The sequence below is a fragment of the Halorubrum sp. Ea1 genome (assembly GCF_002252965.1).
Lineage (GTDB): Archaea > Halobacteriota > Halobacteria > Halobacteriales > Haloferacaceae > Halorubrum.
Genome location: NZ_NHPG01000144.1, coordinates 1 through 54909 on the forward strand (window position 1 = coordinate 1; position 54909 = coordinate 54909).

Annotated in this window: 57 protein-coding genes and 2 pseudogenes; 24 read left to right on the forward strand and 35 right to left on the reverse strand. The window is 71.0% G+C overall.

What is annotated here, in order from left to right; all coding sequences use genetic code 11:
• The 6 genes and pseudogenes from DJ73_RS18085 to tbsP form a co-directional block, all read right to left on the reverse strand.
• A pseudogene (locus DJ73_RS18085) lies at positions 1-428 on the reverse strand (hypothetical protein); the annotation flags it as partial.
• A 213-nt stretch (positions 429-641) separates the two neighbouring features.
• Positions 642-1478: an HTR-like protein gene (locus DJ73_RS18090; RefSeq protein WP_094525235.1), complete on the reverse strand. Its 837-nt coding sequence runs from the start codon at positions 1476-1478 to the stop codon at positions 642-644.
• A gap of 92 nt (positions 1479-1570) precedes the next feature.
• Positions 1571-2578: a beta-ribofuranosylaminobenzene 5'-phosphate synthase family protein gene (locus tag DJ73_RS18095; RefSeq protein WP_094558669.1), complete on the reverse strand. Its 1008-nt coding sequence runs from the start codon at positions 2576-2578 to the stop codon at positions 1571-1573.
• A 433-nt stretch (positions 2579-3011) separates the two neighbouring features.
• The gene (locus DJ73_RS18100) at positions 3012-3350 is read right to left on the reverse strand and encodes a cupin domain-containing protein (protein WP_094558670.1); all 339 of its coding nucleotides are present in this window, start codon (positions 3348-3350) and stop codon (positions 3012-3014) included.
• 146 nt (positions 3351-3496) lie between these two features.
• Positions 3497-5188: a YcaO-like family protein gene (locus DJ73_RS18105; RefSeq protein WP_094558671.1), complete on the reverse strand. Its 1692-nt coding sequence runs from the start codon at positions 5186-5188 to the stop codon at positions 3497-3499.
• Positions 5189-5258: 70 nt separating this feature from the next.
• On the reverse strand, positions 5259-6065 hold the full coding sequence (tbsP, locus tag DJ73_RS18110) for a transcriptional regulator TbsP (protein ID WP_094524070.1): 807 nt from the start codon (positions 6063-6065) through the stop codon (positions 5259-5261).
• A gap of 407 nt (positions 6066-6472) precedes the next feature.
• Between tbsP and glyA the strand changes: the two genes are divergently transcribed.
• The 4 genes from glyA (at position 6473) to DJ73_RS18130 (ending at position 9920) form a co-directional block, all read left to right on the forward strand.
• Positions 6473-7720 carry a serine hydroxymethyltransferase gene (glyA, locus tag DJ73_RS18115; RefSeq protein ID WP_094524072.1) on the forward strand — a complete coding sequence of 416 codons (1248 nt, stop codon included), beginning with the start codon at positions 6473-6475 and terminating at the stop codon, positions 7718-7720.
• 150 nt (positions 7721-7870) lie between these two features.
• Positions 7871-8281: a DUF3054 domain-containing protein gene (locus tag DJ73_RS18120; protein WP_094524073.1), complete on the forward strand. Its 411-nt coding sequence runs from the start codon at positions 7871-7873 to the stop codon at positions 8279-8281.
• Positions 8282-8518: 237 nt separating this feature from the next.
• Positions 8519-8812 carry a hypothetical protein gene (locus DJ73_RS18125; RefSeq protein ID WP_094558672.1) on the forward strand — a complete coding sequence of 98 codons (294 nt, stop codon included), beginning with the start codon at positions 8519-8521 and terminating at the stop codon, positions 8810-8812.
• A 109-nt stretch (positions 8813-8921) separates the two neighbouring features.
• Positions 8922-9920, forward strand: coding sequence for an ornithine cyclodeaminase family protein (locus DJ73_RS18130; RefSeq protein ID WP_094558673.1), 999 nt, complete (start codon positions 8922-8924; stop codon positions 9918-9920).
• A gap of 72 nt (positions 9921-9992) precedes the next feature.
• Here the strand turns inward: DJ73_RS18130 and DJ73_RS18135 are convergent, their stop codons facing one another.
• The 3 genes from DJ73_RS18135 to DJ73_RS18145 form a co-directional block, all read right to left on the reverse strand.
• Positions 9993-10391: a hypothetical protein gene (locus DJ73_RS18135; protein ID WP_094558674.1), complete on the reverse strand. Its 399-nt coding sequence runs from the start codon at positions 10389-10391 to the stop codon at positions 9993-9995.
• A gap of 64 nt (positions 10392-10455) precedes the next feature.
• A complete protein-coding gene (locus DJ73_RS18140; RefSeq protein ID WP_094558675.1) occupies positions 10456-11523 on the reverse strand; it encodes an mRNA surveillance protein pelota in 1068 nt (355 codons plus the stop codon).
• A 25-nt stretch (positions 11524-11548) separates the two neighbouring features.
• The gene (locus DJ73_RS18145) at positions 11549-12742 is read right to left on the reverse strand and encodes a DUF4013 domain-containing protein (RefSeq protein WP_094558676.1); all 1194 of its coding nucleotides are present in this window, start codon (positions 12740-12742) and stop codon (positions 11549-11551) included.
• 291 nt (positions 12743-13033) lie between these two features.
• Between DJ73_RS18145 and DJ73_RS18150 the strand changes: the two are divergent.
• The 4 genes and pseudogenes from DJ73_RS18150 to DJ73_RS18165 all read left to right on the forward strand — a co-directional run.
• Positions 13034-13432: pseudogene (locus DJ73_RS18150) on the forward strand (hypothetical protein); the annotation flags it as partial.
• 110 nt (positions 13433-13542) lie between these two features.
• Positions 13543-14478, forward strand: coding sequence for an alpha/beta hydrolase (locus DJ73_RS18155; protein WP_094523715.1), 936 nt, complete (start codon positions 13543-13545; stop codon positions 14476-14478).
• A 61-nt stretch (positions 14479-14539) separates the two neighbouring features.
• The gene (locus DJ73_RS18160; RefSeq protein WP_094523717.1) at positions 14540-14851 is read left to right on the forward strand and encodes a thiamine-binding protein; all 312 of its coding nucleotides are present in this window, start codon (positions 14540-14542) and stop codon (positions 14849-14851) included.
• A 109-nt stretch (positions 14852-14960) separates the two neighbouring features.
• The gene (locus DJ73_RS18165; RefSeq protein WP_094525977.1) at positions 14961-15689 is read left to right on the forward strand and encodes an SDR family NAD(P)-dependent oxidoreductase; all 729 of its coding nucleotides are present in this window, start codon (positions 14961-14963) and stop codon (positions 15687-15689) included.
• Between the two features lie 21 nt (positions 15690-15710).
• Here the strand turns inward: DJ73_RS18165 and DJ73_RS18170 are convergent, their stop codons facing one another.
• The 5 genes from DJ73_RS18170 to DJ73_RS18190 all read right to left on the reverse strand — a co-directional run bounded on the left by DJ73_RS18170 (position 15711) and on the right by DJ73_RS18190 (position 20034).
• Complete coding sequence (locus tag DJ73_RS18170) at positions 15711-16403, reverse strand: hypothetical protein (RefSeq protein WP_094558677.1); 693 nt, start codon at positions 16401-16403, stop codon at positions 15711-15713.
• Positions 16404-16512: 109 nt separating this feature from the next.
• Entirely contained in the window at positions 16513-18021 is a 1509-nt protein-coding gene (locus tag DJ73_RS18175; protein ID WP_094558678.1) for an RtcB family protein, read from the reverse strand.
• Between the two features lie 79 nt (positions 18022-18100).
• Entirely contained in the window at positions 18101-18628 is a 528-nt protein-coding gene (locus DJ73_RS18180; RefSeq protein ID WP_094523725.1) for a hypothetical protein, read from the reverse strand.
• A gap of 69 nt (positions 18629-18697) precedes the next feature.
• Positions 18698-19180: an archease gene (locus DJ73_RS18185; protein ID WP_094523727.1), complete on the reverse strand. Its 483-nt coding sequence runs from the start codon at positions 19178-19180 to the stop codon at positions 18698-18700.
• Positions 19177-20034, reverse strand: coding sequence for a DUF502 domain-containing protein (locus DJ73_RS18190; protein WP_094523729.1), 858 nt, complete (start codon positions 20032-20034; stop codon positions 19177-19179). Before DJ73_RS18190 ends, DJ73_RS18185 begins: the two co-directional genes overlap by 4 nt.
• A gap of 217 nt (positions 20035-20251) precedes the next feature.
• Here DJ73_RS18190 and DJ73_RS18195 point away from each other — a divergent pair, with 217 nt between their 5' ends.
• The 3 genes from DJ73_RS18195 to hmgA all read left to right on the forward strand — a co-directional run bounded on the left by DJ73_RS18195 (position 20252) and on the right by hmgA (position 22875).
• Positions 20252-20725, forward strand: coding sequence for an N-acetyltransferase (locus DJ73_RS18195; protein WP_094525981.1), 474 nt, complete (start codon positions 20252-20254; stop codon positions 20723-20725).
• Positions 20726-20789: 64 nt separating this feature from the next.
• The gene (locus tag DJ73_RS18200) at positions 20790-21584 is read left to right on the forward strand and encodes an inositol monophosphatase family protein (RefSeq protein WP_094558679.1); all 795 of its coding nucleotides are present in this window, start codon (positions 20790-20792) and stop codon (positions 21582-21584) included.
• A gap of 67 nt (positions 21585-21651) precedes the next feature.
• Positions 21652-22875 carry a hydroxymethylglutaryl-CoA reductase (NADPH) gene (gene hmgA / locus DJ73_RS18205; RefSeq protein ID WP_094524848.1) on the forward strand — a complete coding sequence of 408 codons (1224 nt, stop codon included), beginning with the start codon at positions 21652-21654 and terminating at the stop codon, positions 22873-22875.
• A 36-nt stretch (positions 22876-22911) separates the two neighbouring features.
• On the opposite strand, the gene DJ73_RS18210 is transcribed toward hmgA, so the two are convergent.
• The 5 genes from DJ73_RS18210 to DJ73_RS18230 form a co-directional block, all read right to left on the reverse strand.
• Positions 22912-23229 carry a DUF2250 domain-containing protein gene (locus DJ73_RS18210; RefSeq protein WP_094524847.1) on the reverse strand — a complete coding sequence of 106 codons (318 nt, stop codon included), beginning with the start codon at positions 23227-23229 and terminating at the stop codon, positions 22912-22914.
• 94 nt (positions 23230-23323) lie between these two features.
• Positions 23324-24754, reverse strand: coding sequence for a 7,8-didemethyl-8-hydroxy-5-deazariboflavin synthase subunit CofH (cofH, locus tag DJ73_RS18215; RefSeq protein ID WP_094558680.1), 1431 nt, complete (start codon positions 24752-24754; stop codon positions 23324-23326).
• A 767-nt stretch (positions 24755-25521) separates the two neighbouring features.
• Positions 25522-27366, reverse strand: a complete 1845-nt coding sequence (locus DJ73_RS18220) for a choice-of-anchor I family protein (protein WP_254921709.1) — start codon at positions 27364-27366, stop codon at positions 25522-25524.
• A 441-nt stretch (positions 27367-27807) separates the two neighbouring features.
• Positions 27808-27972 (reverse strand): hypothetical protein, encoded by a 165-nt coding sequence (locus tag DJ73_RS20510; RefSeq protein ID WP_176451167.1) that lies wholly within the window; start codon positions 27970-27972, stop codon positions 27808-27810.
• 168 nt (positions 27973-28140) lie between these two features.
• Positions 28141-29124, reverse strand: coding sequence for a DUF6293 family protein (locus DJ73_RS18230; protein ID WP_094524844.1), 984 nt, complete (start codon positions 29122-29124; stop codon positions 28141-28143).
• A gap of 224 nt (positions 29125-29348) precedes the next feature.
• Between DJ73_RS18230 and DJ73_RS18235 the strand changes: the two genes are divergently transcribed.
• Positions 29349-29825, forward strand: coding sequence for a 50S ribosomal protein L11 (locus DJ73_RS18235; protein WP_094524843.1), 477 nt, complete (start codon positions 29349-29351; stop codon positions 29823-29825).
• An 85-nt stretch (positions 29826-29910) separates the two neighbouring features.
• On the opposite strand, the gene DJ73_RS18240 is transcribed toward DJ73_RS18235, so the two are convergent.
• The gene (locus tag DJ73_RS18240; protein ID WP_094524842.1) at positions 29911-30636 is read right to left on the reverse strand and encodes a DUF4013 domain-containing protein; all 726 of its coding nucleotides are present in this window, start codon (positions 30634-30636) and stop codon (positions 29911-29913) included.
• Positions 30637-30781: 145 nt separating this feature from the next.
• Here DJ73_RS18240 and DJ73_RS18245 point away from each other — a divergent pair, with 145 nt between their 5' ends.
• Positions 30782-31069 (forward strand): transcriptional regulator, encoded by a 288-nt coding sequence (locus DJ73_RS18245; RefSeq protein WP_094524841.1) that lies wholly within the window; start codon positions 30782-30784, stop codon positions 31067-31069.
• Between the two features lie 58 nt (positions 31070-31127).
• Here the strand turns inward: DJ73_RS18245 and DJ73_RS18250 are convergent, their stop codons facing one another.
• Together DJ73_RS18250 and DJ73_RS18255 are read right to left on the reverse strand one after the other, a co-directional pair.
• On the reverse strand, positions 31128-31589 hold the full coding sequence (locus DJ73_RS18250) for a universal stress protein (protein WP_094524840.1): 462 nt from the start codon (positions 31587-31589) through the stop codon (positions 31128-31130).
• Positions 31590-31673: 84 nt separating this feature from the next.
• On the reverse strand, positions 31674-33566 hold the full coding sequence (locus DJ73_RS18255) for an ATP-binding protein (protein ID WP_094558682.1): 1893 nt from the start codon (positions 33564-33566) through the stop codon (positions 31674-31676).
• A gap of 143 nt (positions 33567-33709) precedes the next feature.
• Here DJ73_RS18255 and DJ73_RS18260 point away from each other — a divergent pair, with 143 nt between their 5' ends.
• The 3 genes from DJ73_RS18260 to DJ73_RS18270 all read left to right on the forward strand — a co-directional run bounded on the left by DJ73_RS18260 (position 33710) and on the right by DJ73_RS18270 (position 36312).
• The gene (locus DJ73_RS18260) at positions 33710-34045 is read left to right on the forward strand and encodes a hypothetical protein (RefSeq protein WP_094558683.1); all 336 of its coding nucleotides are present in this window, start codon (positions 33710-33712) and stop codon (positions 34043-34045) included.
• 94 nt (positions 34046-34139) lie between these two features.
• Positions 34140-34847, forward strand: a complete 708-nt coding sequence (locus tag DJ73_RS18265) for a DUF2270 domain-containing protein (RefSeq protein WP_094558684.1) — start codon at positions 34140-34142, stop codon at positions 34845-34847.
• Between the two features lie 70 nt (positions 34848-34917).
• A complete protein-coding gene (locus DJ73_RS18270; protein ID WP_094558685.1) occupies positions 34918-36312 on the forward strand; it encodes a M28 family metallopeptidase in 1395 nt (464 codons plus the stop codon).
• 38 nt (positions 36313-36350) lie between these two features.
• Here the strand turns inward: DJ73_RS18270 and DJ73_RS18275 are convergent, their stop codons facing one another.
• Together DJ73_RS18275 and DJ73_RS18280 are read right to left on the reverse strand one after the other, a co-directional pair.
• Positions 36351-36542, reverse strand: a complete 192-nt coding sequence (locus DJ73_RS18275) for a hypothetical protein (RefSeq protein WP_094524836.1) — start codon at positions 36540-36542, stop codon at positions 36351-36353.
• 52 nt (positions 36543-36594) lie between these two features.
• Complete coding sequence (locus tag DJ73_RS18280) at positions 36595-37338, reverse strand: helix-turn-helix domain-containing protein (RefSeq protein WP_094524835.1); 744 nt, start codon at positions 37336-37338, stop codon at positions 36595-36597.
• A gap of 256 nt (positions 37339-37594) precedes the next feature.
• Between DJ73_RS18280 and DJ73_RS18285 the strand changes: the two genes are divergently transcribed.
• The gene (locus DJ73_RS18285; RefSeq protein WP_094524834.1) at positions 37595-38176 is read left to right on the forward strand and encodes a hypothetical protein; all 582 of its coding nucleotides are present in this window, start codon (positions 37595-37597) and stop codon (positions 38174-38176) included.
• Between the two features lie 62 nt (positions 38177-38238).
• On the opposite strand, the gene eif1A is transcribed toward DJ73_RS18285, so the two are convergent.
• Both eif1A and DJ73_RS18295 read right to left on the reverse strand, forming a co-directional pair.
• Positions 38239-38523: a translation initiation factor eIF-1A gene (eif1A, locus tag DJ73_RS18290; protein WP_094524833.1), complete on the reverse strand. Its 285-nt coding sequence runs from the start codon at positions 38521-38523 to the stop codon at positions 38239-38241.
• Positions 38524-38648: 125 nt separating this feature from the next.
• Entirely contained in the window at positions 38649-39245 is a 597-nt protein-coding gene (locus DJ73_RS18295; protein ID WP_094558686.1) for an AAA family ATPase, read from the reverse strand.
• Between the two features lie 199 nt (positions 39246-39444).
• Here DJ73_RS18295 and DJ73_RS21145 point away from each other — a divergent pair, with 199 nt between their 5' ends.
• From DJ73_RS21145 to DJ73_RS18305, 3 genes are all read left to right on the forward strand, one after another.
• Complete coding sequence (locus DJ73_RS21145; RefSeq protein WP_254921710.1) at positions 39445-39579, forward strand: hypothetical protein; 135 nt, start codon at positions 39445-39447, stop codon at positions 39577-39579.
• 88 nt (positions 39580-39667) lie between these two features.
• Positions 39668-40375, forward strand: a complete 708-nt coding sequence (locus DJ73_RS18300) for a carbonic anhydrase (protein WP_094558687.1) — start codon at positions 39668-39670, stop codon at positions 40373-40375.
• Positions 40376-40512: 137 nt separating this feature from the next.
• Entirely contained in the window at positions 40513-41799 is a 1287-nt protein-coding gene (locus tag DJ73_RS18305) for a PQQ-binding-like beta-propeller repeat protein (protein ID WP_094558688.1), read from the forward strand.
• A 188-nt stretch (positions 41800-41987) separates the two neighbouring features.
• Here the strand turns inward: DJ73_RS18305 and ndk are convergent, their stop codons facing one another.
• From ndk to rpl7ae, 4 genes are read right to left on the reverse strand one after another with little or no spacing between them, the layout of a single operon-like run.
• Positions 41988-42467, reverse strand: coding sequence for a nucleoside-diphosphate kinase (gene ndk, locus DJ73_RS18310; RefSeq protein WP_094558689.1), 480 nt, complete (start codon positions 42465-42467; stop codon positions 41988-41990).
• Positions 42468-42656 (reverse strand): 50S ribosomal protein L24e, encoded by a 189-nt coding sequence (locus DJ73_RS18315; RefSeq protein WP_092565766.1) that lies wholly within the window; start codon positions 42654-42656, stop codon positions 42468-42470. It lies immediately after the preceding gene.
• Between the two features lie 3 nt (positions 42657-42659).
• Entirely contained in the window at positions 42660-42884 is a 225-nt protein-coding gene (locus DJ73_RS18320) for a 30S ribosomal protein S28e (protein WP_094524828.1), read from the reverse strand.
• 6 nt (positions 42885-42890) lie between these two features.
• On the reverse strand, positions 42891-43253 hold the full coding sequence (rpl7ae, locus tag DJ73_RS18325) for a 50S ribosomal protein L7Ae (protein WP_094524827.1): 363 nt from the start codon (positions 43251-43253) through the stop codon (positions 42891-42893).
• A gap of 273 nt (positions 43254-43526) precedes the next feature.
• On the opposite strand from rpl7ae, the gene DJ73_RS18330 reads away from it, so the two are divergent.
• On the forward strand, positions 43527-45008 hold the full coding sequence (locus DJ73_RS18330) for a bifunctional UDP-sugar hydrolase/5'-nucleotidase (protein WP_094558690.1): 1482 nt from the start codon (positions 43527-43529) through the stop codon (positions 45006-45008).
• Positions 45009-45097: 89 nt separating this feature from the next.
• Positions 45098-45655: a diadenylate cyclase gene (locus DJ73_RS18335; protein ID WP_094524825.1), complete on the forward strand. Its 558-nt coding sequence runs from the start codon at positions 45098-45100 to the stop codon at positions 45653-45655.
• Between the two features lie 83 nt (positions 45656-45738).
• On the opposite strand, the gene DJ73_RS18340 is transcribed toward DJ73_RS18335, so the two are convergent.
• Both DJ73_RS18340 and DJ73_RS18345 read right to left on the reverse strand, forming a co-directional pair.
• Positions 45739-46689 (reverse strand): tetrahydrofolate dehydrogenase/cyclohydrolase catalytic domain-containing protein, encoded by a 951-nt coding sequence (locus tag DJ73_RS18340; RefSeq protein WP_094524824.1) that lies wholly within the window; start codon positions 46687-46689, stop codon positions 45739-45741.
• 104 nt (positions 46690-46793) lie between these two features.
• Positions 46794-47558, reverse strand: a complete 765-nt coding sequence (locus tag DJ73_RS18345; protein ID WP_094558691.1) for an aldo/keto reductase — start codon at positions 47556-47558, stop codon at positions 46794-46796.
• A 363-nt stretch (positions 47559-47921) separates the two neighbouring features.
• Between DJ73_RS18345 and DJ73_RS18355 the strand changes: the two genes are divergently transcribed.
• Complete coding sequence (locus DJ73_RS18355; RefSeq protein ID WP_094524822.1) at positions 47922-48476, forward strand: hypothetical protein; 555 nt, start codon at positions 47922-47924, stop codon at positions 48474-48476.
• 22 nt (positions 48477-48498) lie between these two features.
• Here DJ73_RS18355 and DJ73_RS18360 read toward each other — a convergent pair whose 3' ends face one another.
• On the reverse strand, positions 48499-49248 hold the full coding sequence (locus DJ73_RS18360) for a hypothetical protein (protein WP_094527935.1): 750 nt from the start codon (positions 49246-49248) through the stop codon (positions 48499-48501).
• A gap of 91 nt (positions 49249-49339) precedes the next feature.
• Positions 49340-50029, reverse strand: a complete 690-nt coding sequence (locus tag DJ73_RS18365) for an HAD family hydrolase (protein WP_094558692.1) — start codon at positions 50027-50029, stop codon at positions 49340-49342.
• Positions 50030-50217: 188 nt separating this feature from the next.
• Here DJ73_RS18365 and DJ73_RS18370 point away from each other — a divergent pair, with 188 nt between their 5' ends.
• Positions 50218-51357, forward strand: coding sequence for a CBS domain-containing protein (locus DJ73_RS18370; RefSeq protein ID WP_094558693.1), 1140 nt, complete (start codon positions 50218-50220; stop codon positions 51355-51357).
• 93 nt (positions 51358-51450) lie between these two features.
• Here DJ73_RS18370 and DJ73_RS18375 read toward each other — a convergent pair whose 3' ends face one another.
• Positions 51451-54903: a S8 family serine peptidase gene (locus DJ73_RS18375; RefSeq protein ID WP_254921711.1), complete on the reverse strand. Its 3453-nt coding sequence runs from the start codon at positions 54901-54903 to the stop codon at positions 51451-51453.
• Between the last annotated feature and the right edge of the window lie 6 nt (positions 54904-54909).

Genomic DNA, 54909 nt, shown 5'->3' on the forward strand with positions numbered 1-54909 from the left:
GCCAGCCGGTCGTCGAGGTCGTCGACCCGTCCCTCGACCGCCTCGTCAACGGTCGACCGAGCCGCCGCGTCCGCTTCGAGTTCGTCGAGTCGCTCCGCGGTCCGTTCGAGGTCGGCCGCGATCGCGTCCAGCCGCTCCGCCGTCTCGGCGTGCGCGTGGTCGGCCGGCGCCTTCGCCTCCAGGTCGCGGTAGAGCTCGACGAAGCGCTCTCGGAGGTCCTCGACCTTCTCGTCGACCTCGGCGTCGAGGTCGTCGAGCCGCGACTCGATCGCGGCGACCTCCTCGCGGTCCGGCACGTCGATTCCCTCCTCTTCCGCGAGCGCGACGATCGCGCGCTTCAGCAGCTCCTCGCGGTCGACGCCGGTCTCGTCGGCGGCGGCCTCGGTCGCGGCGTCGACCGTCCTATCGGCCGGATCGAGGTCGCTCATCGAAGGTCCCCCGCCATTATGCTCTGTTTAACGGGGAGACTTAAGTAATCTGTCGCGTCATTCTCTGAAACGATAGTTAGCGGTGAGGCCGGAGCGCGGTTCGCGTCCCGTTCTGTCCCGTTCCGTCACGTCCTGTCCCGTTCCGTCACGTCCTGTCCCGTTCCGTCACGTCCCATTCAGTCACATTTAGGCCTCCCCTCCCGTCCAGTCCCATCACCGGATCTTCCGAACGTCGCTGATGTCGAATCCGCCCTCGTGGATCTCGGTCTCGAACCGGACGATGTTCTCCGCTTCCAGTCGAGAGAGGACGCCGCGGAACTCGCGGACGAACATGGTCCGGGCGCGCTGGGAGCCGCCGCTCTCCCACGTGAACTGGAGCGTGCCGCCGGCGGCGTCCATCAGGGCGCCGAACTCCCGGTCGGTGAGCGAGTCGGTGTTCACCAACACGAGGATGAGCCCGCCCCACTGGTAGGCGGCCTTCTTGAGCCCCTTCATCACCATCGACACGTCGCTCCACTTCGTGTCCTCGTCGACCATCGAGACGAGGTCGGTGACGGAGTCGATGCAGACTAAGCTGCCGTCGGCGTTCGCCGAGAGGTAGTCGCCGAACGCCGTGAGCACGTCCTCGTACTCCCCGCGGTCGCCCAGCTCGGTGATCGACGCCGTCTCGTCCTCGTACCAGTCGCGGGGGATCGGGCTCAGCTGGAAGTACTCCGGCGAGAGGTCCCGGAAATCGATCTCGCCGATCGCGGCGTCGACGATCTCGTCGGCCATCGTGAACCGCATCTCCCGGGTGAGCGCGTCCGTGTCCGCGGTGAAAGACAGGTAGTGGACCTCGTCGGGGAGCGCGGCGTCCGCCGGGAGGTCGCCGTAGTAGAGGTCGAACAGCTCCGCGTCGGCGCGCCCGAGGGCGTTCATCGCCGCGCTGGTGTACAGGAACTCGCGCGCGCCCGCCCCGGACTCGCCGGCGAGCAGCACGACGTTGCCCGGCGGCGCGCCGCCGCCGAGGATCGAGTCGAGGCGGGCGACGCCGAACGGAACGCTCGTCATGTCCCGTACGGGGTCGCCGCCCCGCTTAGTGTTGTTGCTCGTGTGGGGGTGTCGCCGGCGACCGGAGAGCCGCGGGGACGGCGACGGCTCGGTCAGTCGGTCAGCCGCGCCCCGCCCTCGGCCGCGCGGACGACCGCGACCGATCCTGCCACGCCCGCCTCGTCGAGCGCGCGCTCGCCCGCCGCCGCCGCGGCGTCGGCGTTGGCGGCGTCCGTGACGCCGTACACGGTCGGGCCCCAGGAGGACTGCCCCGCGCCGAACACCGACGCGGACGCCGACAGCGACGCCACCACGTCGCCGACGGGCGGCCGGTAGACGCCGCCCTGTTCGTCGGCGTACCACGCGCCGTTGAGCCGGCCGATCTCCGCGACCGCCGCGCCGAACCGCTCGGCGTTCCCGGTCGCGACCGCGGGGAGCGCTCGCCGCGTGACGATCCCGCCGATCCGGTCGGCGAGCCCGGGCTCCGCGCGCTCGATCGCGGTCCGCATCGCGTCGTCCTCCGCGTTCCCGTTCCGGCCCGGGTCGGCGTCGGGGCGCACGAGCAGGAATCGCCAGTCGTCGGGGACGTCGTGGCGGGCCGCCACCGGCGGGACGGTCCACTCGCCGTCCGCGGGGCGGTCGGTCGTGAACCGAGCGGTCGGGTGGCCGGCGTCGAGGACGACCCCGCCCGCCTCGAACGTCGCGACGCCGACCCCCGATCGCCCGCCGCGACCGAGCGCCGGGGCGCGTTCGCGGACGCGAGGCTCCTCCCCGTGGGCGACCGCGATCGCCGCGAGCGTCGCCGCGGCCAGCTGGGTCCCGCTTCCGAGGCCGGCGTGGCGCGGCAGCGACTCGCGGACGGCGACGCGCGCGCCGTCGACGCCGAGCAGGTCGACGGCGGTGCGGGCGTACCCGGAGACGTCGTCGCGGACGGCGGAGTCGGTCGCCGGAGCGTCGCCCCCGTCGGCCGCCTCGACGCTGACCCGACCGGCCGGCTCGGCGTCGACGACGACGCGAGGCTCCGCGAGACCGAGGCCGAGAGCGCCGTACAGCCGCTCGTGCGAGAGGCTGAGGTTACAGAAGCCGAAGTGGAGCCGGGCGCCGGCGCTCGCGCGTGCCATCGTTGCCCGCGTTTGGGAGTCGATTGATAAAGGGTGCGTGACAGTGGCGGGAGTTGCCCCTGACCGCGTTTGTCGGTCCGTGAACGACACGGGCGGGGAGACCGCCTCCGAAGCCCCGGTCGCTCACTTATAAACTGTTGACGACGGATCGACGGTGAACGCCGCCAAAGCCCCAGCCCCGAGGGCTCGCGCGGCTCGTTGCGCGCTTCAGTCGCTCGCGGTGCTCGCTCCTTCCAGTGCTTCCGTCGCCTGCGCCCGCCTCGCGACTGCCCCTTTGAGTCCCGCCCGACCGCACGGCACCGAACCTCACGCCTCCCCAGCCTCGTCGCTCACTCCGTTCGCGACTCCCTCGCGCGTGCGACTCGCGCCTTTCAGGCGCTCGCCGGCACGCGCCACCACACCGCCGTCGATTTATAAGTCGGTCCGTCGCCGCTCACTCCCGCCAGTCCGGGTTCGCGCGGGGCGGCGAGAAGATGTCGTACCCCACGACCGTCTCGTCACCGTCGTTGCGCGCCCCGTGCGGCTCGCCCCCGGGGATGCTGTAGGTGTCGCCCGCCTCGACGACCAACTCCTCCCCGTCGACGACGAAGGTGAGCGCCCCCTCGGTGACCGCGCCGATCTGCTCGTGCGGGTGGTCGTGCTCGGGCACTTCGGCGCCGGGATCGATGACGAACCGCTGGATGCTGGTGTCCTCGCCGACCGCGCCCTGCGTGAGGAACACGTCGTCGACCGCCTCGACCGCCTCGACGTCCGCGTCGGATACGACGTCCATGAGAGAGTCGGCGGCCGGGACCGACTTAAATAGAGCGGGTGGGGCAGGCGGGGAGGGGGCGAGCGGAGCGCCGGACGGCGGAAGCAGACGGAGCGCCGGACGGCGGAAGCAGACGGAGCGCCGGACGGCGGAAGCGACGCCGCCGGCTACGGGAACGGGTGGTACGTCCGATCCAGGTCGGGCTCGAACCCCATCGACCGGGGCACGTCGCGGGCGCGGTCGCCGAAGAAGGGCTCGCCGGTGAACAGGGGCTGCGCGCCCGGGACCAGCACCCGGACCGCCTCGAACCCCATCCCGGCGAGGTCCCGCGTCGTGATCCGGGCGACGTACGGTTCCAGTCCAGCCGTCTCGACGCGGTCGACGACGGCCTCCAGCTCCGGGGTCCCGGAGAGCTCCGGTTCGCCGAGCGCGTCGGCGGAGACGCTCGCGTCCGGGTCGAAGAACGCCCGCGTCTCCGCCGGGAAGTCGGCGTGGTGTCCGATCGCGGCGCCCTCCTCCGCGGCCGCCTCCGGGCCCATCGACCGGAGCTCCGTCCAGTTCTGGAGCGCCTCCGCGAGCGCGCTCCGGGCCGCGGCGACCGGGTCGAGGTCGGCGCCAGATCCGGCCGCGAACCGGGGCCAGTCGCCCCCGCGGTGGACGCCGACGGCGACGACGGGCACGTCGACGTCGGTCGTCACGAGCAGCGGCGTCACCGCGAGCGACTCGGCCCGCGCGCGCTTCTCCAGCTCGGCGAACGTCGCGTCCTCGACCTCCAGCCCGAGCGGCTCCGTCGTCGAGTACCAGCTCGTCATCGTCGCGTCGCGCTCGATCGCCTCGTACAGCCCAGACAGCGCGGCCCCCGGGCCGGAGTTCCCCAGGCCGAGCCCGGTCGTGATCGCGGGCCGGTACCGGCGCTCCGGCGGCGGGAACTGCACGAACTCCGCCGGGAGGCTCGCTGGCTCGCCGGTCGCGAGGGCCTCGCCGGTCACCCACGCGAGGGCGTCGTCGCGGTCGTACGGCTCGGCGTCGTCGGGACGGACGAACGCGTCCGGCGGCACCGGGTTCGGGACGTTCGCTGCCGGCGCGCGCGTGAACGCCGACTCGCGGTAGACGCCCGCCGCGTACCGCTCTAACCCCTCGCCGAGCGCCTTCATGAACGCCGCGTCCCAGCCGGCGTCGACGCCGCCGCCGAACTCGGCGGCCCGCGCGTCGGAGAACGGCGTCGTGTCGGCGACGCGCGCGACGTAGTACGGCACCGGGAACGACTCCCGCTCGCCCACCTCCGAGAGCGCGCCGATCCGAGGGTCGACCGCCCGCTCGGCGCGGTCGATCGAGTCGTCGAGGGCGCGGTCCGCGTGCTCCCGCGGGAGCACGTCGCCGGGGGCGTCGCCGCAGTCGCAGCCGGGGGCCGGGAGGAGCGTCCGCTCCGGGCCCGGCACCTCGACGACCGTGTCGGCGACCGGGTCGCCGGCGAGCAGCCGGATGACGCGGCGCCCGGCCAGCGCGCCGGCGTAGCGCACCGCCGACCGGCGGCCCTGGGTGGCGTCCGCCGGCTCCGCGCCGCCGCTCGCGACCCTGGCTCGGAGGCAGTCGTAGCAGGCCTCGCCGAAGACGGTCACCGCGGCGTCGACGTCGGCGAGCGGGACGCCGCCGACGCCGCCGACCTCGATCCCGACCCATCGGTCGAGGGCGTCGTTCGCGGCCGCGAACGCGTCCGACCCGGCGGTGTCGACCACGACCGCGAGGTCGAAGCCGTCCAGCAGCCCCGGCTCGACCGGCATCACGTTCACGTCGACGTCGCCGAGCGCGGTCGCGACGGCGTCGACCGCGGGCCCCTCGCCGACAAGTCCGATGTCCATGTCCCGGTCGACGCGAAGGAGCGAAAAAAAGCCGCGGGTAGGAGCGTCGCGGGCGGAGACGGTGTCCCGGTTACGCCATCAGGTCGCTCGCGACCGCCGCGAGCTCGTCGGCGTCGACGCCGTGGAGCCGCTCGTCGCCGAGCTTGAGCCGGAGGCGGGGTCGACCGACGTCGATCGGGACCTTCTCGGTGTCGATGATACCGAGGTCCTCCAGTCGGGTCTTCGTCCGGGAGAACGTCGCCTTCGAGGCGATCCCGACGTCCTCGCCCCACTTCGAGATGTCGTAGAGGAGGACGTCGTTCTTCGCGGCGACGAGCAGCGAGACGGTCACCTCGTCGAGCGCGGCGTCCGCCGACTCCATCGACGCGAGGACGGCGTCGAAGTCGTCGCGGGTGGCCTCGCCGATCTCGGCGGCCATCGTCTCGCGGACGCGGCTGAGCGCCGGGGTCCGGAGCCCGTACGTCTCGGCCGCCTCGAAGGCGTCGCGGTGCGTCGCGAACACCTCGTCGACGAAGTCGTCCTCCTCGGTCGAGAGCGCGGCGACGTGCTCGCCGGCGCTCACGAGGACCACGACTCGCGACGGGGAGACGAACAGCGCGTTGTCGACGTCGGCGGAGAGCACGCGGAGCCCGAGCGACCCGTCGGCGACGAGGTCGGCGGCCTTCGACGCGACGAGGAAGTCGTCCGTCACCGCCTTCAGCGTGCGTTCGTCCGCCAGCATCGACAGGGTCGGTAAGTCGTCTCGGCCGGTCGCCGCCTCGACGAGCGATACGATCGTCTCCGCGGACGGGTCGACGACGAGGAGCTCGTCGTCGTCGCCGGCGAACGCCGTGTCGAGGACGTTCTCGACGTCCGTCTCCAGTAAATTCGACACCATCTATCTTCCCGGATAAAAGCCAGATATCTATTTAATATTAACGGGATTGGAGGAGTGAACAACGGGTTTTCAGCCGCCAAAACGGCCGAAAACGGCGTATTCAGCGATCTGGCTCGGAATCGGGCGGCGGAACGGGTCGCCGCGGGCGCGGGCGAAACGGCGAGCGGGTCGCGGGTCCGGCCGAGCGAGAGCCCCGAGAGCGGCGGAGCGGGGATCGCGGGTCCGACGGAGCGGGGATCGCGGGCGCGGCGGAGCGGGGATCGCGGGCCCCGCGGAGCGAGGATCGCGGGCGCGGCGGAGCGGGAATCGCGGGTCCGACGGAGTGGGGGGCGGAGACGCCGTCCCGGGAGCCGCGAAAGCGACGCCGCGACGGAAGGATTAATGCGCGATCGCACCGGCATTCGTACATGGACAACGAGCACGTCCGAGAGGTCGATCCGGCGGTCGCCGACGCGCTGGCCGGCGAGCGCGACAGACAGGAACAGACGCTCGCGATGATCGCCAGCGAGAACCACGTCAGCGAGGCGGTGCTTGAGGCGCAGGGGAGCGTCCTCACGAACAAGTACGCCGAGGGGTACCCCGGTGAGCGCTACTACGCCGGTTGCGAGTACGCCGACGAGGTCGAGGAGCTCGCGATCGAGCGCGCGAAGGAGCTGTGGGGCGCCGAGCACGTCAACGTCCAGCCACATTCCGGGACGCAGGCGAACCAGGCGGTGTACTACGCGACGCTCGACCCGGGCGACAAGATCCTCTCGCTGGAGCTGAGCCACGGCGGTCACCTCTCGCACGGTCACCCCGCGAACTTCACCGGGCAGATGTACGAGGTCGAGCAGTACGAGGTCGACCCCGAGACCGGGTACATCGACTACGAGGACCTCCGCGAGACGGCCGAGGAGTTCGAGCCCGACATCGTGGTCTCCGGCTACTCCGCGTACCCGCGCACCGTCGACTGGGAGGAGATCCAGGCCGCGGCCGACGCGGTCGACGCCTACCACCTCGCGGACATCGCGCACATCACCGGGCTCGTCGCCGCCGGCGTCCACCCCTCGCCGGTCGGCGTCGCGGACTTCGTCACCGGCTCGACCCACAAGACGATCCGGGCCGGCCGCGGCGGGATCGTGATGTGCGACGCGGAGCACGCCGACGACATCGACAAGGCGGTGTTCCCCGGCGGGCAGGGCGGTCCGCTCATGCACAACGTCGCCGGCAAGGCGGTGGGGTTCAAGGAGGCGCTCGAACCCGAGTTCGAGGAGTACGCGCGACGGGTCGTGGACAACGCCGAGACCCTCGCCGAGACGCTTCAGGGCCACGGCCTCTCCCTGGTCTCCGGCGGCACCGACAACCACCTCGTGTTGGTCGACCTCCGCGACTCGCACCCGGACCTGCCGGGCGGCGACGCCGAGGACGCGCTGGCGGCCGCGAACATCGTGCTCAACGGGAACACCGTCCCCGGCGAGACGCGCTCGCCGTTCAACCCCTCGGGGATCCGCGCGGGGACCGCCGGGCTCACGACCCGCGGGTTCGACGAGGCGGCGATCGAGGAGGTCGGCGACCTCATCTACCGCGTCGTCGACGACGTCGACAGCGACGACGTCATCTACGAGGTCGGCGAGCGGGTCGTCGAGCTCTGCGAGGAGCACCCGCTGTACGAGTAGACGACGCGGCGGGCGGCGGGCGACACGGCGGTCGGCGGGCGATGTGGCGGTCGGCGGGCGATGTGGCGGTCGGCGGGCGACGCTCGCCGGCGCGGCGACCGCCCGACCGAATCCGTGCGTACAAAGTAGGGGCGCCGCGGAGTGGTCGGCATGGCCGACTCGTCGTTCCTCTCGAATCGCCTCGACCGCGCCGCCGCGCCGCTCCTAGTCGGCGACCTGATCGCGCTGATCGTCATGTTGACCATCGGGACGCTGAACCACACCTCGGTCGAGTTCCTCACGGCGAACCCGCTGTACCTGCCCGGCGTCTACGCGCCGTTCCTGATCGCCTGGGCCCTGATCGCGCCGGTCGTCGGCGCGTACTCCGCCGGCGCCGCGGAGACGGCGAAGTCGTCGGTGCCGCTCGCGATCCGGTCGTGGATCCCGGCCGCCGTCGTCGGACTCGGGCTCCGCGCGTTCGTCTTCCGCGGCGGCGCCGAACTGAGCTTCGCCGTCGTCATGCTCGTGGCGGGGTCGGCGTTCCTCGGCGGCTGGCGCGCCCTGTACTTCAAGCTCCGATAGAGACGCGCCCCGGCGGTTCGACCGCCGCGCCCCGATCCCCTTCTCAGTCCGATTCCGTCGCTTCTCCGACCGCCTCGAACCCGGTCCGAAAGCCGCCGGATCGGCGGTTCGCCGGCCCGCGTCTGCCGCGGTGATGATTTCCATAACTTATGCACGGCTTCAAGATTATCAGCGAAGGTGTCACGCCGAACCCTGAGAAAAATTTAATAGTGATTTTATCGTAGATCGTGGTAGAGTATGACTGGGTACTACGACTACGTCCTCGGGCTTATTCCGGCCGCGTTGATCGGTGTGACCGCCGTCCTGAACCTGATCGGACTGTCGTTGACGGCCGCGCTTCCCGGGGGCGCCCTCGTCGCGGGGGGCGTCATGTTCCACGCGATGTTCGTCCGGAACCCGGTCACCGGCGTCCCCGGGGAGGCCGATCGCCCTCGCGACGAGTCGGTCAGTGACTCGATCGACCGCGCGGTCGACCGTTCGCGGACCGGCCGGTCGCGGGCCGGTCGATCGGGAGCCGGCGGTTCCGACTGACCCGCTCGGTAGCGGGACGCCGGTCGACCCGTGCGACCGACGATCGGCGCCGCCGCGTTCCGTGCCGCTTTCCTGCACGGTTTAGTTCCCCGCTCCCGAGAGGGGCGGTATGACCGAGACGCTGTTCCTCGCGAGCGCGGACGTCGACGACCTCGCCGAGCCGGCGGAGTACGTCGCCGCCGTGCGCGACGCGTACCGTCAGATCGGTGAGGGCGCGGCCGCGGAGCCGCGGACGAAACTGCTCAGCCGCGACCCGCCCGGCATGTTGACGACGTACGCCGCGATCCTCCCCGAGACGGGCGCGATGGGCGGGTACACCTACTCCGCGGGCTTCGGCGCGGGCGACGCGTGGTTCATGACCCCGCTGTTCGACGCGGAGTCGGGGGAGCCGCTCGCGGTGCTCGACGGCGCCTCGATGAACCCGTTTAAGACGGGCGCCGCGGGAGCGACGGCGGTCGACGCGCTCGCCCGCGACGACGCGACGGAGGTCGCCGTGATCGGCAGCGGCGCGCAGGCCCGCGGTCAGCTCGCGACGACGGCGACCGTCCGGGAGTTCGAGGCGGTCCGCGTCTTCTCGCCGACCGTCGAGAACCGCGAGGCGTTCGCCGAGGAGTTCGCCGACCGGATCGAGCCAGACGTCACGGCGGTCGCGAGCGCGAGCGAGGCGGTCGCCGGCGCCGACGTGGTGATCACGGCGACGAGCGCGAGCGACCCCGTCGTCGACGACGCCGACGTCGAGCCCGGCACCCACGTCACGGCGATGGGGCAGTACACGCCGGGGAAGAACGAGCTCCCGCCCGAGCTGGTCGCCCGGGCGACGTACGTCCCCGACATCCGCGAGCGAGCGACCCAGGACGCGGGCTCGTTCCTCGCCGCGGTCGAGGCGGGGCTCGTCGACGAGGACCACGTCGCGGCCGACCTCGGCGAGGTCGTCGCCGGCGAGCATCCGGGGCGGACGAGCGACGACGAGGTCACCGTGTTCGACTCCGGCGGGACCGGGATCGAGACGGTCGCGGCCGCGTATATGCTTTATAAACGGGCGAGCGAGGCGGGTCGGGGAGAGACGATCGATTTCGCCCCGGCGAGCGAGGCGCTCACGGGGAGGTGACCCCGCGCCGCTCGTTCGACGCGCTCGCGGCCGGCGTTCGGCGGTTCGGGGGCGATCGTCGACGAGCGGGCCTCACCAGCGTCTGGTCAGCGTCCCCGAGGAGTCGATATCGAACGCCAGACCTCCGTCCTCGCCCTCGTCGTCCGGATAGTAGTGAACGTGGTCTCGGTCCGTCAGGCGGCTGTCGTCCTCGAAGACGGCGTACTCGACGAGGTACCGGGCTCGCTCGACCGCGACCTCGCGCGCGGCCTCCCCGTTCGGCCCGACCTCGATCCGTCCGGAGAAGGCTCTGGCGTCGCTTCTGTCGCCGTCGCCGCCCGCCCGCGACATCGTCAGCTCGATCGCGTACGAGCGCTCGGAGCCGTTGAACACGGTCAGGGAGAGCGACTGCGACCTCGATCGCAGTCCCGAACAGCCGGCGAGCCCGGCGCAGAGGGGGACCGCGGCCCGGATCGCGGTGCGTCGTCGCATACGTCGACTGCACCGATGATCGGTAAGTGCTTTCGGGGGAACGGCGACCGCCCTCCCGGGCTCGTCACTCCAGCCGATACCGCAGGATAGCGGCGATCCCGCCGAGGTTCGAGAGCTGCTCGCCGGGCGCGAACTCGGAGGAGAAGACGACCACGTCGCCGCCCTGTTGTTCGACCGACTCGATCACCTCGTTGACGTCGATCGACCAGTCGCCCTCCTCCTGTCGCTCCGTGCGGAGCCGGTCGTCGACCACGAGCAGGGTCTCGACCGCGCCGAAGTCGGCCGCCTCGGCCACGTCCTCGGGGCCGTACGTCGCCTTCGCGCCCTGCGCGATGTTCTCGGTCAGCTCGTCGATCAGGTTCGCCTCCTTCGAGATCCGCGTCTCCTTCTGCACCTCGTCGACCGCGCCGCGCTTGAGCACCTCGTGGACGCCGCGGTCGCCGGCGGCGGAGGTGTCGACCGTGGTGATCCGGTCGGCGAGGTCGCGGTACTCCTCGGTGACGTAGTCGAGCGCGTCGTTCTTCGTGAACCCCGGGCCCGCGAGGATCACGGCGTCGGCGTCGAGGTGCGCGAGCGCCTCGCCGAGCTCCGCGAACAGCTCCTCGCGGGGCCGCGAGTACTCTCCCTTCCCCGTCGGCTTCGTGAACGAGGCGTACTCCTCGGTGCCGTACTGCTGGACCGTGTGGACGTAGGCGGCCCCCTCCTCGACGGTCGCGATGGCGACGTCGGGGTTCTCGGCGGCCTCCGTCGCCTCCTCCAGCCGCTCGGTCTGGTCCGGCTTGAAGTGCTTCTCGACCGTTATCTCGTCGTGCTCCTCGACGTTGAGCGTGTGGTGGGCGTTGAGCTGGTCCTCGCGGGAGCAGGCGACGATCACGCCCCCGACGCGGAGCCGGTTGGCGAACCGGGCGAACTCCACGTCGTCGACCTCCAGCGTGACGAACAGGTGCTCGCGCTGGCCGCCGGTGTCCCGCATCTGGTCGTCGTTCCGCTGGATCCGGCGCGTGGTGTCCCCCTCGACGAGGTCACCCGGTTCGAGGACGTGCGCGAGGTGCCAGAGGTCGTCGACATTCTCGGGGACGAGGGTGAGCCGTTCCCGGCCCTCCTCGCCGTAGCCCCGGTCGGAGATGCGCATGGGCGACCGTTCGCCCGCGCTCGTATCAACTCTTGTCTTCCGCGTCGACGGGCGCGCTCCAGTCGAACCCGTCGGCGGCGCCCCCGCGGTCGGTGTCCCGGCGGTCGGTCCCTCCCCGCTCGGCGCGGTCACCGCCGTGTCCGTCGCCGGGTGGCGGCGCTCGCTCGTCACCGCTCTCCACGTCGCCTTCGGCGTTCCACTCGAAGCCGGCGGAGTCGACCCCGGTCCGCGCCCCTCGGTCGGCGCCGATCGGGACCGTCCGACCGGTCTGGACCGCCGCCGACGCCTCGGTCGCCGATCGCCGGGACCCGCCGTCGAACCGGTCGGGGGAGGGGTCCGCGGGCTCCGGGGGCGCTCCCGACGCCGCGGTCGGAGACGCAGACGGAGGCGCGGGCGACTCGGACGCTCCCGCCGCCGGTGAGTCGGCCGACTCGGCTGGCTCGGACGGCTCAGCGGCGTCGAACTCGATCGCGTCCGCGGCGCCGCGGCCGTAGAGCGCGTGCGCGACGACCCGGACGGCGAAGGCGAGCGGGACGCCGGCGACGAGCGGGACGAGCGGCGCGGCCAGCGCGTACCCCGCGCCGAGCGCCGCGACCGCGACGAGCCACGTCGTCGCGTACTCCGCCGAGCCGGCGACGGCGGCGACCCGCCCCGGACGGAGGGCGTCGCGGAGCCGTCCGGACGCGGCGAACGCGGCGAGCGCCGCCGGCCTGACGTACGCGAACGCGAGGAGGTACGCCGCGACGGCGACGCTCAGGAGCCCGCCGCCGGCGCCGAGGACGGCGGGAGCGCTCCTCGGGCCGAGCGCGCGCTCGGCGAGACCGGTCGCGGGGGCGAGGTCGACGGCCCCGGTCTCGACGGCGGCGAACGCGAGCGCCGCGACCGCGAACAGCAGCGCCAACGGCGCGAGCAGCAGCGCGCTCAGCAGGACCGATTTCGCGCCGTCCCGATAGAGCTCGTTCCAGGCGACGAACGGCGGCGCGCCCTCCCGGTTCCCGGTCGCGCCCCCGCCGGCGACGACGCGGACGAGGTACCCGCGGAGCACGAAGGCGGGCGCGAGCGCGAGCGGCGCGAGGACGACGAGCGGCGGGACGGCGAGGACGCCGCCGACCCAGACCGGCGTGGCCACCCACGCCAGCAGGGTCAGGAAGCCGCCGACGACGAGGACGCCGGCGGCGTCGGCGGACCGCGGAAGGACCGACGACGCGCCCCGGATCATATCCGATCCTGTCCCGCGACGGTGATAAAGCATGCCCGGTTCGGCGGACCGCGTCGAGGCGGGCACGAGTTCCGGAGCGGAGGAACCAGAAGGACCGCCTCCCGAGCGTTTATATGATTTCACGAAGTAGAACAAACCGGCCGCGCGGGACAATCGTGTGCCTCTGACAACTCCGATCACGGCCGCCGCGCGCGGCGGCCATCCCCCGTCCGCGGCTTTCGACGGACCGAGAACTTCTCTCGCACCGAGCGACGCCGGTAGCGATTTATTCCGTCCGGTCGACCGTCCCGTATGACCGGCGACGAGCAGACGACCGACGTGGAGCCGGCGCTCCGCAGCTACGGGATCAGCGTCGAGGAGATCGACGGCGGCGACCCGCTCGAGCTCACGTACATGACGGCGTTTCCCGGCCGCGAGGTGCACCACCCCGAGATCGGGCGCGCCCTCAACGCGCTCATCGACCGCGCCGAGGCCGACGAGTGGGACCCCGTCCGGGTCGAGGCGACGGTCGTCCGCGCGCCCGGCGACGTCCTCGGGACGTGGCGCGCGGAGCCGGAGTGGTTCGAGGCGCTGGCCGCGTACGAGATCTCGGAGACGGAGTTCTCGACGCGCGTGTTGGAGACGCTGTCGCACGCGGACGAAGCCGCGGCGGCGGCCGACGACGAAGATCCGGCCGCGGCGGAGGCCGACGACGAAGATCCGGCCGCGGCGGCCGACGACGAAGATCCGGCCGCGGCGGAGGCCGACGACGACGATGCCGCCCGCGGCGACGGCGACCGCGCGGATTCCGGGGACCGATCGTGACCCGCCGGAACCCGGTGAACCGCGCGCAGCGCCGCCTCGCCCGGCCGCCCCGCGAGCGGTTCGCCACCCGTGCGCTCGCGTTCGACGTCGACGGTGACACCTGCCGCGGCACCCTCTACCTCCCGGGCGGCGACGGCGACGACCCCCCGGTGATCGTGATGGCGCCCGGCCTCGGCGCGGAGCGGAGCTTCGGCTACCCGGCGGTCGCGGAGCGGTTCGCCGACGCCGGCTACGCGGCGTTCTGCTTCGACTACCGCGAGTTCGGCGCCTCGGACGGCGACTCGCAGGCGGTCCACCCCGCGGACCAGCGCGCCGACTACGCGGCCGCGATTGACCGCGTCCGCCGCGTCGACGCCGTCGGGCGCGGACTCGTGCTCTGGGGCGCGTCGCTGTCGGCGGCGCACGTCCTCGCGCTCGCCGCGGAGCGCGCCGACGTCGACGCCGTGATCGGCGCGGTCCCGATGCTCGACGGCCGCGCGATCGCCCGACGCCGAGGCGCGAAGTACCTCGCGCGCTCTGGGATCGCCGGGCTCCGCGACCTGGTCGGTCACCGGTTCGGTCGCGGCCGGAGCGTCCCGATCGTGGGCGGTACCGAGGAGCTCGCGGCGATCACTGAGCCGGGGACGAAACGGAAGTACCTGGACCTGGTCGACCGCGAGTCGACGTGGCGCAACGAGACGCCGGCGCGGTCGCTGCTGCGGGTCGCGAACTACCGACCCGTCGGGCGGCTCGACGAGATCCGGGCGCCGACCCTCCTCTTGGCCGGGACCGACGACGCAATCGTGGACAGCGAGGCTGTCGTCGACGCCGGCGAGTCGCTCTCGCGCGGGACGGTCGTCACCATGCCCGCGGACCACTTCTCCCCGCTCGGCGAGGACTTCGAGCCGGCGGTCGGGCACCAGCTGTCGTTCCTGCGGGACGCGCTCGAGTAGGGGTCGACGCGGGTTCCGCCGCGCGCGCCGATTTAAGTGTCGGCGGCGCGGATCCGCGACCATGACCACAGTCGCGCTGTTGAGCGTCGCGCCGGTGATCGAGGACAGCATGGCGAGCGAGGTCGCGAAGGCGGTCGCCGCGCTCGACGCGTTCGACGTGAGCTACGAGACGAACCCGATGGGGACCGTGATCGAGGCCGACGACGCCGAGACGGTGTTCGCCGCCGCCGCGGCCGCCCACGACGCCGTCGACGGCGACCGCGTCTCGACGGTGCTGAAGATCGACGACAAGCGGACCGCGGAGACGACCGCGGACCGGAAGGTCGAAGCGGTCGAGCAGGAGCTCGGCCGAGAGGCGAAGCGAGAGCGCTGACGGGGGCCCGCGTTCGGTCGCAAGCGACTGCGATCCGCAGCGACCGAGCTCCGCCCGATCGCGGTTTTGTATTCGTTAGTGGTATTAACCATTAATCACACGTGTGGGTATGGCGATACTGGTCACCGGAAGCAGTCGCGGAATCGGGCGGTCAATCGCGGTCGAGCTCGCCGAGCGCGACGTCGTCGTCAACTACCGGTCGGACGAGGAGGCCGCGGACGAGACGGCGGAGCGGGTCCGCGAGGCGGGCGGAGAGGCCGTCACGGTGCGGGCCGACATCTCCGAGTCCGCGGCCGCGGACCGACTCGTCGAGACCGCCGTCGACGCGTTCGACTCGCTAGACGCGGTCGTCAACAACGCCGGGATCACGCGCCCGAACCGGCTGGAAGAGACGACCGACGCCGAGTGGGAGTCGGTGATCGACACCAACCTCTCCGGGGCGTTCCGCGTCACCCGCGCGGCGGCGCCGCACCTCAGGGCGGCCGGGGGCGATCTCGTCTTCCTTTCCAGCGTCGGCGGCACGCTCGGGACGGTGGACGCCAGCTACGCCGCGAGCAAGGCCGGGGTTCACGGGCTGACGCGCGCGCTCGCTCGGGAGCTCGGCCCGGACGGCGTGCAGGTCAACGCGGTCGCGCCCGGTCCCGTCGAGACCGACCTCAACGACGTCATCCTCGACTACCTCGAAGGGATCGAGTTTCGCGGCCACGAGAACGTCGACACCCACCTCCCCGAGTACGCCTGCGAGCCGGCGGACGTGGCCCACTCCGTCCGCTACCTGATCGACAACGAGTACGTCCACGGCGAGGTGCTGGAAGTCGACGGCGGAATGCACCTCTGAGCGGGCCGGAACCGCCCCGTCCTACGCGGCGTCCACCTCGACCTCACCGCCGGCCGTCGCGTCGCCGGCGGGGTTCTCGACCGTCACGTCGACGGTCGTCGTGCGCACGACGGTCGCCTCGTCGCCGCCGCCGACGACGTCCGCGCGGAACACGACGTCGAGGGTCGTCGTCGCGCTCTCGCCGCCGGCCAAGTTCGGGTCACCGAGCGACTCGCTCGTCACCGCGTCGCCGCGGGCGGTCGCGTCGGCGCGCTCGAACCGGGCGGTGAGGCCGCCGTCGACCGCCGCGAAGTCGGGCGCCGTCCCGTCCGGTTTCCCGCCGTCGGCGCTCCCCACCGCCGCGACGTCGCCGGGCGTCGCGTCCGGGTCTGACGCGGTCAGCGTCTCCCGGTACACCTCGTCGACGCCGGCGTCGCTCCCGACGGCGAGCACGAGCGTCACGCGCTCGACGCCGGCGGAGAAGTCGGTCCACGACACGTCGAGGGCGGGCGAGAGGTAGACGGAGTCGATCCGCCCGTCGTTGCTGGTGACGGTCGGCGCGTCGCCCGCCTCGAAGGCGGCGGGGTCGCCGTCGACTGCGGCCGCCGGCTCGCTCGACGCCGCGAGCGCGCCGAGCCCGGCGAGGCCGCCGCCGGCGACGGCGGCGACGCCGCCGAGCAGGGATCGTCTCGAGACCGCGTCGGACGAGCTATCGTTCCGCGAGTGGTCGCACATCTCGGTGCGACGTGGCCGCGGCATCCGGTATAAGCGGCCGGCGGCGAAAGCGCTCGCCGGGAAGAGAAGGTCGGCCGCGAAAGCGCTCGGCGGCGGGCGGAGACCGCCGCTACCCCTTGATGTTGCAGACGGGGAAGGTCCGCGCGACCTTGTCGCCGATCCCGAGCGCGTCGCTCACGCGGATCACCTCGTCGATGTCCTTGTAGACGCCCGGGGCCTCCTCGGCGATGGTCGCGCCCGACTGCGCCTTCACGTAGATCTGCTGGCCGTCCTCGAGGTCGTCCTGCACGTCGCCGCCCCAGAACTCCTGTTTCGCTTGCGTCCGGCTCATCAGCCGGCCGGCGCCGTGGGCGGTGGAGCCGAACGACACCGACATCGACTCCGCGCCGCCGCGGAGCACGTACGAGCCGGCGCCCATGCTCCCGGGGATGATCACGGGCTGGCCCACCTCGCGGTACGTCTCGGGCACGTCCTCGTGGCCCGCGGGGAACGCGCGCGTGGCGCCCTTGCGGTGGACGTACAGCTCTCGATCCGCGCGGTCCACGGCCTCGTCGCCGACCGCGGGGCGCCCGTCGGCGTCGACGCCGACGTCGTGGGTCTCCTTCTTCGCGATGTTGTGCGCGACGTCGTAGAGGAGCTCCATCCCGAGGTCCTCGATCGGATCGGCGTCGAACACCTCGCCGAACGTCTCGCGGGCCTGGTGGGTGATCAGCTGGCGGTTCACCCACGCGAAGTTGATGCACGCCCCCATCGCGCCGTAGTACTCCTCGGCCAGCGCCGAGCCGGCGGGCGCGGCCGCGAGCTCCTTGTCCGGCAGGGAGTCGAGGAGGTCGCCGTGCTCCTTCTCGATCCGCCGCAGGTAGTCGTTGCAGGTCTGGTGGCCGAGTCCGCGGCTCCCGCAGTGGATCAGGACGACGATCCCGTCCTCGGTGAGCCCGTACGCCTCGGCGACCTCGGGCAGGAACACGTCGGTGACGCGCTGGACCTCCAGGAAGTGGTTCCCCGACCCGAGCGAGCCCATCTGGTTGCGCCCGCGGTCCATCGCCTTCTGGGAGACGTACTCCGGCCGGGCGTCGGGCCGCCGCCCCTCGTCCTCGCAGCGCGCGAGGTCGCTCTCGATCCCGTACCCCCGCTCGACGGCCCACTCGACGCCGCGCTCCAATGCGCCCTCGATCGCGTCGGCGTCGCCGCCGATCACGCCGCCGCCCCCGAGCCCGGAGGGGATCGCCTCGAAGAGGGCGTCGACGAGTTCGGACTCGCGGCCGCGCACGTCGTCGTACGTGAGATTAGTTTTTACCATCCTCACGCCGCAATTTATGTCGTAGCCGACCGCTCCGGGCGAGATACAGCCGGTCCGGGCGTCGATCGCGCCGACGCCGCCGACGGGGAAGCCGTACCCCTGGTGGCCGTCGGGCATACAGAGGGCGGGCTCGGCCATCCCCGGGAGGTGCGTCGCGTTCTTCAGCTGCTGGAGCGAGTCGTCGTCGCCGATCTCCTCCAGCAGCGACTCGCTGGCGAGGACCCGCGCGGGGACGTTCATGTCGCCCTCTCGGGGGATCTCCCAGACGTGGTCGCGCACCTTCTCCAGTCGGATCCCGTCGAACTCGCGCGTTGTCATACCCCGGCGTTCGGCGCGCGGGGGCAAGGGCGTTGCGAGAGGCGGGCGCGACGCCGGCGGCGGTGCGGCGGTCGCCCCGCTACCGGTCGACCGGATCGAACGGCAGCCAACCGATCGCGCCCTCCGCGAGCGTGAGCGCGGCGAAGACGCGGCCGAGCACGAGCCCGTAGATCAGGTGCGCGACGGCGATCACCGCGCCGAACTCGAAGCTCGCCGTGAGGCCGGGGAACGGCAGCGTGGGGACCGGCAGCGACGTCGCCCCCTCCAGCGCGATCGCGGTCGGCAACAGCAGTCCGCCGGTGATCACCCCGAGCAGCGCCGAGTGGACGACGCCGAGCGAGAGGCACCCCCCGACGTCGGCGCGGAGGTCGTCGAAGAAGGACCGGTCGAAGACCGCGACGAACAGGGCGCCGAAGAGGGCGCTGTTGAACAGGTGGACCGCCCAGCCGCCGAGGGCCGTCTCGACGCCGACGAGCGCGCCGATCGTCGGCATCAGTCCCAGCGCTCCGTGTAACACCACGCCCATCGCCACGCCGGCGACCAGACCGCCGAGCGCGCCCGCTCCCCAGCGGCGGTCGGTCGTCCCCGTGTCGTCCGTCCGTGACATACGGTAACAACGCTCTCGACACGGATAATCGTTTTCACGGATCGGTTCCTCTCGGGTGTCTATCTCCCCTTAGACGTCGAAGACGACGTACGCGTACCACTCGTCGCTCCGCCGTTCGAGGGTCATCTCGGAGTAGGTGACCGCCTTGATCTCGCGAGCCGCGACGTCGCCGAGCGGGACCCCGCGGGCCGTCGCCTCGACGGTCCACCCGTCGGGGTCGGCGGTCGCGTCGTCATCGTCCGCCGTCGAGTCGGCCGTCGCGTCGTCGCCGTCCGCCGCCGAACCGTTCGGCCCCGAGACCGAACACCGGTGGTCGGCGGGGAGGACGAGCCGCACGTCGCGCTCGTAGATCAGCCGGTCGAGGTAGTCGAACAGCAGCGCCTCGCGGCCCTCGGCGCGCACGGTCAGCGAGAAGCGCTCGCCGGTCTCCGGGACCGCCTCGCAGCTCGCGGCCGTGAGCCCGTCGGCGACGGCCTCGAACAGCCCCGCGAGGGTCGGCGCGGTCGCCTCGACCGCCACGTCGGCGGTGTGGTCGCGGAGCGCGAAGCTCACGAGCGGTCACCCGGGCCGTCGTCGGGCGTGATCCGCTCGTCGCTCCGCCCGCCCCGGTCGTCGCCCGAATGGTCGCTCGCCCGGTCAGTCTCCTCGTCCGGGCGCTTCGCGGCGTCCGACGTCGGGGAGTGGTACGAGCCGATCCGCCCGCCCTGGCCGGCGTCGCGTATCTGCGACGGCGACACGCCGTCGGCGTCGGCCGCGGCGCGTTCCAGGGCGACGCCGCTCGTCACGAGCGCCCGGATCCCCTGCTCCACGCTCAGGTCGACGTCGACGATCCGCCGCTCGGGGACGAACAGGACGTGCCCGCCCATCACCGGGTTCGGGGCCATCGGCATGAACAGCGTCCGCATCTCCCCGCTCTCGGCCGGGCCGGCGACCGCGTCCGGCGTGTCGCTCGTGACGAACGCGAGGGTGTACACGTCCTCGGTCGGGAACTCGACGAGGACCACCTCCCGAAAGTTCCCGCCGTCCGACTCCAGCATGGCGTCGCTCATCTGTCGGAACCCCTGATAGACGGAGCCGACGCCCGGAATCTGCTCGATCGCGTAGTCGGCGTAGTCGACCGCGAGCTCGCCGTACCGCGTCGACTCGACGGCGACGCCGATGAGGAGGATCGACCCGACGAACACGACGGGCGTCGCGACCTCGATGGCGACCTCCCGGCCCATCGGGAGCGTCGACCGCGGCAACAGCGGCAGGATCGCCGTGGAGAAGGCGTCCAGGTAGTCGTAGATCGCGTTGAACACGAACCCCAGCACCGCGAGCGTGATGACGGAGGGGACGATGACGGCGACGCCGGTCAGCAGCGCCCGCCTGAGGCGCCCTCGGTTCGGCGGGGACTCGACAGCCATTGTCGGCACCACGAACGAACCGGACAAAACGCTTCCGTCGACGGGCGCTCTCGGAGGGATCGCCTCGGAGCGAGTCCGCCTTGGAGGGATCGCCTCGGAGCGAGTCCGCCTTGGAGGGATCGCCTCGGAGCGAGTCCGCCTCGGGGCGGGCCCGGCCGACCGCAACCCTCCCCGGTGGCGGTGGAGTTATATTCCGCTGGCCTGTTATCTCCTTGCAGTGAGCGTCAACGTGGAGAAGCGGACGGACCCGCCCGGGGAGTCCGACCACGCCGCCGCGGCGTGGGACCTCAAGGAACGGATCCGCGCCGAGGAGGGAGTCCTCCGACAGCGACGCGGCTTCTTCACCGACGCCTACCGCCGCTCCACGACGCATCTCCTCGTCGAGAACGACGCGCTCGTCGCGTTCGCCTCGGTCCGCCGCGACGGGTACATCCTCTTTCTGGCCGTCCACCCCGACCACCGGGGACGCGGCCACGCGGAGCGGCTCGTCGCCGACGTCGCCGAGGCGCACCGGTCGGTCACCTGCCACGCCCGGACGACGAACGAGCGGGCGCTCGGCTTCTACGAGCACCTCGGCTTCGAGGTGGTCCGGCGGATCGACGACTACTACGAGGACGGCGGCGACGCCTACTACCTCAAGCTCGGCGGCGAGTCGCTCCGCGAGCGGCTCTCCGGAATCGTCGGGCGGTAGGCCGCTCGTCCGCCCGGCGCCGGCCACCGGAACGCGTTTCAGTTCCCCCGTCGAATCCGGTCGCGTGACCGATCACGACCAGATCGAGGCGGTCGCGCGGGCGGCCGTCCTCGCCGGCGGCGCGGAGCTGCGCGCCCGGTACCGAGACGGCGACGCCGAGGCCGAGTACGGGGCCCACGACGTGAAGGCGGCCGACGTGGCGGCCGAATCGCGGATGCTCCCCGTCGTGCGCGAGGCGTTCCCGGACCACGCGGTGTTCGCCGAGGAGGCCGGCGAGTTCCCCGGCGACGGGCCGTACCGGTGGATCGTCGACCCCCTCGACGGCACCAACGACTTCGCCGCGGGCCTGCCGACGTTCGCGTCCTCGGTCGCGGTCCTCCGCGAAGGGTCGCCGCTCGTCGCGGCGCTCCACCAGCCCGCGACGGACGAGACGTACGTCGCGCGCTCGGGCGAGGGAGTCCGGTACGGCGGCGACCGCGTCACGGCCGCCGACGCGCGGGCCGCGGCGGGCGTCGGGAGCGACGTGGCGGGCGCCACGGTCGCGGTGATCGTCGGCCGGGACGTGCCCCGCGACCCGGCGCTCGCGGCCGAGGTCGACGCGATCCGAGGCGCGCTTGACGACCGCGTCAAGCGCGTGCTCGACAGTTGGGCGCCGACGGTCCACTCGGGGCTGCTGGCCCGCGGTCGGCTCCAAGGGCTCGTGCAGTTCCATCCGGACGAGGAGGAGCAGGCCGTCACGGAGCTGCTGGCGACCGAGGCGGGCGCCGCGGTCCGGCGCGAGGGGGACCTGTACGTCGCCGCGGCCGACGAGGCGACGCTCGACGAGCTGTGGGCGGCGCTGGACGAGGCCGACCGCTGAGCCCGGAGGCGAATCGGTGACCCCGGAAACCGACAACCATTAGCACGCGCCGCGAGGAGTCGCGGACATGACCGACGCCACCCCCGCGTCGCTCGCGGCGCGCGTCCGCGACGGCGAGGTCCGGTTCCACGAGCTCGAAGAGCACGCCGACGCCGACGTTGCCGCGGCGGCCCGCAGGCGACTCGTCGCCGAGACCGCGGACGCCGACGTCGACGTGCTGGGCGAGTACGCCTTCGACGCCGCCGACGCGCACGGCTCGAACATCGAGAACATGATCGGCGCCGTGCAGGTGCCGCTGGGCGTCGCCGGCCCGGTCTCGGTCGACGGCGGCGCGTTCGCGGGCGAGCGCTACCTCCCGCTGGCGACCACGGAGGGCGCGCTCGTCGCCTCGATCAACCGCGGCTGCTCGGTCGTCAACGACGCCGGGGGCGCGACCGCGCGGGTGACGAAGAGCGGGATGACCCGCGCGCCCGTCTTCCGCGTCGGCGACGTCGCCGAGGCGGAGGCGCTCGTCGCGTGGGTCCGCGACAACGAGGCGTCGCTGCGGGCGGCCGCGGAATCGACGACGAGCCACGGCGAGCTGCTCGACGTGACGCCGTACGTCGTCGGTAACAACGTCTTCCTGCGGTTCCGCTACGACACGAAGGACGCGATGGGGATGAACATGGCCACCATCGCGACGCGGGAGGCCTGCGACGTCGTCGAGGCGGAGACGGACGCCGCGCTCGTCGCGCTCTCCGGGAACCTCTGCTCGGACAAGAAGCCCGCCGCGATCAACGCGGTCGAGGGTCGCGGCCGGTCGGTGAGCGCCGACGTCGAGGTGCCCCGCGAGGTCGTCGAGGAGCGGCTCCACACCACCCCCGAGGCGGTCGCCGAGATCAACACCCGGAAGAACCTCGTCGGCTCCGCCAAGGCGGGCGGGCTCGGCTTCAACGCCCACGTCGCCAACGCGGTCGCGGCGATGTTCCTCGCGACCGGGCAGGACGAGGCGCAGGTGGTCGAGGGCGCGAACGCGATCACGACCGCGGAGGCGACGCCCGAGGGAGACCTCTACTGCTCCGTGTCGCTGGCGAGCCTCGAGGTCGGCACCGTCGGCGGCGGCACGAAGCTGCCGACGCAGGCCGCCGGGCTCGACGTGCTCGGCGTCCGCGGCGGCGGCGACCCCGCCGGGAGCAACGGGGACGCGCTCGCGGAAGCGATCGCCGTCGGCGCGCTCGCGGGGGAGCTCTCGCTGCTGGCGGCGCTCGGCTCCAGACACCTCTCCTCGGCGCACGCCGACCTCGGGCGGTAGGTCGCTCTCGTCGCCGCAACGGTTCTCGAAAGGGGCTCAGTCCGACCACGGCGCGCAGTCGTCGCGGAGCGCGTCGCGGCCGTAGTCGGTGATCCGGTACACCGCTTCGCCGGTGACCCGCTCCACGAGCCCGCCCGCTTCGAGCGCGTCCAGCCGCGACTCCACGTGGTCCGCGTACAGCCCCGTGTTGCTCGCGACGAACGCCGGGTAGTCTGTCCCCGCGTCGTCCAGGTACGCGAGCACTCGCTCGTCGGTTCGCGTGAGCGCGACCCTCGGACGGTCCGGGTCGGCCTCCCCGTCTTCGTCCGGGGCGTCGCTTTCCGAACCGGCGGCTGGTACGTCTGACGCGGGCATCTTATGCATGCTAACGTGTACCATTGTAAAGAGTATTCGGGTGATTCCAGCGCGCTGGGAGGCGGTGAGACCGCGGGGCGAGCGGCGCCCCGCCTCAGTCGTCGGCCTCGGTCGACTCGCCGCCCGGGCCCGGACCGTCGGGCGACCGGTTCGGCAGCATCGGAGAGCCGTCGGCCCGCGGGCCGAGCCGCGGGCCGTGCGGACCGTCGTCGGGGTCGATCCGGCGACGCGTGCGGTAGTCGGTGGAGCGCTCGACCGGGGTGCGACCGATCGCCGTGATCATCTCGACGTAGTCGTCGAACGACCGGTACTCGCCGTACTCGCCGCCGGCGCGCTTGGTGATCTCCTCCGAGAGGATGGTGCCCATGAAGTCGTCCGCGCCGCAGTTGAGCAGCTTCAGGCCGTGGGCGTCGCCCGACTTCACCCACGAGGCCTGCACGTGGTCGACGTTGTCGAGGAAGAGGCGCGCGACCGCCACCACGAGCTCGTCCTCGTCGCGCGAGGGGCCGGAGTCGACGACGCCGTGGCGGTACAGCGGCGTGTTCTGGTGGATGAAGGAGAGCGGGACGAACTCCGTGATCCCCCCGGTGCGGTCCTGGAGGTCGCGGACCTCCTTCAGGTGCTCCGCGCGGTGCGCGACCGTCTCCACGTGGCCGTACATCATCGTCGAGGTGACGTCGAGCCCGGCCGCGGTCGCGCCCTCCATCGCCGCCACCCAGTCGTCGGTCCGGATCTTTCCGGGGCAGATCACGTCGCGCACCTCGTCGACGAGGATCTCCGCGGCGGTGCCGGGCGCGGAGTCGAGCCCCGCGGCCGCCAGCTCGCGGTACACCGCCTCGTACTCCCAGTCGGTGCCGCGGGCGGCGTGGTACGCCTCCTCCGGCGTCATCGAGTGGAGGTGGACCCCGCCGACGGACATCGCCTCGATCTGCTCGGTGTAGGTGCCCGGGTCGGTCGCGTACCGCTCCGGCGGCCTGTAGTTCACCGCGCTCTCGGGGTCGTCGTACCCGGCGAGGACCTCGTGGTGCTCCTCGTTCAGCGCCAGCGCGGGGTGGAGCCCGGAGACGGAGCACACCTCGTAGATCCCCATCTCGAGGGCGTCCTCGACGATCCGGCGGGACTCGGCGGGGGGCTTCGTGAAGCCGGCGTGGTCCGCGTCGCTGTCGGCCTCGAAGGCGTGCGCGGAGTCCTTGAAATTGCAGAACAGACAGCCCGTGTTGCAGGCGGTCGTGACGTTGTTGTTGAGGTTGGCGACGAACGTCACCTCGTCGCCCACGTCCTCGCGGCGGCGGCGGTCGGCGGCCTCGAGGACGGCCTCCTTCCGGACCGGGTCGATCCCGTCGCGGTCGGTGCCGGTCGCGAGCAGTTCGGTCGCGTCGTCGACCGTGAGGCGCGTCCCGTCGCGGGCCTTCGCCAGCGCGTTCCCGAACGACTGGTCGGTGGCGGGCTCGGCGAACCCGAAGTCGTCCCGGTCCAAGGTCTCCGCGTCGGCGGCGTCGGCGTCGCGGTCCCGCGCCGAAGTCATGGCGTGATCGTCCCCGTCCCACGGATAAAAACGAGACGGTAACGGCACCCCCCTCTCAGAATCGTGACGCAGGCCGCGCGTGCGGGGCGCGGCGGAGCTCGAGCGTCGAACCGCCGCCGGCGACGCGGGGTATAAACCGAAGAGAAAGGCCGGGGGACCTATTTAAATAACCGCGGTGGCGCGCTCCGGTGAGCGCCCGGCGGGCGCGAACCGAGCGCGAGGGATGCGGCGACCGGAGGGAGCCGCGAGGCTGGGGAGGCGTGAGGTGCGGTTCGGCGCGGTTGGGGCTTTGGAGCCGGTCACCGCGTCAGCAACGACGTATGAACGAGCGCCTGAGTCGGAGGCGTTCGCCGTGGCGGGAGCGGTTTATAATTACATAGCCGGCTCTGTTGAAATCCTCAGTCGGCGATATGTTATCAGAGCTATGCTGCATACAGAGCGCGTATTTACCAACCTGTCTGCCAAAATTTTGTTGAGTTCACTCACAACGACGCACTCTGATGACCTCTACACTTTCCTGCCTGGGAAGCTCCAAATTTTCAGAGTGTTCTCGCGTCAAAACCTTCTGTTTATCATATAACTGGTTGTGTAGGATATTACATATACGCTGTCACAGTCGCGAACGGACCCAGACAGCGGCGCATCAACCTCCTGAACGGTCAGGGGACGGCGGTGACCGAGGAAGCGGGCACCGGTCGGGTCAGCCTCGACGGTCCAGGGAGCCGTTCCGAGGCCAAAGGGACGACTCGATGGCTACCGGGCCGGCGTCACCGACCGCGGCCGTTACTCTTCCCGTTGCCGTTACCAGGGCCCTTCCCGTTACCCTGGTCCTCACTGCCAGCTCCGCGGTCGTCGTCATCCTCGCGTTCGTCATCGCCGTCGCCCTCTTCTTCGCTAATCACGCGGAACACCGCCGTCGTCCCGCTGATCTCGTGGCCGACGAACACGAGCGGGTCGTCGGTAGGACTCTCCTCGGCAGTCGCGAAGTCGAGCCCTTCGGGGCCGAGGTCGCCGGCGGCACTCGCCTTGGCGTCGCCGTTGGCGATCTCGCCCTGGATGTCGAAGTCGAAGTCCCGGTTGTTGACGTAGTCGACGAACGTGGCTTCCTCGGGATCGGTGATGTCGTAAACCATGACCCCGCCGACGCGCTCGAGGCCGATGAACGCATAGTGGCGGTCGCCCACCTGGCCGAGCGCGAGTCCCTCGGGTTCGGGACCCTTGTTGTCGCTGCGGCTGTCGCCCGTGTTCTCCGTATTGTCGTTGTTGAAGTCCTCGCCGAACCGCTCGCTCGTGATGTCCTCGAAGTCGCTTCCGCTGTCAAACACCAGCTCGCCGTTCGTAGTGAAGATGCTGAACGACCGCCCGCCGAAGACGTAGAGCTCCTCGTAGAGCCCGTCTCCGTCGACGTCGCCGAGCGTCGTCGTCGCGTTCTTGTTCCCGAGGTTCTCGGGAGCCTGCAGTTCCTCGACGGTGTCGATGCCCTCGATCTCGTCGAAGTCGAAGGCGTCCGGGTCGAGTCGGAGCTCCGACACCTCCACCTCCTCGCTGAACGAGTCGTAGTCGCGGCTGTCCCCCTCGTTCGCCGTGACTATGTAGGTTTGCCCGTTCGGGCTGTACGCGCCGATCGCGTCGGGCTGGAGGATGCCGTTGATCGGCCAGTTGCGGACGTTCACACCACCGTCCTCGTTGCTGGCGTCGAGTTCGTTCCCTGCCATACTGAAGTCCTTGAACCCCAGTGGCAGGAGGCGTGTGACCCGCGCCTGCCGGATGTCGATCTCGGCGATGGCGTTGTTCTCCTGGAGTGAGACCCACGCCGTCCGCGAGTCGTCGCTGATCGTGACGTACTCCGGCTCGAAGTCCTGCGAGGCGCTCGCGTTCGGCCCGAAGATGCGGATGCCCTGCCGGCGGAGCTGGTCCTCTCGGCCGTTGAACCGCCGGAATCCCGCGGTGTCGACCGTGGCGTGGTCAACGCCCTCGGAGAGGTCGACGATGCTGACCGAGCCTTGCGGGTCATACGCGTAGTTCTCCGTCGGCTCACCCTCGTTCGCGACGAGCACCCGCTCGCCATCGGGAGTGAAGGTGACCTTGTCAGGGAGCGGGCCGACAGGCGCGGTGCCCAGGAACTCGAGCGTCTCGGGGTCGTAGAAGCCGACTAGCCCGGGGTCCTGTGCGACGGTCGCCTCGAGCGCGACGGCGACGAGCTCCTCAGACGTCGCCACGCTGTTCGCAGATCCCACGGCGTCGAGGGAGCCCACGGCGTCGATCGGACTGTTCTCCACGGGCGTCGGATCGGACGGGTCCGCGACATCGAGCACCTCGACGCCGCCAATGTTGGCGTTGATCACGAACAGCCGCTCGGTCGGGGCGTGATAGGCGACGATCTCTGCGCCACCCTCGTCGAAGAGATTCTGCCCCTCGTAGCGACCGATCTGTTCCAGCTTGACGGTCTGCGAGCCGTCGAGCGCACTCGCCGCGTCGGCACCTGACGCCCCACTCCTCACCCCTGACTCGCTCGCACCGGCCGTGCCCGCGAGCAGTCCCAGAACGGTCCCACCAGCCAGACCGAGGACGGTCCGGCGTTTCAAATCGTCCGTCTGTTGTGGTTGCTCCACGGGTGGTCACTCCTAGGGCCCCGTATTAATTTTATATAATTTACATATTGTGGGGTATAGAGATACCGAGCTGTCTACTGTCCATATGAATCTCTATACTCCTCTTATAATATCTCAAGTTGGGTGTGGAGACCGGCGGCAAGCGATTTGATGCTGTCCACGGTTATCCCACCGGACGCCGTCGTCGACACGGTGGCCGACGGGTCTCACTGTTAGATCACATAAGTAACCACGGCTATCGCCACGGTCTTGACAGGCGTGCTGCATCCACGCTCTAACTGTTGCATGAGTATGTTACCAATTGGTGGATCGCTCGTAGTGCTCCGCGTTACTTCGGTGGCCTAGATTTCGTATCAAGACTTTCCTGAACGCGGCATCACGATTGAACGACGGATGACACCACGAGTGCAATTCAACGAGTGGGAGACACTGACTGATGAACTACGCCGATTCGGTCGTGCGGGTGATGTAACGGCTACTGATGATCGGATTCACATCGACTTCGGCTCTGCACGTGTCGAACTGTCGCGCGATGGGACGCTCCAGACTGGGATGCCATTGCACGATTTCACGTACGATGACACCGTTGCGGTTGTCGTGGATCACGACGCCGGCACCCCCACAGTTGACGCAGATGCGGTAAGCTACACGTTCAGGCGGCCAGGTGGGTGAGGACTACATCCTCTGTATCTCGCACACGGTTTGTGTCATCGACTGAGGATTTCAGCAGACCCACATAGCCGTGGTTCGAACCACGTTCGCAGTGCTCCCGAGTTACCGCGCCAGCTCTCGGTCCTCGTCCGCGTGCGCCCGGACCCAGAGCTGGCCGATCCGCGAGAGCGTCGTGCGGTAGGACTTCCCGCGCTCCTCCTGCTCGATGTACCCCTTCCCGCCGGGGCCGAGCCGGTCGACGTTGTAGATCACCTTCGAGCGGAACGAGTCGGTGTACTCCTCGTTGAGGTCGGCCGCGAGCGTCTCCGCCAGCTCCGAGACGGAGGCGAACTCGCCGTGCTCGCCGAGCGTGAACAGGACGAGCTCCTCGAACGGCTTGACGTTCTGGAACGAGGCCACGGGGAGCTCGATCACGTGGCTGTCGCCGATGCGCTTCGCGCCGATCGTGGTGCCGCGCTCGTCGAACTCCTCTAACAGGTCCGTCGTCGTGTCGAGCCGGTCGGCGACGCGGCCGTCGTCGATCGCGTCGCCGTCGACCGCGTCGCTCTCGACCAGCTCGCGCAGGAGGTCGCGGTTCGCACGGAGCTCCTCCGCGAGTTCGGTCTCGAGGTACTTCTCCGGGGCGGTGTAGTAGGTGTGGATCCGGTCGCGGTCGTCCTGCCGCTCGACCATGATCGAGTGGGCCGCGGTCGCGAACGCGAACGAGACCGGCCGGGGCATCGAACAGAGGTTCACCCACACCTCGCGCTCCGCCGGGGGGTCCGCGGCGTCCTCGCCCCCGGTCCCGCTCCCCTCCTCTCCGGTGCCGTCGCGGTCGAGTTCCGCGTTGATCAGGTCGAAGGCGCGCTCGAAGGCGGCGTCGTAGTCGTACACGTCGGTCAGGCGCTCGCGGACGGTCTCGGCGCCGAGCAGGCTCTGGAAGTCCTGTTCCAGCTTCCGGGCGATGTTCCGCGAGTACTCGACGTTGGCCTCGCTACCGACCGTCCCCTCCAACAGGATCACCCGGTCGACGTCGAACTGGTCCCGGATGAGCGGGGCGATCATGCGGTCGTAGTCGAAGCCGACCGGAACGATGTGGGTACCCATACGGGAGTCGTAACGCTGCCGTTTATATAAACCACCAACCACCGACGGCGACCGTGTCCGGGCCTTCGCCCGGCGACCGCGTCCGGGGTCCTCGCCCGATTCGACCCCGCCCGCGACTCCCGGACTCGCCGGCCGCGACCGCTCGATTTCCGAGGTATGCGAACCGCTGGCTCCCGCTACCCGAAAGAACAACCGTTAAAAGTCATCGCCGGGTTCGTACGGACATGGCTGGAACTATCGAAGCGCTCGTCCCCGGCGGGCAGGCCAACCCCGGCCCGCCGCTCGGTCCCGAGCTCGGGCCGACGCCGGTGGACGTACAGGACGTCGTGGCGCAGATCAACGACGAAACCGCCGCGTTCGACGGGATGGAAGTCCCCGTCACCGTCGAGTACGACGACGACGGCTCGTTCACGATCGAGGTCGGCGTCCCGCCGACGGCCGAGCTGATCAAAGACGAGGCCGGGTTCGAGACGGGCTCCGGCGAGCCCCAGACGGACTTCGTCGCGGACATGTCGATCGAACAGGTGAAGAAGGTCGCCGAGCAGAAGTCGACCGACCTGCTCTCGTACGACGTGAAAAACGCCGCCAAGGAGGTCGGCGGTACCTGCGCCTCCCTCGGCGTCACCATCGAGGGCGAGGACGCCCGGACGTTCGACGACCGCGTCGACGCCGGCGACTACGACGACGTTCTCGACGAGTAACGCGGCGGTCGCCGCTTTTCACTGCTTTTGATGCGTTCGTTCAGCGTCGACTGCTTTTGATGCGTTCGTTCAGCGTCGAAGTCGCCTACACCGCGGGCCGCTCCGCGGGCTCCGACTCCGCCGGTTCGGCCGAGACGGGCCGCACGTCGGCCCACGTCCAGCCGATGACGGCGGCCGCGGCGACGAGCGCGTAGAACTGGACGAACAGCCCCGCGATCGTCCCGAGGACCGGAACCACCGAGAGCACGCCGATAGCGAGCGCGCCGGCGAGGACGACCGCGGCGGCGGTGAGCCAGCCGGTCGCGTACGCCCGCTTCGAGACCACGGTCCAGAGCGCCCCGACCGCGAACCCGTCTCCGAGCCGCCCGGAGTCGGCGACGGCGGCCAGCGCCGCGGGGGTCACGTAGAGACCGACGAGCGAGACGGCGAGCCCGGCGATCCCGATGACTAACACGAGGACGCCGGCGACGAAGCTCCCGAGGAAGGTGCCGGACCCGCCGCCGCCGGGCACCACGACGAACGCGCCGACGGTCACCACGGCGGCGACGGCGAACACGGCGAGCGGCACCAGCGAGTAGACGAGCGTGACCGCGAACGCCTTCGCTCCCTCGACGAGCAGGTCGCCCCACTCGTCGAAGACCGGGGGCTCGTCGTCGCCGTCCGCCGTCAGCCGCAGGACTCGGGAGACGTAGCCGAGCACGAGGATGGACGGCACGATGAGCGGGCTCGCGAGCAGGAGCACGCCGCCGATCAGGACGGTGACGACGGCGTCGTCGCCGTCGCGCAGGTAGTCGAGTGAGGCGGATATCATTGGGTATCGGATTAGTTTACGCTCTATGACATGATAAGCACGTACGGTCCCGCGACCGTCGTCGGGTCGCGCTCGGTCAGTCCGGTTTCGGGGCGGACGTGCCGCGGACCGCGGTTTTATTCCCCCACCGGGCCGACCCGAGACCATGCCCGATCTCCATCCGATCGCGAAGCGGATCCACAACGTGCAGCCGCGCCCGGTCAGGCTTACCCTCGACGACGGCGAGACCGGCGTCTTCGAGTTCTCCTCGACCGAGTTCTTCCAGCGGGAGTTCCGCGGCGAGGGCGTCCGCACCGACGCCGACGGCGACGCCGAGTTCCGGCTGATCACCGCCGAGGACCACGAGTCGGTGCTGCTCGGCCGATCCGGCCCCGACGAGGAGGGCTGGACCGTCGTCGGCGAGATCGTCGAGGCCGACCGGGTCGAGAACTGAGAGCGCCGGCGTACTCGTCCGAGTAGCCGGACGCCCGCGGCGAGGGGATCGCGTCCCGCTACCGCACGACCGTCACCGGCACGTCGGCGCGGCGGACGACCCCCTCGGCGACGCTCCCGAGGAGGATCCGAGAGATCCCGGTCCGGCCCTGGCTTGCGAGTACGACGTGATCGTACGGCTCGCCGGTGCCCTCCGTCCCGTCCTCGTCGCCGACGGCGGCCTCGCCGCCGGCGACCCCGAGGATCGTCGCGGTCGGCCGGCCCACCTCCAGTCTGGTGTCGATATCGCGGTCCACCGCCTCGGATGACTCGCGGAGGATCCGCTCTCCCCGGCCCCTGGCGCTGTCGTACCACTGGTCGACCGCGCCCGGGAACCCGCCCTCGGCGCCGGTGGTCGAGTCCGCCGGGTTGATCACGTGAAGCGCCGTCAGCTCGGCGTCCGGCCACTCCGTGGCCGCGAACCGAAGCGCCTCGGTCGCCTCGTCCGAGCCGTCGACCGCCACCAGGATCCGTTTGGTCATAGGCGACGCTTCTCGGCCGGTCCTGAAAAAGGGCGACGGCGGATCCGGTCGCGTGAAAACGGGTCGACCCGACTACCCGTTCGCCTACTCGCCGTGGCGCGTCACGCACTTCGAGAGCCCGATCAGCTCCACCGGCTCCGAGTTGTCCGGCGAGTACACCACCATCTGCCCCTTCTCCATGTACGGGACCTTGCCGGCGAGGTTCGAGGGGATGTTGACGCTGTTGATGGCGTCCTCGTCGCCGAGGTTCAACACGATCTTCGTGTTCACCTGTTTGAACACCGACTCCGCGACGTCCTGCGGGTCCTGCGTGATCAGGAAGAGGCCGAGACGCTCCTTGCGGCCCTGTTTGGCGGCCTCCGTGAACTTCTGGACGACCTTCCGGGCCTGCACGTTGTCGGCGTCCGCGAGGAAGTTGTGCGCCTCGTCCATGCCGATGAGGAGCGGCGTCTCCTCGATCCGGTCGCTGTCCGGGTCGTTCGAGAGCTTATCGTCGACGAGGAGCCCCGCGACCGCGAGCACGACGATCTCCTTCTGCCGGGAGGTCGGCAGGTGGTACGTCGGCACCACGGAGAGGCCGCCGGGCCGGACGAGGGTGTGGTCCAACTCCGTGATCGGCTTCGCGTCCTGGTCGAACACGCCGCCGGGGACCGCCCGGACCCGGCGTTTCACGGCGTCGAACGTCGCCTCGTGGACTCGGCCGCTCTCGTCGAGCTCCGCTTTCAGCGCCGGGTCGTCGAGGTACGAGAGGAACTGGCTGTACGTGCCCGAGTCGCCGTAGTCGCCGAAGAAGCGATTGAGGAGGGTCAGCAGGGCCGGGTACTGGTTGTCGTTGAGCCCGGAGCCGGCGACGAGCCACGGCATGTCCCGCGCGAGCGAGAACGGGATGGTGAACTCCACGCGCTCGGCGCGGTGCCCCTCGCCGGGGTACGTCGCGTTCGCGACCCGGGGCACCAGCGCGACCGCGTCGTCGTGGCCGCCGTGCGCGATCCCCTCCCGGTCCAACCGCCGGGCGAAGTCGGCGTCGAGGTCCGGGTTGTCGTCGTGCATCTGCGCGTACTCGTCCTGCGGGTCGAACTGGACGACCGCCATCCGCGACTCCCGGCCGTCGCCGGTCGGGTAGGTGCGGTCCGAGTCGAGGTACTGCCGGAGGACGTTCTTCGAGGCGTGGGTCTTCCCCGACCCGGTCCCCCCGGCGACGAGAGTGTGCCGGAACGCGAGCGGGTCGCCGTCAGTATAGTCGTCCTTCACCCGGTAGTCGACGGTCGGAGGCTCCGCCGCCGTCCGGACCTTCTCGCCGCCGACGGAGAGGTGACCGAGGAAGACGCCGTCCTCGGGGATCTTCAGGCCGGTCTTGATCTCGGCGTCGTCGGAGGCCTCCTCGACGACCGCGCCCGGCTTCGGCACCCGGTCGGTCATCCGCCGCTTCATGTCTTCGCCCTCGCCGTACACGACGGACATCGGCTCCAGCTCGGCCATGAACTTGTAGTCGCGCTCCGCGAAGTCGTCGCGGCGCATCTGGCGGCGGGCGTGGATCTCGGTGGCGTCGTCCGAGCGGAACTCCTGCGCGTACTCCAGCCCCGTGATCCGACAGAACAGCCGCTCGCCGTCCGGGTACGGGACGAGGAGGTACTTCCCGAGCCGGACCGACTCGCGGTTCCCGGTCGTGACGAACGCCCGCAGCGTCGTCTCCTCGGCCTCCTCGGCGACGCGGAGCCCCTGCGAGACGGAGACGACTCCGAGCCCGGCGTCCTCGCCCGCCGGCTCCACGTCGTACGCGGCGAACCCGTCGTCGTCCGCCTCGTCGCCCTCGGTCCCCGAGGACACCGCTCGACCGCCGTCGCCGGTCGCCGCGCCTCCCGAAGCCGCTCCCTCCGCTCCGGGCGCGTCGTCGGTGTCGCGGTCGGCGGGCGAGCCGGCGTCGCCCCCGCCGTCGCCCTCGTCGTCGGTGAACTCGGTGAAGTCCTCCAGCGTCATGGGCGAATCAGCGGCCGCCACGCCGAAAGCGTTTCCCCCTCCGGGTCGCCCGGGCCGTCGCGAGCGTCGCGGGTGCCGCCGGCGTCTCGGGCGTCTCGCGCCCGTCTCGGGCCCCTTTTCCGCGTCGGGGCCCTATCGTCGGTATGATACTGGTTCGCGGCAGCGGCGGCGGGACCGACCTCACCGGGACGGTGTTCGAGCGCGGCGAGGACCCGCCGACGTACAAGGGCGCGCCCGACGAGGACGCCCCCTACGTCTGGGTGTGCGACTCCTTCTACCAGGTCGAGAGCGGCGGCTCGGCGCTCACCGTCGACGGCGAGGAGATCCGGGTCGCCTTCGAGGAGCCGATGCCCCGCGGGTTCGACACCAAGTCGGCGGCGCTCGACGCGGCCGAGGAGCACGTCCGCACGCAGTTCGCCCGGATCGGCGTCGACCCCGACGATGTCGAGGTCGAAGTGACGAAGGCGGACCCGGCCTGAGTCGTCGAGGGGGGTCTTCCCTCCGCGCCGGCCCCGCAACGCGGCGGTCCCGCTACGCGCCGGGGTTTACCCGTTCGGGCACGGTACGGAGGGTATGTCGGAACCGCCGGAGGACTTCGATTCCGGGTCCCGGGAGGAGCGCGAGGTCGCCGCCGAGTCGGCGGGGGACCGCTCCGACCTGCTCTCGCTCATGAGCCACACCTACCGCGGCGAGCTCGGGCGGATGAGTTCGTGGCGGACCCGCATCGACCGGACGACCAACTGGGCGGTCGTGCTGACGGCGTCGCTGCTCACGTGGACCTTCTCCAACGAGTCGCGCCCCCACTACGTGCTGCTCATCGGACTCGTGATGCTCAGCGTCTTCCTCGGCATCGAGACGCGCCGCTACCGCATGTTCGACGTCTGGCGGTCACGGGTGCGGCTCTTAGAGGAGAACGTGTTCGCGAACGCGCTCGACCCTGAGGGCGTCAAGCAGTCGAACTGGCGGAAGCTCCTCAGCGAGGATCTCCGTGAGCCGACGATCAAGACGCCCAGCGTCGAGGCGATGTCGCGGCGTCTCCGTCGGCTGTACGCCCCGCTCCTCACCGTTCTCATCGCCGCGTGGCTCGTTCGGCTCACGGTGTTCACGTCGTCCGGGAACGGCGTCGTCGCGACCGCGGCGGTCGGCGCGATTCCGGGCGCGCTCGTGATCGCGGTCGTCGGCTGCTTCTATCTCGCCGTGCTGGCGCTGACGATGCGCCGGCCACCGAGGCGGGCGAAGGGCGAACTCGGGTCCACGGACGACGCCGAGGAGTGGAAGTGAGCCGGTCGTGACCGCGGCCCGCGGTTCCGCTTCCCGCAACCCCTTTTCGCCCTCGGTCTAACCGGGTCGTATGACAGCGCTACCGGACCGCGTCGTCGGCGAGGCGCGCACGAGCGACTTCGGCTGGGACCTCCTCACGGACCTGACTGACATCGGGAACCGGATGGCGGGGTCGGTCGGCGAGCGGCGCGGCGCGGAGCGGGTCGTCGCCGCCTTCGAGGACGCCGGGCTCCGGAACGCCGGGCTCGACGAGTTCGAGATCCCCGGCTGGTGGCGGGGCGACTCCGCGATCGAGCTCTCGGGTCCCGTCGAGCGCCGACACGAGCGCTCTCACGAGGTCATCGCGCTCCCCGGGACGCCGGCCGGCGAGGCGAGCGCTCCCCTCGTCGACGTCGGGGACGGGACCGACGAGGAGTTCGCGGCGGCTGGCGACGCCCTCGACGGCGCGGTCGCGATGGCCTCCTCGCGGACGCCGGAGACGCACGACCGGTGGATCCACCGGATGGAGAAGTACGTCACCGCCGCCGAGCGCGGCGCGGTCGGCTTCGTCTTCCGAAACCACGTCGAGGGGGCGCTCCCGCCCACCGGCGAGGTCGGCTACCACAACCGACCGGGGCCGATCCCCGCGGTCGGCGTTTCGAAGGAGGTGGGCGAGCGACTGGCGCGCCTCGCCGCCGAGGCCGGCGACGGCGGCGGCGACGTCCCCGACGCGCCCGAGGTGTCGATCGAAGTCGACTGCCGGAACGAGCCGACGACCTCGGTCAACGCCGTCGCCGACGTCGGGCCCGACACCGACGAGGCGGTGTTCCTCACCGCCCACGTCGACGCCCACGACGTGAGCGACGGCGCGAACGACAACGGCGCGGGGTCGGCGCTCGTCGCCGAGGTCGGCCGCCTGCTCGCGTCCGTCGAGAGCGACCTCGACACCCGCGTTCGCGTCGTCACGTTCGGCGCGGAGGAGATCGGCCTGTGGGGCGCGTACCACGCGGCCGAGACGACGCCGCGCGACGAGATCGCCTGCGTGGTCAACCTCGACGGCGCCTGTAACTCCCGGAACCTCCGCGTCGGAACGAACGGCTTCGACGGGATGGGAGCGGTGTTCGGGTCGGTGGCCGAGGCGTTCGACGCCCCCATCACGACCGGCGAGACGGTCTCGCCGCACGGCGATCAGTGGGCGTTCGTGCAGGAGGGGATCCCGGCGGTGATGGCGTCGACGACGTCGGAGCGGTCGGGACGGGGGTGGGGCCACACCCACGCCGACACGCTCGACAAGCTCGACCCGCGCGACCTCCGAGAGGTGGCGACGCTGGTCGCCGAAGCGACGTACCGCTTCGCCACGGACGGCGGCGGCGCGGCCGGCGGCGACGAGGTCGCGCACCGGTCTCGGGCGGCGATCCGGGAGTCGATCGCCGACGGCTACGTCACGGAGCTGAAGACCGGCGGTCGCTGGCCGTACGACGAGTGACGCTCGCGGCCCCGCGAGCGACCGCGGCCGCTATCGCTCTACTCCTCTTCGTCCGCGTCGCAGACCCCGAGCGGGAGCGACTCCGGCGGCTCCGCGTCGCCGTCGAGCCCCTCGTAGGCGTCGTCGATCAGGCGGGCGAGCTGGGCCTCGGGCGTCACGCCGCGGGCGGCCGCGAGCGCCGCGAGCCGCTCGTACTGCTCGACAGGAACGGACACCGAACCCTCTGTCATACCCGTCGCTGAACGCCGTAGCTACAAAAGCGTTGTTCGGACGCCGATCTGGTCACTCGTCTTCCGGCGATTCCCCCGCCGTCGACCGCTCGCTCCGGTCCGACTCGGTCTGCCCCTCGAACCGGTTGAAGAGGGCGTTCATCACCGTCGACTCCGCCCGTGAGAGGTGCTCCCACACCGTCGTGGATCCGAGTCCGAGCTCGTCGCCGACGTCCTCGACGCCCACGCCGCTCCCGTGGTCGTAGTAGCCGACCGCGATGGCCGTCGAGAGCACCTCCCGCTGTCTCGGGGTGAGCCCGTCGAGGATGCCCGAGGCCGGCAGTCCCGGCGGTCGCTCGATCGACCCCATCTCGACGTTGCGCGCGAGCTCGACGTCGTTGTCGCCGCGTTCCAGCTCGCGGATCATCGCGGCGAGGTCGTCGTCCGCCTCGATGTACACCGTCCAGCGCTCGATTCCGGCGGTGATTGTCGTCCCCGTTCGGTAGTGGATCCCCATCTCCGAGAGCCGGCCTCTGATACCCTCCCAGCCCTCGCTGTCGACCACGACCGCGACGTACGCGTGGTTGCCGGTGACCGGCGACAGCGGCTCCGCCTCGACGACGGCGTCGGCCGCGCGGAACTCGTCGATGAACGACTCGATATCCTCTGTCGGCCCGCGGAGCTCCACGATCCGCTTCCGCTCGGTCCCCCGGCCGGTCATCGACGAGACGGACCGCATCGTCACCTCCGGGTGGCGAGTGCTCACCTCGGACTCCGGCCCGCCGCGGTGGCGGATCAGGAGCGTCACTTCGCGCATACCACTGTGTGGGCGCCGACGTTCAAACGGTTTCCGGGACGGTCTCGCGGGTGTGTCGGCGCCCGCGGGGGCGGTCTCGCGGGTGTGTCGGCGCCCGCGGGGGCGGTCTCGCGGGTGTGTCGGCGCCCGCGGGGGCGGTCTCGCGGGTGTGTCGGCGCCCGCGGGGGCAGTCTCGCGGGTGTGTCGGCGCCCGCGGGGGCGGTCTCGCCCGCGGCTGCCACGGGCTTATGAGCGCGCGTCGCCAACCACCGATCGAATGCCCGACGACCCCGCCGAGGACGGGCGAGCGGCCGAGTCGTCGATCGACGCGAACGGCGAGGTAACGGAGTCGGTCGACGACTCACTGGACGCGACGGACGCCGTCGACGACGAGGTGCAGCGTCGCCTCCGAGAGGCGTATCTCAACGACGAGGAGAGCGTCCTCGTCGTGACCGCGGTGCGGTCGACGGATCGCCGCGTCGTGGTCGAGCTCCGACCGCCTCACGGGGGGGCGACCCACGTCGAACGCTTCTCGGCGCCTCGGGACGGGTCGCTCGCCGAGTCCGAGGCGTTCCTCTCCTTCCTCGACGCCGCTGGCGTCTCGCCGCTGGACGTCGACGAGGTGGTCGGGACGCGGGTCCCCGCGACGTACGACCCGGACGGGGGCTGGCGCCTCGACGAGGCGTACGTCGGGGGGCGCGGCGGGACCGAGAGCGACGCCGCCGAAGCGGGTCGGCTCTCGGAGCGGTGGAACCGGGCCGCCGAGTGGCTCTGGACCTACCGCTACTGGCTGGTCGCGGTCCTCCTCGTCGGCGGCGAGCTCCTGTTCGTGGCCGTGATCGTCCTCCTGTTCGCCTGACCGGGTCGCTACCCGCTGGGCGGGAACGGGGACGAACGCGGCCACTGGCCGCTCGAAAACGACTACTGGATGTGTCCTTCGCGCCGCAGCTGGTCCGCCTCGTCGTCCTCGTATCGCCACTCGACGTTCGCCTTCTCGTCCTGCCAGGACCACGGCTCCGCGAGCACGACGTCGCCCTCGCTGATCCACGTCCGGTACTTCATGCGGCCGGGGATCCGGCCCAGTCGCGTCTCGCCGTCGACGCACCGCAGGCGGACGTGGTTCCCGCCGAGGTGCTCGGTCACTACGGCGAACACTTCGTCGTCCGAGGGCATTCGGAGGTTCCGACGCCCGGATTCTTCGCTCATACAGTCCGTAGTGCGTTCGTCGGTATAAGTGATGGGAGACGCGTGTGTGCGTTCGCCGTGCGAATCGCTAGCACGAGTCGAGGTGGAGGGACTCCCGGCGGTGGCGGCGCCGTCGTCCCCGCCGCTCACTCGCCGCCGCCCGGCTCGGCGCCGAACGCCGCGTCGACCTGCGCGAACGTCTCCGCCTCCGCGCCCGAGTTGTCGACGGTCACGTGGGCCGTCTCGATCCGATCGAAGACATCCTTGAAATGGAGGTAGACGTCGAAGTCGGCGTCGCTGATCCCGTCGCGGCGCTCGATCCGACGCTCGACGACCGACTCGTCGCACTCGACCTCCACGAGGTCGAACGATTCGGCCACTCGTTCGCCCATCTCCCGGACATCGGCGCGGAAGCGGGCGTCGGCGAACGTGGCGTCGAGCACGACGGCGTCGCCGTCGGCGGCGCGCTCGCGGGCCCGGTCGATCAGCTCCGCGTACACCGCCTCGGTCTCCGCGTCGGAGTAGTCCGGGTCCCCGAACAGCTCCTTCCGGATCACGTCCGTGCGGAGGATCTCGCCGTCGACGTGAGCGGCGATCCGCTCGGCGACCGTCGTCTTGCCGACGCCCGGAAGCCCGCAGACGACCGCGAGGGCGCCGGCCTCGGCGTCGCCCGTCTCATCGCCGCCCCGGCCGGCAAACGCGCCGGCGGTGTCCCCGCCGTCGACCGCGTCACGGTTCGACATCGACACCTCCGCTCGGTCCGGCGAGTTGTCGCGCTCCGTCGCTCATCCACCAGTACGGTCCGGCGAGAGGTAAAAGAAAGTTCTCTTCGACGGCGGGAGGCTCGTCGCGGTGCCGATTCGACGGCGATTTGGCCGGCGGAGACGCCCGCCCCGGGACGGGAGCGAAGCGTTCAAACCCCGCGGCGACGAGGCGACTCGTATGAGAGACATGGAAAGCCTCGTCCTCGACCAGAACGAGGAGACACTCGCACCGGCCGTCGTGGTCGCGACGGTCGCGTTGATCGCGGTGTTCGTCCTCGGATTCCTGTTTCAGATCGTCGGGTTCGTGATCTGACCCGGTCGGCTCGTCCCGGCCCTGCCCTTTTCGGTCCGTCCCGCTTCGGTCCGGCCCCTTTTTGAACGCCCACCGGGAGTTGCTGATTATGAGCCGCGAACTCCTCGCCGAGCTCCTCGACGGAAACGACGACCACGTCGAGTCCGCCGCCGCCGGCGAGCTCGCCGCCCGACGCGACGGGCAGCGACCGCCCGTCGTCTCCGTCTGCTGTTCCGACTCGCGCGTCTCACAGGAGGGGATGTGGTCGGTCGATCGACCGGGGTTCCTCTTCACCGCGGGCAACATCGGAAACCGCGTGAGCGACGTCGTCGACGGCGAGCGCGTGCTCTCGGGGAGCGTCGCCTACCCGCTCGCTCACACGGACACGGACGTGCTCGCGGTCGTCGGCCATACCGGGTGCGGCGCGGTCGGCGCCGCCCTCGCGGCGGTCCGCGACGGCGCCGTCCCCGAGGAGCCGGGCGTCCGGGCGGACGTGGCGGAGCTCGTTCCGATCGTCGAGGCGGGGATCGCCGAGGTCGGCGAGGACCGCGCGGCCGCGGACGACGGCGCCGGCACCGCCGCGAGCCTCCGCAACCGCCTCGTCGAGTACAACGTCCACGAGCAGGTCGCGGCCGCCCGTGAGACCGAAGCCGCCGCCGACGTCGACGTGTACGGCTTCGCGTACGACTTCCACCGGGCGTACGGCGACCGCGACGGCGCCGTCTACCTCGTGAACGCGAACGGCGAGTGCGACCCCGACGCCCTCCGAGAGCTCGTGGGCGCGGACCACGCCGACAACGTCACCACACTGCTGTAGCCCGCCCGTGACTCGCCCGTGACTCGAACCGTCCGCCCCGTCGTCGCCGTGGCTCGAACCGTCCGCCCCGTCGTCCGCGACATCGTCGCCCGCCGCATCCGACAGCCGTATGCCCGCGACGCCCGAACGTGTCGGCAATGGACCGCCGCGTTCTGTTCGCGACGCTGATTCTCTTGGCCGGCGGCGCGACCGGCGTCGGCGTCGCGCTGTTCGCGTTCGTCGGGATCGACGACGGTGCGGTCGACGCCGAGGTCGTGTGGGAGACCGAGCCCGTCGGCGGCGACGACGGGAGCGGCGCCGTCGTCGCCACGATGGACGGCGACCCGATCGTCGTCCAGTCGACGACCGCAGACGGGGAGCGAGTCGTCCGCGCGACCGCGGTCGGCGGCGACGTCGCGTGGCGGACGCCGCTCTCCGCGATCGCGACGGGGGACGCCGCCGGCGGGGACGACGACTCCGGTGAGGACGACGACTCCGGCGGCGGCGCAGGCTCGGGGACCGGCGGCGGCCCGCCCGGCATCAGCGGCCTCGTCTCCGACACGCTCGGCGGCGACTCGGTCGTCGCGTTCACGACGGAGTCGGGCTCGCTCGTCGTCCTCGACGCGACGGACGGCTCGACCCGGTTCGCCGTCGACGTCGGCGGCTCGGGCGCGACCCGGCCCGCGGTCGGCGACGTCGACGCCGACGGCGACGCCGAGGTCGCCGCGGCCGCGACCGACGGCGCCGTCGTGACCGTCGACGCCGACGGCGACCCCGTCTTCGAGACGACGGTCGACGGGGGGATCGACCGCCGCCCGCTGATCGCCGACTTCGAGACAGAGGACGGCGGCGAGGCGCCCCGAGGCGTCGCCGTCGCGACGGTCGGAGACGACGGGGCGACGATCCGCCTGCTCGACGCGAGCGGCGACGAGCGCTGGACCGCGACGCCGGCCGTCACGCCGCTGACGTGGACCGCGGTCGACGCGCCGGACGGGCCGGTGCTCGCGCTCGGCGGAACGAGCGGGAACCTCCAGACGGTCGACCTCGCCGACGGCTCCGGGCGGTTCGAGGTCGGGCTCCAAGACCTCCCCGTCACGGTCGGTGACGCCGGCCCCGGCCGGATCTACGTCGGCGGCGCCGGCAGCGTCTGGGCGGTCGACCTCCGCGACGGCGAGGTCGCCTGGAAACAGCAGTACGGCGGCGAGACCCGGGTGAACGCCCCCGGCGTCGCCGACGTCCGCGGAACCGGCGAGCCCGGGCCGGTCGCGGTGAACCGCGGGGGAGAGGTGCTCGTGTTGAACGCCAACGGCGAGGCGATCGCGCAGGGCGACGTGGGCGGGGCCGTGGTGTACGCGGGACCGCTGTTCGCCGACGCGACCGGCGACGGGACCGACGAGGTGCTCGTCGTCACCGATGACGGGCGCGTCGTGGCGCTCGACGACTGAGCGGCCGTTCGCCCTCCGACTTCGACTGGGAGCTCGCCGCGAGAGTTTATAACCGTCAGCGGCGAGAGAACCGCACGACTCCGCGGGAACGTTGACGATTGTTCACCGGAAACGCGGTGTGTCGACGGAGCGACCGCTCGCGGTTCCTCGGAGGCGTCGAAAAGCGGAAAGCCGGGCTTCGTGCGCCGTTAGTGCGATTCGTCCTCGTACACCCACGCGGCGGTGTCGAGGCCGTAGTCGACGAGCTCGTCCTCGTCGAAGAACAGGTCGATCTCGCGCTCGTTCGCGCCCTCGTCCTCGTGGTCCGACGCGTGGATCACGTTGTGGCCGAGGTCGAGCCCGAAGTCGCCGCGGATCGTGCCCGGGGCGGACTCGGCGGGATCGGTCTCGCCGACCATCGCGCGGACCTGTCGGGTCGCGTCGGCTCCCTCCCACACCATCGCGAAGACGGGGCCGGAGGTGATGAACTCGACGAGACCGTCGAAGAACGGCTTGTCCTCGTGCTCGCCGTAGTGCTCGTGGGCGAGCGCCTCGTCGATGCGCATGAACTTGCCGCCGACGAGCTTCAGGCCACGCTCCTCGAAGCGGGAGACGATCTCGCCGATGAGACCGCGCTGGACGCCGTCGGGCTTCACCATCACGAAGGTGCGCTCGTCGTGGTGGCTCATCTACTCGCCACCGTGGTCGCGCCCTTCCTCGGTCCACTCGAGGTCGCGCGCCTCGCGGCCGAGGAAGTAGTTCTTCTCCGCCTTCGAGTCGACGAAGTGGAGGATCTGTCCGTCCTTCTTGACGTACATCGTGCCCGTGCCGGGCTCGATCTCCTCGCCGGTGTAGTCGCAGGTGCGTGTCTCGACCATTGGTTATCGGCCTCCGATGGAGTCGGCGTCGCGCTGGGTCTCCCGGAGCTGGAGCACGTCGCCCATGCGGACGGGGCCCAGGACGTTCCGGGTGATGATCCGGCCCTGGTTCGATCCCTCCTGGATGCGGCATTTGACCTGCATGGCCTCGCCGTGCATCCCGGTCTTGCCGACGACCTCGATCACCTCGGCGGTGGTCGAGTCGTCGATACCCTCTTCTGCGCTCATGGGTGGTTATCGGAGCTCCGCGACCTTCTCGGCGATGTCCTCGACGTCGTCGTCGGCGTCGCCGGCGTCCACGACGGCGGCGGCGGCCGATCCGACCTCGAGGCCCGCGGCGTGACCGACGTCGTCCTGGGTGTCGACGAAGACGACCGGGATCCCCTTCTCGTCGGCGAGCTCGGGGAGGTGCATGACGATCTCCTCGGGGGAGACGTCCTCCGCGACGATGACGAGGTCGGCGTTGCCGCGCTCAACGGCCTTGGTGGTCTCGTTGGTTCCTTTCTTCACGGTGCCTGTGTCTCGAGCGACCTCGAGCGCCTCGAGCGATCGCTCGGCGAGGTCGGCTGGGGTTTCGTAGTCTACGTAAACGGGCATATGTTGTTCACCTATCCTCCGTGCGGGCTCGCGTGTCCGTCCCGTGGTCGGTCCCTAACGGAACGGCACATCATCAACCCCACAGAGGCTGTGACCCGACGTAGTCCGGACGTCCATAAAAGCGCTTTCAATGTCCCTCGCGTGTGCGAGCGGGAGTCACGGGGCGGGAATCGGCTCCCCGGAGTCGGGAGTCGGCCGTGCCGAACCCGGAGCGCCGCCCGCGCCGGACTCCGCGTTTTTTAAGCGTCGCTCGCCCCTCCCGTCTGACATCGCATGGTCCGTCTCGTTCACTACTCCGACATCGAGAACGTCTTCGACGCCCCCGAGCGGGCGGCTCGCCTCGCCGGCCGGATCCGGGCGCTCTCGGGCCCCGACGCCGCGGTCGTCGCCACCGGCGACACGACCGCGCCGGGCGTCCTGTCGCTGGTCGCGAGCGGGCGGCAAGTCCTCGACTTCTACCGGGCCACGGGCACTCAGCTCGACACGTTCGGCAACCACGAGTTCGACTACGGCCCGGACGCGCTCCGCGGGCTCGTCGCCGACGCGCCGGCGACGTTCGTCTCCGCGAACGTCCGCGACGAGGCGGGCGAGCCGTTCGGCCGCGACGAGGGCGTCGTCCCGTGGGCGGTCCGCGAGGTCGACGGAGCGGCGGTCGGGTTCGTCGGCGTCACCGACCCCGCCACCGACTCGCTGAACCCGATGGCCGCCGAGCTCTCATTCGACGACCCGGTCGCCGCCGCGCGCGACGCCCTCGCCGAGATGCGGGCCGCGGTCGCCGAGGGGGCGAGCGGGACCGACGCCGACGCGCCCGATCACGCCGTGGTCCTCTCCCATCTCGGCGCGGGCGACGACGACCTCGCGCGGGCGCTGGACGTGGACGCGATCCTCGGCGGCCACGTCCACAGCCGCCGGAACGACGTCGTCGCCGGTACCCGGATCGTCCGCCCCGGCGTCAACGGCGAGACGGTGGCCGAGGTGGAGTTCGGCGGACGCGCTCCGAGCGACGCGATGGCCGACGGGTCGGGCGACGCCGCGGCGAACGACGCCGGAACTCCCGTCCCGACCGCGACGCTCCACGAGCCCGACGGCGCCGATCCGGCGCCGGGCCTCGAAGATGCCCTCGCGGAGCGGATGGCCGCGGCCGACCTCTCGGAGGCCTTCGACGTCGTCGACCGGCCGATTGAGCGCACGGGCGAGGTGGTCCACGGCGGCGAGTGCCGCGTCGGCAACTTCGTCGCCGACGCGTTCCGCTGGGCCCACGACGCCGACGTGGGGCTCTCGAACGCCGGCGGGCTCCGGCAGGGCGACCCGTGGGCGGGCGAGGTGACGAAGGCCGACCTCATCAGCCTGATCCCGTTCGAGGAGCCCGTGGCGCTCGCCTCGGTCACCGGCGCGGAGCTGCACGACGTGTTCCGCGAGATGGCCGCGCCCGACGTCGATTTCGGCGAGGACGACTGGTGGCACGGACACGTCTCGAACGCCGAGGTCGTCTGGGACGCCGACGCCGAGCTCGTCCTGGAGGCGACCGTCGGCGGCGAGCCGATCGACCCGGAGCGTCGCTACACCGTCGCCGTCTCGGAGTACCTTCTCCACTCCGAACACGAGTTCCCGACGCTCGGGCAGCGACACCGGATCGACGAGGCCGACATCCAGTACGAGGTGCTCGCCGCCTACGCCCGCGAGCACGGGATCGACCCCGAGATCGAGGGCCGCATCGAGATTCGGAACCGCGCGGCCGCCGGGGACGAGGACTGAGCGGCCGACGGCGACTGGGCGGTCGGCGGCGCGAGCGCCGAACCCCTGAGAGGGTTTAACATGGTTTGAGACGTGTGTACACACACCACATGAACGCGCTTGACGAGGTGCTCGAGAAGTACGCGACGAGCCAGAGCCTGATGGATCACATCAGGTACACCGCCGAGTCGCTGAGTTTGGAGTTCGAGAAGTGGGGCGAACAGTACGTGAGCGGTCCCAGTCTCTACATCCTCATCGTCGCGGAGGTGAACTTCGCCGACTACACGGACCCCCTCGGCGACAACGAGTGGCCGGTCGACCGCTGCCGCGTCGTCACCGAGTCGCGCGACGTGTTCACGAAGGTCGCCCGGGACGTGGCGTTCAGCCGAGACGGCGCCGTCATCGTGACCGGCGACGGCACCATTCAGCAACAGATGGTGCGCGTCCGGAACCCCTACCGGGGCGAGGTCGAGGACGTCGAGGACCTCGAGTTCCCCGACTGGATGGGGACCAAACACATGAGCGCCCTGGAGACGTCGCTCCGCGACGACGTCCTCTGGGGAGTCACGCTCAGCGAGGAGGACGGGCGCGTCACCACGTTTCTGAACGGCACGTACCAGGACTATCCCCGCGACGAGATCGGGGGGCGATGGCGACCCGAGACGTAGGCGGACGCCCCGACGAGCGACGACCGCGTCGTGCGACGACCGGGACGTTTCGGCGGGACTGAGCGCGTCCGTCGCCGTTCCGCCTAATCGAGGTCGATCGCGACGTCGGACTGGATCCCCGCCGCCTTCACCGTGTTGTGAAGGAGCATCGCCCGCGTCATCGGCCCGACGCCGCCGGGGACCGGCGTGATCGCGCCCGCGACCTCCGTCGCCGACTCGTAGTCCACGTCGCCGACGAGCTCGTACCCCTTCTCCGTCTCCGCCTCGACCCGATTTATCCCGACGTCGATCACGGTCGCACCGGGCTTGAGCATCGAGCCGTCGACGAACTCGGGCATCCCGGCGGCCGCGATCACGATGTCGGCGGCCGCGAGCTTCCCCTCCAGGTCCTCGGTCCGCGAGTGACAGACCGTCGTGGTCGCGTTCCCGACCGGGCTCTTCTGGATCAGGAGGTTCGCCATCGGCTTCCCGACGATGTCCGACCGGCCGACGACGACCGCGTCCGCGCCCTCGGTCTCCACGTCGTACGCCGCGAGGAGCTTCTGGACGCCGTGTGGCGTACAGGGTTTAAACCGGGCGTCGCCGGCGACGAGCCGCCCGACGTTCTCCGGGTGGAAGCCGTCCACGTCCTTCTCGGGGGCGATCCGCCGGAGGACGCTCCGCTTGTCGACGTGGTCCGGGACGGGTAGCTGGACCAGGATGCCGTGGACGTCGTCGCGGTCGTTGAGGTCGTCGATGGTCTCGTACAGCTCGTCGGCGGGCGCGTCGGCGTCGATCTCGACGTGGACGCTCTCGATGCCCACCTCCTCGCAGTCGCGCTGTTTCATCGAGACGTACGTCTCGCTCGCGGGGTCGTCGCTCATCAGAACGGTGGCGAGCCCGGGCGTCACGCCGGCGTCCGCCAGCGTCTCGACGTGCGCGGCCACGTCGGCGCGCACGTCGGCCGCGACGGACTCCCCGTCGATGATCGTCGTCGCGTCCGGGTCGTCGTCGCCGGGTGCGTCGCCGCCCGCGCCGTTCGCGCTCTCGGTCATGTTCAGATCGAGAGCGAGGCGGTACAAAAGTGACACGGGATCGTGCCGATCTCGGTGTTCTCTCGGGGCATATTATACACAAAGATGGATCGATTGGGCTGACGCTACTCCGGGAACAGCTCTTCCTCGCGCTCGACCGCGTCGATCGCGGCGACCTCATCGGGAGCGAGGTCGAGGTCGGCGGCCGCGAGGTTCGCGCGCAGGTGGGCCTCGCTCGACGCCTTCGGGATCGCGGCGACCGGCTCCTTCGCGGTCGCCCACGCGATCGCGACCGCCTCGGGCGCGGCGTCGTGCGCCGCCGCGACCGAACGGACGGCGTCGACCTCGCGCACCCGACCGCCGGTCAGCGGCGAGTAGGCGACCACGTCGTAGCCGTGTTCGCGGGCGTGCGAGAGGAGTTCCGGCCGGTAGAACAGCGGGTGGAGCTCGGTCTGGTGGGCCGCCAGCGGCGCGTCGAGGACGTCGAGAGCGCGGTCCAACTGGGCCGGCTCGAAGTTCGAGACGCCGACGTTCCGCACGAGCCCCTCGTCGACCAGCCGATCGAGCGCGGGCAGCGTCGCCTCGGGATCGTAGGCTCCTCGGGGTCGGTGGACGTACAGCAGGTCGATCGCCTCGACGCCGAGCCGGTCGGCGCTCTCGCGGGCGGCCGGGCCGACCTCGTCGGGGGCGAGATCGTCGATCCACAGCTTCGTGGCGACGGTCACCTCGTCTCGGGCGACCTCGCTCGCGGCGAGTCCCTCGCCGACGGCCGCCTCGTTGTCGTAGATCCGCGCGGTGTCGAGGTGGCGGTAGCCGACCGAGAGCGCCGTCGCAACCGCGTCCGGGTCGTCGATCCCCATCGTACCGAGACCGACGGGCGGGAGGTCCATGACGCTGCGAGGGCCGACCGAGTCAAAAAGCGTCCGGCTTCCCGCGCTCGACGACCGATTCGAGGCAGAGACGACCGGAGCCAGTTCGGGCCAGGAGCGACCGGCGCCGGTTCGGGTCGGGAGCGATCGGCGCCGGTTCGGGTCGGAAGCGATCGGCGCCGATTCGGGTCGGGAGCGACCGACGCCGACCCGGCGCGGCTCCGTGTTATAAGTGCCTCGCCGGCGCAGTGAACGGTATCCCTCCATGCGAACGGTCCCACTGCGTCCCCGCCCAGCGGCGGGGCCTCCGACCTCTCGCCGCGAACGGAGCTCCCGAACCGACGGCGCTCTCCCTCTCGACCGACGGTCGAGGCGGTGCGGTCAATGAGCCGCTCGCGCACGTGGTCGTTCGCCACGGCCCGCGGGTCCGTCCGCGTCGCTCCCGGCGAGCTCCGGATCCGCCGCGGCGTGGCTCGAAGCGTCGCTGCGGCCGGAAGCGCACTCGTCTCCGGGCGCCTCCCGTCGGCCCTCCGCGACGGCGGTTGGAGCGGGATCGCGGCTCTCGCGGCGATCGTTCCCGCGGCGGCCGAGTGGCTCCTCGCGGGCGGCGGGACCGCGCAGACGGCGATCGGCCTGCTCGGTCTGCTCACCGCGGTCGGCGGCGTCGCCGCGTCGGTGGCCCGCGAACGGACGACGACCGTTTCTTACCGAGACGTCGAACACGTCGCCTTCGACGACGGCGAACTCGCTATCGTCCACCGGAGCGAGGACGGCGACGGCGAGCGCGAGACCGAGACGGTCCGACCCCGCGACGACGCGGAGCGGGCCGACGCCGCGGTCGCGCTCCGCCTCCGCGGAGTCGACCTCCGGGGCGTCGAGGACGACGAGGCGGTCTCTCGGACCGTCGTCGACGCGCCGAAGAGCGAGCTCCTCGCGTGACGCCTCCGCCGTCCGGTCGGTCCTACCGAGACACCGCGAACGACACGTCGCGGTCGGCGACCGCGTACCCCTGCGCCGCGACCGCGTCGGCGTAGTACGCGTCCGCGACCAGCGCCTGCGGAACGCTGCGGAGCCCGAACCGCCGCCGGGAGAGCAGCTCGACGTCGACAACCGTCTCGCCCGGGGCCCCGTCGGCCGCGTCCCGGATCGAGACCGCGTACGCGCCCCACGGCGCCCCGTCGAGGGTCCCCTCGATCCGGACGCGCGCGACCGGAGCGACGCCGTCGTCGCTCGCGGGGTCAGCGGGGTCCGCGTCGGTCGCATTCCCGTCCGGGTGCGCCTCCGTCTCCGTCGCTATCTCCAGCGAGTAGGTCCGGAGCCCGACGAGCGACGAGTGCTCGTACGCCCCGCCCGCCCCGTCCGAGGTCGGGCGAACCTCGTCGGCGACGGCCCACTGGAACGCGAGGACCGGCGGCGTCGCCGACGCGAACGCCTCGGTCACCGCTTCCGGGGACGCGTCGGTCAGGAGCCTCGTCGTCCCGCGCCGACGCAGGAACGGAGCCCGAACCGCGACGAGGAGAACCGCGCCCACCGCCAGCGCGGGAAGCAGATCGGCGAGCGCGAACGCGGCGAGGAACGCCCCGGCGACCGACAGGGCGACGAGCCAGCTGACGGCGCGCTCGGCGCGGCGGTACCGCTTCGCGATCGGCCGGACGGCCGAGCGGCGGGCGTCGGCGTCCGGACTCGTGGAGGGCGAGGACACGGGCGGCATCTCGGTCGCGGTCTGAATGGTGGTTGCGGTCCGAGGAACGAACCCCCTCGACCGCGTCACGGGTGGGTACTCTCGACCGCGCCGCGGGCGGCTAAAACCGATCGCTCGCGGCCGCGTCCACCGGCGACCGCCCGCAGATGCTCACCAGGTCGTGGAGGTCGTCGATCTCGTACGTCGGCTGGCAGGAGAGCTCCGCGGAGCGGCGGTGCGGACGCCGGACGAACGCGGAGTCGATGCCGGCGTTGTCGGCGGCGCGCACGTCCGACTCGTTGTCGCCGACGAACAGCGCCGTCTCGGCGCCCAGGTCCTCCAGAGCGCGTTCGAGGTAGTACGGCGAGGGCTTCTTCCGCGAGAGGCTGGCGATCGACGGCTCGCGCCCGTACGCGACCTCGAACCGCCCGGCGAGACCGAAGTGGTCGAGGACGGCGTCGACGGTCGCCTGCTGGTTCGAGGAGACCACGCCGAGCGGGGCGTCGAGGTAGCGGAGCGCGTCGACGTCCTCGTACGGCGTCTTCCGCCCCGCTCGGACCGCGTCGATCTGGGCGTTCGAGGCCGTCTCGTCGCGGACGCGCCAGAACTCCGCCGGCTCCATCCCGTAGCGCTCGCAGATGTCGGTGAGCGTCGCGGGGTCGACGCCGACGGCGACGTCGTCGACGTGGGCCAGGTCGGGATCCTCGACGCCGAGGCTCACGAACGCGTCCCAGGCGGCCTCACGGAGCGTGTTGAACGGGGTCCGTCCGACGAGCACCCCGTCCTTATCGAGGACGACGGCGTCGTACACGGCTCACCCTCGGAGGGTAGCCGTCAAAAAGCTTTCACCGGTTCCGGTCGCCGTGGACCGCCGATATTTTCCCTCGCCGTTCGAACGGAAATGAATGCGAATTGACACCACCGAGGCGGGAGCGATCTCACCGTCGAACACGCCTCCCGCACTTTCAATACCCGGCGCGACGAATCCCCGACTTGCACATGAATATCGTTGATATCGCGGTGCCGGAATACGTCGAGGTCGACGTCGACACGCGACTCGCCAAGGTCCGGTCCATCTTCGAGCGCGAGAACCCGAAGGGGATCGTCGTCACCGACGACGGCGAGTACGCCGGCGTGGTCGGCGAGAAGCAGCTCATGCGCTCGCGCATGGAGGACGACACGAAGGTGTCGGCCGTCATGAAGCCCGCGCCCTCCGTCGACCGCCACGAGGACGTGCGGGAGACGGCCCGCCTCCTCGTCGAGGGGGACGTGAAGATCGCGCCCGTCTACGAGGGGGAGAAGCTCTACGGGATCGTCACGGTCGACCAGATCCTCGAGGCCGTCCTCGACAGCCTCGACGCGATCACCGTCGCGCAGGTCGCCACCGAGGACGTCATCGGGATCAACGAGAAGGACAGCGTCGGCCGCGCGATCAACCGCCTCCGCGAGAACGGGATCTCCCGGCTCCCCGCCCTCGACGAGGACGGCCAACTGGTCGGCGTCGTCACCACCAACGACATCGTCGAGTTCGTCGTCCGCGACCAGGAGCGACAGGGCAGCGGCGACCGCGCCGGCGACATCGACCGCATGCTCGACATCCCCGTCTACGACATCATGTCGAGCCCCGTCGTCACCGCGACCGCCGACGAGACCGCCCAGGCGGTCGTCGAGCGGATGTTCGACAACAGGGTCTCCGGGCTCGTCGTCACGCCGGACGGCGCCGACACGGTCGCCGGGATGGTGACGAAGACTGACGTGCTCCGGGCGCTCACGTTCACCGAGCAGGACTCGATGGACGTGCAGATCACGAACGTCGACCTGCTGGACACGACCACCCGCGGGCACATCGTCGAGTCGATCGAGCAGGTCGCCGACAAGTACGCCGCGATGCACGTCATCCACGCGCACGTCCGGCTCCACGCCCACAAGGAGAAGCTCCGCGGCACGCCCCTGATCCAGTGTCAGATCCGCCTCCGGACCAACGAGGGCCAGGTCGGCGGCTCCGGCGAGGGGTACGGCGCCGAGCACGCCTTCCACGTGGCGCTCGACAAGCTGGAGCGCAACGTCTTGGAGATCAAGGGCGTCAACGCCGACGAGGAGTACCGCGGCCAGCTGCTCCGCAAGCTCGGCGAACTGTGAGCAGATAAGGCGTTCGGCGACGCTCTGCGGTTCCGGCGGTTTTTCGCGACGTCTCGTGATGCCCGGCCGATAACGGTGTTCCGGGCGTCGGTATCAGGCGTTCCCGGCGCGTAGCCTTCCGAGCAGGGTCGCCGCGAGGAGCGCGATCACCCCGGCGATCGGCCCGAATCCGGGTGCCTCGTCGTCCGAGGTGTCGTCCGGCGCGCCGGGCTCGTCGGTCCCCGCCTCGTCGTCACCGCCGGACTCGGTCGACCCGTCGCTCGCGTCTGATCCGCCGTCGCCGTCGCCCGCCGACTCGCCGTCAACGGGCTCACGCTCCTCGGTCGGGGACCCCGTCTCGTTCGCGGGGGGATCCGTCTCGTTGGTCAGTTCCGTCGTTTCGTTGGTGGGTTCCGTCGGTTCGTCGGTCAGGTCGTTCGTTTCGTTGGTGGCTTCCGTCGTTTCATTCAGGGAGTCTCCCGCCTCTCCGTCGTCCGGCGCCGTGGCCCCGTCACCGCCGGTGGAATCCCCGGTCCCGCCACCGCCCCCGCCGGATCCGCCGCCGCCGGACGTGCCGCCGTCACTCCCTCCGTCGCTTCCGCCGTCCTCGCTGTGTACCACCTCGAAAGAGGCCGTTCGAGAGTCGTCGGCCGTCGAGGCGGTGACCTCGTACGTCCCCGTCGACGCGCTCGACGCGGTCGAGACGGTGAACGTCCCAGAACCGGTATCGTCGACCGCGACTCCGGCGATCGAGACCGAGTTCGGGCTCACCGACCCGCTCGGGTCGACGGCGACGCTCACGGCGGCGTCGTCGGCGGCGCGCCCCTCGTTCAGCACGGCGACATCGAACTCACCGCTCGATCCCCGTTCGATCTCGGCGGGCCCCGACAACCCGGTGAGGGTGAACACGCCTCGGGGAGCCAGCGAGGCGTTTACCTCTCGGGTCTCGTTCGCGGCGAGCGTCGCCGTCTCCGTCACGTCCGCGTAGCCGTCCGCGGAGACGGTCACGGTCCGCTCGCCGCGCGCCACCGCGAGCGAATAGCTGCCGTTCGAGTCGGCCGTGGCCGCTCTCCCGTCCGCGGTTGCCGTCGCCCCCGCGACGGGCCCGCCGTCGCTCGCGTTCGTCACCGTTCCGATCAGCGACGCTGGCTTCGGATCGAGCGCGAGGGACGGGTCCGTCGTCGCGTTCGGCCTGACGCGGATAGACGTCCGCGTCATCGGCTCGAAGTCCGGCGCGTCGACGGCGACGTCGTAGGCGTTCGGGCGGAGGTCGACGGCGTAGGTGCCGCCCTCGCCGACGTCGAGCGAGGCGACGGTTGCGTCCGTCTCCGCGTCGGTGACGGTCACGGTCGCAGTGGCGGGACGGTCGAGTCCGTCCGTCGCGTTCACGTCGCCCGAAAGCGTGCCGTTGCGGAGCGTCAAAGCGAAGTCCGCGACCGCCGCGTCTCCGGACTCGTTCAGAGTCACCGTCCGATTCGCCGGCGCGTACGTCGCGTTGCCCGCGGTGACGTTCAGACCGGTCGCCGGCGCGCTCATTGCGTACGTTCCGTCCGCGTCGGTCGTCGTCTCACCGATCGCCGCGCTCCCGTCGTTGACGACCACCGATATCCCGGGGAGCGTCGCGTCCGTCTCCGCGTCGGTGACGGTGCCGTTCACGGTGCCGACCGCGTCGGCGACGCCGACGGTCGCGTCGGCCGCGTCCTCGGACGACGCCACCGCGACCGTCGTCTCGCCCGTCGCGAAACCGCTCGGGACGGTCCCGTTCAGCGCGACCGCCGTGGCGTTCCCGGCTCCGATCGAGACGTTCGCGGCGTCGAGCACCCGCACGTCGCTCGCGTTCGCGGGGTCGGTCAGCCGGAGTTCGACGGTGCGGTTCTCGCCGCCGAGCCCGCCGACGTTCGTCACGGTCGCCGTCGCGTCGAGGCTCCCGTTTCGCTCGATGAACGCGGGCGCGCGGAGGGCCGACACCTCGTAGGAGGGCGGGTCGAGGACGTCGACCGCCGCGGTCCGGTTCGAGTCTCTCGTGTAGACGCCGTGCTCGTCGGTCGCGTTCGTCGGCGTGTCGCTCGGGACGACGTACGTAAACGAGACGGTCGCGCTCTCGCCCGGAGCGAGCGAGACGTTCGCCTCGTCGCCGACGGCGCCGTCGAACCGATACTCGACGGTACCGACTCCGGGGTCCGAGCCGGTGTTTTCGACCGTCGCCGTCGGTTCCAGTGTCTCTCCGGGTGCGACCTCAGTCGGCGCGTCGAACTCGCTCACCGCGAGCGTCGACCGGTTCTCCGTGACCGACGAGACGGCCGCGTACCCGTCGACGATCCCCGCGCCGTATCGCGTGTCGGGAGCCGTCGCGCCGTCCGGGTGATTCGCGGTGTCTCGAAGCGTGTCGGAGAGCTCCTCGTCGGTGACGTTCCGCGACGTCGCCGAGATCATCAGCGCCGCGACGCCGGAGACGTGAGGTGCAGCCATCGAGGTGCCCGTGAGATTTCGGTATCCACCGCCCGCTGCTGTCGAGTTCACCGACACGCCCGGAGCAGAGACGTCCGGGACGACGTACTGATCGGGCCAGTCAGACGGAGCATCGTTTCCCCACGCACTGTCGGTAGATACGTTTTCGCCGCCCGAAAAGGAAGGGACCTCGCGGTCGGAGTCGACAGCCCCGACGCCGAGGGTGTCGTATATGTTACCCGGAGAGCTCGACGGCTCTAAGTTGCGATTCCCGGACGATGCGACGACGACCTTCCCGGCGTCCCGCGCGTTTCGGACCGGCTCGATCATGTCGGCGGCGTACCCGTCTGCACCCAGACTCATTTGCAAAACGTCGACTTCGGGGTCCTCTGACGCGTGTTCCATGCCGGCAACGACCCGTGTGAACGTCGCGTTTCCGCCGTCGTCGTCGAACACTTTGACACCGTGGAGCGTCGCCGCCGGCGCCACGCCGATCGCCGTCCCGCTCTCGTTACCACCGGCGACCGTTCCGGCGACGTGGGTACCGTGACCGTTACCATCTGACGCGTCGCTGACGTTGTCACTCACGAGATTCCCGTCCGTGTCGTACTCCGCCCACCCGCTCACTGTCAGGTCCGGGTGGTTCGGGTCAATTCCCGTGTCGATCACGGCAACGGTCGCGCCCTCGCCACGGGTTCCGAACGTCTCCCAGACCTCGGGGGCACGTACCATCTCGACGCCGTACGTCGCGTTCGTCGCCGTCGAACTGGCAGAGACGGTACCGGCCGTGGGGCCCGCGGGAGAATCGAGGGCGCCGGCTCCGGCTCCGCCGTCCGCGGTCGCCGCCGAGTCGAGTTCCATCCGGAAATTCTCGTGAACGCGCTCGACGCCGCGCACGTCGAGGAGGCGCTCGACCGCGACGCTCTCGGTGTCGGCCGTGACGAGCATCGCGTTCGCGAGCCAGAAGCTCCGCTCGACCGTGACGCCGGGCTTCCGCTCTGCGAACCGTTCGAAGCTTCCCTGCGCGGTCGCGGCGTTCGTCTTGAGCTCGTCAGTCCCGATCCGGCCGCCGTCGGCGGCGCGGCGCGCTCCGGTCCCGGCGTCGTCTCCGAAGCGCACCACGAG

Coding starts and splice junctions, on each gene's coding strand:
- DJ73_RS18090 (WP_094525235.1), bottom strand. CDS start 1,478: ATGACGAGCGTTCCGTTCGGCGTCGCCCGCCTCGACTCGATCCTCGGC.
- DJ73_RS18095 (WP_094558669.1), bottom strand. CDS start 2,578: ATGGCACGCGCGAGCGCCGGCGCCCGGCTCCACTTCGGCTTCTGTAAC.
- DJ73_RS18100 (WP_094558670.1), bottom strand. CDS start 3,350: ATGGACGTCGTATCCGACGCGGACGTCGAGGCGGTCGAGGCGGTCGAC.
- DJ73_RS18105 (WP_094558671.1), bottom strand. CDS start 5,188: ATGGACATCGGACTTGTCGGCGAGGGGCCCGCGGTCGACGCCGTCGCG.
- tbsP (WP_094524070.1), bottom strand. CDS start 6,065: ATGGTGTCGAATTTACTGGAGACGGACGTCGAGAACGTCCTCGACACG.
- glyA (WP_094524072.1), top strand. CDS start 6,473: ATGGACAACGAGCACGTCCGAGAGGTCGATCCGGCGGTCGCCGACGCG.
- DJ73_RS18120 (WP_094524073.1), top strand. CDS start 7,871: ATGGCCGACTCGTCGTTCCTCTCGAATCGCCTCGACCGCGCCGCCGCG.
- DJ73_RS18125 (WP_094558672.1), top strand. CDS start 8,519: ATGACTGGGTACTACGACTACGTCCTCGGGCTTATTCCGGCCGCGTTG.
- DJ73_RS18130 (WP_094558673.1), top strand. CDS start 8,922: ATGACCGAGACGCTGTTCCTCGCGAGCGCGGACGTCGACGACCTCGCC.
- DJ73_RS18135 (WP_094558674.1), bottom strand. CDS start 10,391: ATGCGACGACGCACCGCGATCCGGGCCGCGGTCCCCCTCTGCGCCGGG.
- DJ73_RS18140 (WP_094558675.1), bottom strand. CDS start 11,523: ATGCGCATCTCCGACCGGGGCTACGGCGAGGAGGGCCGGGAACGGCTC.
- DJ73_RS18145 (WP_094558676.1), bottom strand. CDS start 12,742: ATGATCCGGGGCGCGTCGTCGGTCCTTCCGCGGTCCGCCGACGCCGCC.
- DJ73_RS18160 (WP_094523717.1), top strand. CDS start 14,540: ATGACCACAGTCGCGCTGTTGAGCGTCGCGCCGGTGATCGAGGACAGC.
- DJ73_RS18165 (WP_094525977.1), top strand. CDS start 14,961: ATGGCGATACTGGTCACCGGAAGCAGTCGCGGAATCGGGCGGTCAATC.
- DJ73_RS18170 (WP_094558677.1), bottom strand. CDS start 16,403: ATGTGCGACCACTCGCGGAACGATAGCTCGTCCGACGCGGTCTCGAGA.
- DJ73_RS18175 (WP_094558678.1), bottom strand. CDS start 18,021: ATGACAACGCGCGAGTTCGACGGGATCCGACTGGAGAAGGTGCGCGAC.
- DJ73_RS18180 (WP_094523725.1), bottom strand. CDS start 18,628: ATGTCACGGACGGACGACACGGGGACGACCGACCGCCGCTGGGGAGCG.
- DJ73_RS18190 (WP_094523729.1), bottom strand. CDS start 20,034: ATGGCTGTCGAGTCCCCGCCGAACCGAGGGCGCCTCAGGCGGGCGCTG.
- hmgA (WP_094524848.1), top strand. CDS start 21,652: ATGACCGACGCCACCCCCGCGTCGCTCGCGGCGCGCGTCCGCGACGGC.
- DJ73_RS18210 (WP_094524847.1), bottom strand. CDS start 23,229: ATGCCCGCGTCAGACGTACCAGCCGCCGGTTCGGAAAGCGACGCCCCG.
- cofH (WP_094558680.1), bottom strand. CDS start 24,754: ATGACTTCGGCGCGGGACCGCGACGCCGACGCCGCCGACGCGGAGACC.
- DJ73_RS18230 (WP_094524844.1), bottom strand. CDS start 29,124: ATGGGTACCCACATCGTTCCGGTCGGCTTCGACTACGACCGCATGATC.
- DJ73_RS18235 (WP_094524843.1), top strand. CDS start 29,349: ATGGCTGGAACTATCGAAGCGCTCGTCCCCGGCGGGCAGGCCAACCCC.
- DJ73_RS18240 (WP_094524842.1), bottom strand. CDS start 30,636: ATGATATCCGCCTCACTCGACTACCTGCGCGACGGCGACGACGCCGTC.
- DJ73_RS18245 (WP_094524841.1), top strand. CDS start 30,782: ATGCCCGATCTCCATCCGATCGCGAAGCGGATCCACAACGTGCAGCCG.
- DJ73_RS18250 (WP_094524840.1), bottom strand. CDS start 31,589: ATGACCAAACGGATCCTGGTGGCGGTCGACGGCTCGGACGAGGCGACC.
- DJ73_RS18255 (WP_094558682.1), bottom strand. CDS start 33,566: ATGACGCTGGAGGACTTCACCGAGTTCACCGACGACGAGGGCGACGGC.
- DJ73_RS18260 (WP_094558683.1), top strand. CDS start 33,710: ATGATACTGGTTCGCGGCAGCGGCGGCGGGACCGACCTCACCGGGACG.
- DJ73_RS18265 (WP_094558684.1), top strand. CDS start 34,140: ATGTCGGAACCGCCGGAGGACTTCGATTCCGGGTCCCGGGAGGAGCGC.
- DJ73_RS18270 (WP_094558685.1), top strand. CDS start 34,918: ATGACAGCGCTACCGGACCGCGTCGTCGGCGAGGCGCGCACGAGCGAC.
- DJ73_RS18275 (WP_094524836.1), bottom strand. CDS start 36,542: ATGACAGAGGGTTCGGTGTCCGTTCCTGTCGAGCAGTACGAGCGGCTC.
- DJ73_RS18280 (WP_094524835.1), bottom strand. CDS start 37,338: ATGCGCGAAGTGACGCTCCTGATCCGCCACCGCGGCGGGCCGGAGTCC.
- DJ73_RS18285 (WP_094524834.1), top strand. CDS start 37,595: ATGCCCGACGACCCCGCCGAGGACGGGCGAGCGGCCGAGTCGTCGATC.
- eif1A (WP_094524833.1), bottom strand. CDS start 38,523: ATGAGCGAAGAATCCGGGCGTCGGAACCTCCGAATGCCCTCGGACGAC.
- DJ73_RS18295 (WP_094558686.1), bottom strand. CDS start 39,245: ATGTCGAACCGTGACGCGGTCGACGGCGGGGACACCGCCGGCGCGTTT.
- DJ73_RS21145 (WP_254921710.1), top strand. CDS start 39,445: ATGAGAGACATGGAAAGCCTCGTCCTCGACCAGAACGAGGAGACACTC.
- DJ73_RS18300 (WP_094558687.1), top strand. CDS start 39,668: ATGAGCCGCGAACTCCTCGCCGAGCTCCTCGACGGAAACGACGACCAC.
- DJ73_RS18305 (WP_094558688.1), top strand. CDS start 40,513: ATGGACCGCCGCGTTCTGTTCGCGACGCTGATTCTCTTGGCCGGCGGC.
- ndk (WP_094558689.1), bottom strand. CDS start 42,467: ATGAGCCACCACGACGAGCGCACCTTCGTGATGGTGAAGCCCGACGGC.
- DJ73_RS18315 (WP_092565766.1), bottom strand. CDS start 42,656: ATGGTCGAGACACGCACCTGCGACTACACCGGCGAGGAGATCGAGCCC.
- DJ73_RS18320 (WP_094524828.1), bottom strand. CDS start 42,884: ATGAGCGCAGAAGAGGGTATCGACGACTCGACCACCGCCGAGGTGATC.
- rpl7ae (WP_094524827.1), bottom strand. CDS start 43,253: ATGCCCGTTTACGTAGACTACGAAACCCCAGCCGACCTCGCCGAGCGA.
- DJ73_RS18330 (WP_094558690.1), top strand. CDS start 43,527: ATGGTCCGTCTCGTTCACTACTCCGACATCGAGAACGTCTTCGACGCC.
- DJ73_RS18335 (WP_094524825.1), top strand. CDS start 45,098: ATGAACGCGCTTGACGAGGTGCTCGAGAAGTACGCGACGAGCCAGAGC.
- DJ73_RS18340 (WP_094524824.1), bottom strand. CDS start 46,689: ATGACCGAGAGCGCGAACGGCGCGGGCGGCGACGCACCCGGCGACGAC.
- DJ73_RS18345 (WP_094558691.1), bottom strand. CDS start 47,558: ATGGACCTCCCGCCCGTCGGTCTCGGTACGATGGGGATCGACGACCCG.
- DJ73_RS18355 (WP_094524822.1), top strand. CDS start 47,922: ATGAGCCGCTCGCGCACGTGGTCGTTCGCCACGGCCCGCGGGTCCGTC.
- DJ73_RS18360 (WP_094527935.1), bottom strand. CDS start 49,248: ATGCCGCCCGTGTCCTCGCCCTCCACGAGTCCGGACGCCGACGCCCGC.
- DJ73_RS18370 (WP_094558693.1), top strand. CDS start 50,218: ATGAATATCGTTGATATCGCGGTGCCGGAATACGTCGAGGTCGACGTC.